The organism is Psychrobacter sp. UBA3483 (assembly GCF_002377905.1).
Lineage (GTDB): Bacteria > Pseudomonadota > Gammaproteobacteria > Pseudomonadales > Moraxellaceae > Psychrobacter.
On record NZ_DFQS01000059.1, the window covers coordinates 1 to 57,671 of the forward strand.

47 protein-coding genes are annotated in these 57,671 nt (G+C 43.8%); 30 read left to right on the top strand and 17 right to left on the bottom strand.

Annotation, left to right across the window (positions count from 1 at the left end):
• Window positions 1-432: 432 nt before the first annotated feature.
• Together B2866_RS11005 and B2866_RS11010 are read left to right on the top strand one after the other, a co-directional pair.
• Window positions 433-1,647 (top strand): RtcB family protein, encoded by a 1,215-nt coding sequence (locus B2866_RS11005; protein WP_296194106.1) that lies wholly within the window; start codon window positions 433-435, stop codon window positions 1,645-1,647.
• Between the two features lie 48 nt (window positions 1,648-1,695).
• Window positions 1,696-1,932 (top strand): hypothetical protein, encoded by a 237-nt coding sequence (locus B2866_RS11010; protein ID WP_296194290.1) that lies wholly within the window; start codon window positions 1,696-1,698, stop codon window positions 1,930-1,932.
• 91 nt (window positions 1,933-2,023) lie between these two features.
• Here B2866_RS11010 and miaB read toward each other — a convergent pair whose 3' ends face one another.
• Window positions 2,024-3,532: a tRNA (N6-isopentenyl adenosine(37)-C2)-methylthiotransferase MiaB gene (miaB, locus tag B2866_RS11015; protein WP_296194110.1), complete on the bottom strand. Its 1,509-nt coding sequence runs from the start codon at window positions 3,530-3,532 to the stop codon at window positions 2,024-2,026.
• Window positions 3,533-3,950: 418 nt separating this feature from the next.
• On the opposite strand from miaB, the gene B2866_RS11020 reads away from it, so the two are divergent.
• The 4 genes from B2866_RS11020 to B2866_RS11035 all read left to right on the top strand — a co-directional run bounded on the left by B2866_RS11020 (window position 3,951) and on the right by B2866_RS11035 (window position 9,202).
• Complete coding sequence (locus B2866_RS11020; protein ID WP_296194112.1) at window positions 3,951-6,182, top strand: lytic transglycosylase domain-containing protein; 2,232 nt, start codon at window positions 3,951-3,953, stop codon at window positions 6,180-6,182.
• Window positions 6,183-6,590: 408 nt separating this feature from the next.
• Window positions 6,591-7,292 (top strand): hypothetical protein, encoded by a 702-nt coding sequence (locus B2866_RS11025; RefSeq protein WP_296194114.1) that lies wholly within the window; start codon window positions 6,591-6,593, stop codon window positions 7,290-7,292.
• 461 nt (window positions 7,293-7,753) lie between these two features.
• Complete coding sequence (locus B2866_RS11030; RefSeq protein ID WP_296194277.1) at window positions 7,754-8,737, top strand: malate dehydrogenase; 984 nt, start codon at window positions 7,754-7,756, stop codon at window positions 8,735-8,737.
• A gap of 225 nt (window positions 8,738-8,962) precedes the next feature.
• Entirely contained in the window at window positions 8,963-9,202 is a 240-nt protein-coding gene (locus tag B2866_RS11035) for a DUF2789 domain-containing protein (protein ID WP_296194116.1), read from the top strand.
• Window positions 9,203-9,311: 109 nt separating this feature from the next.
• On the opposite strand, the gene ribF is transcribed toward B2866_RS11035, so the two are convergent.
• On the bottom strand, window positions 9,312-10,325 hold the full coding sequence (gene ribF, locus B2866_RS11040) for a riboflavin biosynthesis protein RibF (RefSeq protein ID WP_296194280.1): 1,014 nt from the start codon (window positions 10,323-10,325) through the stop codon (window positions 9,312-9,314).
• A gap of 253 nt (window positions 10,326-10,578) precedes the next feature.
• Between ribF and B2866_RS11045 the strand changes: the two genes are divergently transcribed.
• A complete protein-coding gene (locus B2866_RS11045; RefSeq protein WP_296194118.1) occupies window positions 10,579-11,220 on the top strand; it encodes a GNAT family N-acetyltransferase in 642 nt (213 codons plus the stop codon).
• Between the two features lie 75 nt (window positions 11,221-11,295).
• Here the strand turns inward: B2866_RS11045 and B2866_RS11050 are convergent, their stop codons facing one another.
• From B2866_RS11050 to ampD, 3 genes are all read right to left on the bottom strand, one after another.
• Complete coding sequence (locus B2866_RS11050) at window positions 11,296-11,952, bottom strand: hypothetical protein (RefSeq protein ID WP_296194120.1); 657 nt, start codon at window positions 11,950-11,952, stop codon at window positions 11,296-11,298.
• Window positions 11,953-12,095: 143 nt separating this feature from the next.
• Window positions 12,096-13,646 (bottom strand): murein biosynthesis integral membrane protein MurJ, encoded by a 1,551-nt coding sequence (gene murJ, locus B2866_RS11055; protein WP_296194121.1) that lies wholly within the window; start codon window positions 13,644-13,646, stop codon window positions 12,096-12,098.
• A 186-nt stretch (window positions 13,647-13,832) separates the two neighbouring features.
• Window positions 13,833-14,429: a 1,6-anhydro-N-acetylmuramyl-L-alanine amidase AmpD gene (gene ampD / locus B2866_RS11060; RefSeq protein ID WP_296194123.1), complete on the bottom strand. Its 597-nt coding sequence runs from the start codon at window positions 14,427-14,429 to the stop codon at window positions 13,833-13,835.
• A 198-nt stretch (window positions 14,430-14,627) separates the two neighbouring features.
• On the opposite strand from ampD, the gene B2866_RS11065 reads away from it, so the two are divergent.
• The 13 genes from B2866_RS11065 to lpxC all read left to right on the top strand — a co-directional run bounded on the left by B2866_RS11065 (window position 14,628) and on the right by lpxC (window position 30,909).
• Window positions 14,628-16,901, top strand: a complete 2,274-nt coding sequence (locus B2866_RS11065) for a DUF4105 domain-containing protein (RefSeq protein WP_296194125.1) — start codon at window positions 14,628-14,630, stop codon at window positions 16,899-16,901.
• Window positions 16,902-16,997: 96 nt separating this feature from the next.
• Window positions 16,998-17,870 (top strand): SDR family oxidoreductase, encoded by an 873-nt coding sequence (locus B2866_RS11070; protein WP_296194127.1) that lies wholly within the window; start codon window positions 16,998-17,000, stop codon window positions 17,868-17,870.
• 88 nt (window positions 17,871-17,958) lie between these two features.
• Window positions 17,959-18,948, top strand: a complete 990-nt coding sequence (locus B2866_RS11075) for a hypothetical protein (protein ID WP_296194128.1) — start codon at window positions 17,959-17,961, stop codon at window positions 18,946-18,948.
• Between the two features lie 76 nt (window positions 18,949-19,024).
• Window positions 19,025-19,744 carry an orotate phosphoribosyltransferase gene (pyrE, locus tag B2866_RS11080; RefSeq protein ID WP_296194130.1) on the top strand — a complete coding sequence of 240 codons (720 nt, stop codon included), beginning with the start codon at window positions 19,025-19,027 and terminating at the stop codon, window positions 19,742-19,744.
• 134 nt (window positions 19,745-19,878) lie between these two features.
• Window positions 19,879-20,850, top strand: coding sequence for a glutathione synthase (gene gshB, locus B2866_RS11085; RefSeq protein ID WP_296194132.1), 972 nt, complete (start codon window positions 19,879-19,881; stop codon window positions 20,848-20,850).
• A 150-nt stretch (window positions 20,851-21,000) separates the two neighbouring features.
• Window positions 21,001-21,444 (top strand): DUF2147 domain-containing protein, encoded by a 444-nt coding sequence (locus tag B2866_RS11090; protein ID WP_296194133.1) that lies wholly within the window; start codon window positions 21,001-21,003, stop codon window positions 21,442-21,444.
• Window positions 21,445-21,674: 230 nt separating this feature from the next.
• The gene (murG, locus tag B2866_RS11095; RefSeq protein WP_296194136.1) at window positions 21,675-22,760 is read left to right on the top strand and encodes an undecaprenyldiphospho-muramoylpentapeptide beta-N-acetylglucosaminyltransferase; all 1,086 of its coding nucleotides are present in this window, start codon (window positions 21,675-21,677) and stop codon (window positions 22,758-22,760) included.
• Window positions 22,761-22,852: 92 nt separating this feature from the next.
• Window positions 22,853-24,292, top strand: coding sequence for a UDP-N-acetylmuramate--L-alanine ligase (murC, locus tag B2866_RS11100; protein ID WP_296194138.1), 1,440 nt, complete (start codon window positions 22,853-22,855; stop codon window positions 24,290-24,292).
• 29 nt (window positions 24,293-24,321) lie between these two features.
• Window positions 24,322-25,449: a D-alanine--D-alanine ligase gene (locus B2866_RS11105; RefSeq protein ID WP_296194140.1), complete on the top strand. Its 1,128-nt coding sequence runs from the start codon at window positions 24,322-24,324 to the stop codon at window positions 25,447-25,449.
• Window positions 25,450-25,905: 456 nt separating this feature from the next.
• Entirely contained in the window at window positions 25,906-26,703 is a 798-nt protein-coding gene (locus B2866_RS11110; RefSeq protein ID WP_296194142.1) for a cell division protein FtsQ/DivIB, read from the top strand.
• Window positions 26,704-26,964: 261 nt separating this feature from the next.
• Window positions 26,965-28,257, top strand: a complete 1,293-nt coding sequence (gene ftsA, locus B2866_RS11115; protein WP_296194145.1) for a cell division protein FtsA — start codon at window positions 26,965-26,967, stop codon at window positions 28,255-28,257.
• 244 nt (window positions 28,258-28,501) lie between these two features.
• Window positions 28,502-29,698 carry a cell division protein FtsZ gene (gene ftsZ / locus B2866_RS11120; protein ID WP_144296743.1) on the top strand — a complete coding sequence of 399 codons (1,197 nt, stop codon included), beginning with the start codon at window positions 28,502-28,504 and terminating at the stop codon, window positions 29,696-29,698.
• 293 nt (window positions 29,699-29,991) lie between these two features.
• Window positions 29,992-30,909 (top strand): UDP-3-O-acyl-N-acetylglucosamine deacetylase, encoded by a 918-nt coding sequence (gene lpxC, locus B2866_RS11125; protein ID WP_296194148.1) that lies wholly within the window; start codon window positions 29,992-29,994, stop codon window positions 30,907-30,909.
• 298 nt (window positions 30,910-31,207) lie between these two features.
• Here lpxC and B2866_RS11130 read toward each other — a convergent pair whose 3' ends face one another.
• Window positions 31,208-31,723 carry a hypothetical protein gene (locus B2866_RS11130; protein ID WP_296194150.1) on the bottom strand — a complete coding sequence of 172 codons (516 nt, stop codon included), beginning with the start codon at window positions 31,721-31,723 and terminating at the stop codon, window positions 31,208-31,210.
• Window positions 31,724-31,887: 164 nt separating this feature from the next.
• On the opposite strand from B2866_RS11130, the gene B2866_RS11135 reads away from it, so the two are divergent.
• Window positions 31,888-32,613 (top strand): CHAP domain-containing protein, encoded by a 726-nt coding sequence (locus B2866_RS11135; protein ID WP_296194152.1) that lies wholly within the window; start codon window positions 31,888-31,890, stop codon window positions 32,611-32,613.
• A 150-nt stretch (window positions 32,614-32,763) separates the two neighbouring features.
• Here the strand turns inward: B2866_RS11135 and B2866_RS11140 are convergent, their stop codons facing one another.
• Together B2866_RS11140 and B2866_RS11145 are read right to left on the bottom strand one after the other, a co-directional pair.
• Window positions 32,764-33,588: a hypothetical protein gene (locus B2866_RS11140; protein WP_296194155.1), complete on the bottom strand. Its 825-nt coding sequence runs from the start codon at window positions 33,586-33,588 to the stop codon at window positions 32,764-32,766.
• Between the two features lie 171 nt (window positions 33,589-33,759).
• Window positions 33,760-34,068, bottom strand: coding sequence for a YhbY family RNA-binding protein (locus tag B2866_RS11145; protein WP_296194158.1), 309 nt, complete (start codon window positions 34,066-34,068; stop codon window positions 33,760-33,762).
• A gap of 421 nt (window positions 34,069-34,489) precedes the next feature.
• Between B2866_RS11145 and B2866_RS11150 the strand changes: the two genes are divergently transcribed.
• The 7 genes from B2866_RS11150 (at window position 34,490) to B2866_RS11180 (ending at window position 42,380) form a co-directional block, all read left to right on the top strand.
• Window positions 34,490-35,122 (top strand): RlmE family RNA methyltransferase, encoded by a 633-nt coding sequence (locus tag B2866_RS11150; RefSeq protein WP_288725933.1) that lies wholly within the window; start codon window positions 34,490-34,492, stop codon window positions 35,120-35,122.
• Window positions 35,123-35,572: 450 nt separating this feature from the next.
• Window positions 35,573-37,468, top strand: coding sequence for an ATP-dependent zinc metalloprotease FtsH (gene ftsH / locus B2866_RS11155; protein WP_296194175.1), 1,896 nt, complete (start codon window positions 35,573-35,575; stop codon window positions 37,466-37,468).
• A gap of 188 nt (window positions 37,469-37,656) precedes the next feature.
• Window positions 37,657-38,553, top strand: a complete 897-nt coding sequence (gene folP, locus B2866_RS11160) for a dihydropteroate synthase (RefSeq protein WP_296194177.1) — start codon at window positions 37,657-37,659, stop codon at window positions 38,551-38,553.
• A gap of 166 nt (window positions 38,554-38,719) precedes the next feature.
• On the top strand, window positions 38,720-39,013 hold the full coding sequence (locus B2866_RS11165) for a succinate dehydrogenase assembly factor 2 (protein ID WP_296194181.1): 294 nt from the start codon (window positions 38,720-38,722) through the stop codon (window positions 39,011-39,013).
• Between the two features lie 83 nt (window positions 39,014-39,096).
• Window positions 39,097-39,555, top strand: a complete 459-nt coding sequence (locus B2866_RS11170) for a hypothetical protein (RefSeq protein WP_296194184.1) — start codon at window positions 39,097-39,099, stop codon at window positions 39,553-39,555.
• 296 nt (window positions 39,556-39,851) lie between these two features.
• A complete protein-coding gene (locus B2866_RS11175) occupies window positions 39,852-40,595 on the top strand; it encodes a YidB family protein (RefSeq protein WP_296194186.1) in 744 nt (247 codons plus the stop codon).
• Between the two features lie 327 nt (window positions 40,596-40,922).
• Window positions 40,923-42,380 (top strand): anion permease, encoded by a 1,458-nt coding sequence (locus B2866_RS11180; protein WP_296194188.1) that lies wholly within the window; start codon window positions 40,923-40,925, stop codon window positions 42,378-42,380.
• Between the two features lie 56 nt (window positions 42,381-42,436).
• Here the strand turns inward: B2866_RS11180 and B2866_RS11185 are convergent, their stop codons facing one another.
• From B2866_RS11185 to trmB, 3 genes are all read right to left on the bottom strand, one after another.
• Window positions 42,437-43,507, bottom strand: a complete 1,071-nt coding sequence (locus tag B2866_RS11185; RefSeq protein ID WP_296194191.1) for a regulatory protein RecX — start codon at window positions 43,505-43,507, stop codon at window positions 42,437-42,439.
• 30 nt (window positions 43,508-43,537) lie between these two features.
• A complete protein-coding gene (gene recA, locus B2866_RS11190; protein WP_296194194.1) occupies window positions 43,538-44,596 on the bottom strand; it encodes a recombinase RecA in 1,059 nt (352 codons plus the stop codon).
• 1,082 nt (window positions 44,597-45,678) lie between these two features.
• Window positions 45,679-46,446, bottom strand: coding sequence for a tRNA (guanosine(46)-N7)-methyltransferase TrmB (gene trmB, locus B2866_RS11195; RefSeq protein WP_409520856.1), 768 nt, complete (start codon window positions 46,444-46,446; stop codon window positions 45,679-45,681).
• A 398-nt stretch (window positions 46,447-46,844) separates the two neighbouring features.
• Here trmB and B2866_RS11200 point away from each other — a divergent pair, with 398 nt between their 5' ends.
• Window positions 46,845-47,774, top strand: coding sequence for a DUF2628 domain-containing protein (locus tag B2866_RS11200; protein WP_296194197.1), 930 nt, complete (start codon window positions 46,845-46,847; stop codon window positions 47,772-47,774).
• Window positions 47,775-47,798: 24 nt separating this feature from the next.
• Here the strand turns inward: B2866_RS11200 and B2866_RS11205 are convergent, their stop codons facing one another.
• Together B2866_RS11205 and B2866_RS11210 are read right to left on the bottom strand one after the other, a co-directional pair.
• On the bottom strand, window positions 47,799-49,685 hold the full coding sequence (locus B2866_RS11205; RefSeq protein ID WP_296194199.1) for a monovalent cation:proton antiporter-2 (CPA2) family protein: 1,887 nt from the start codon (window positions 49,683-49,685) through the stop codon (window positions 47,799-47,801).
• Window positions 49,686-49,761: 76 nt separating this feature from the next.
• The gene (locus B2866_RS11210) at window positions 49,762-50,466 is read right to left on the bottom strand and encodes a hypothetical protein (RefSeq protein ID WP_296194202.1); all 705 of its coding nucleotides are present in this window, start codon (window positions 50,464-50,466) and stop codon (window positions 49,762-49,764) included.
• Between the two features lie 179 nt (window positions 50,467-50,645).
• Here B2866_RS11210 and B2866_RS11215 point away from each other — a divergent pair, with 179 nt between their 5' ends.
• Complete coding sequence (locus B2866_RS11215; protein WP_296194205.1) at window positions 50,646-50,960, top strand: hypothetical protein; 315 nt, start codon at window positions 50,646-50,648, stop codon at window positions 50,958-50,960.
• Window positions 50,961-51,024: 64 nt separating this feature from the next.
• On the opposite strand, the gene B2866_RS11220 is transcribed toward B2866_RS11215, so the two are convergent.
• The 4 genes from B2866_RS11220 to B2866_RS11235 form a co-directional block, all read right to left on the bottom strand.
• Window positions 51,025-52,227 carry a cation diffusion facilitator family transporter gene (locus B2866_RS11220; protein ID WP_296194207.1) on the bottom strand — a complete coding sequence of 401 codons (1,203 nt, stop codon included), beginning with the start codon at window positions 52,225-52,227 and terminating at the stop codon, window positions 51,025-51,027.
• A gap of 234 nt (window positions 52,228-52,461) precedes the next feature.
• Window positions 52,462-54,759: a primosomal protein N' gene (locus tag B2866_RS11225; RefSeq protein WP_296194210.1), complete on the bottom strand. Its 2,298-nt coding sequence runs from the start codon at window positions 54,757-54,759 to the stop codon at window positions 52,462-52,464.
• A 150-nt stretch (window positions 54,760-54,909) separates the two neighbouring features.
• Window positions 54,910-55,290 (bottom strand): RidA family protein, encoded by a 381-nt coding sequence (locus B2866_RS11230; protein WP_144296647.1) that lies wholly within the window; start codon window positions 55,288-55,290, stop codon window positions 54,910-54,912.
• 128 nt (window positions 55,291-55,418) lie between these two features.
• Window positions 55,419-57,608, bottom strand: coding sequence for a RelA/SpoT family protein (locus B2866_RS11235; protein ID WP_296194227.1), 2,190 nt, complete (start codon window positions 57,606-57,608; stop codon window positions 55,419-55,421).
• Window positions 57,609-57,671: the final 63 nt, after the last annotated feature.

Genomic DNA, 57,671 nt, shown 5'->3' on the forward strand with positions numbered 1-57,671 from the left:
CTTTTGTATTTGATACACTATAAGTACGCTATGTCGAAATAGCCTGCGCTCGTGCTCGGCATTTTCGCGCTTGCTGTTATCTGTTTATCTAACATTTCACCTTACTATTATTATCAATATGGTGGCCTAGCTCACGCTATTATTTAGTGAATAACTATCTATATATGTGTTATCTAAGCTGGCTATTTTTAAGCTAAATATTTTGGTAGCGTAAAACTTCTTTTTAAAACGTCCATCATAAATTAATCATACATTTTTATTAATTTTTTTATTAATAAAGAAACGGTATTTTATTGTCTGTTTTTTATAAAGAATAACTTATTGAGTGCTTCACTTAATGGTAATCAATAAGTAAGTTATAAAGTTAAAGAATAGGTAAATTAAAATATATTTTGTATGGTGATTAAAATAATAAAATGGAAATAATACATTATGAGCATTCAATTAGTATTAAATGAAAATCGTAAATCTGGCGTACCAGTCAAGATTTATACCTCAGATATTGAGCAAGAGGCGATGCAGCAATTACGCAATTTGGCTCAGCTGGAGTTTGTACATTCGCATATCGCGGTGATGCCTGATGTACACGTTGGTAAAGGCGCTACCGTTGGAAGTGTGATTCCGACCAAATCCGCCATCATTCCGGCTGCAGTCGGTGTTGATATTGGCTGCGGTATGAACGCGGTGCGTCTATCTCTGACGGCAAGTGATTTACCTGATAGCTTAAGGACATTACGCTCAGTAGTCGAGCAGCAAGTGCCAGTTGGCTTTAATATGCACAAACAAATCCAAGCCAAAAACTCAACGCTTGACCCGTTAGGTAAACGCTTAAAACCGATTACTGATAAGCATCCAGGTTTGCTCAAGATGCTCAAAGGCTTTGAGCGTACGTGGGCAAAGCAACTTGGCACATTGGGTGGTGGCAATCATTTCATTGAGCTGTGCTTAGATGAAAACAATAATGTCTGGGTCATGCTGCATTCTGGTAGTCGCGGCATTGGTAATTGTATTGGTCAGTACTTTATTAATCTTGCCAAAAAAGAGCGTCAATCGCGCTTTGGTCATGTGCCAGATCGGGATTTGTCTTACTTTGCTGAAGGCTCTGATAGTTTTACTGATTATGTTGAGGCGGTGGATTGGGCGCAGGATTATGCACTAGAAAACCGCCGTGAAATGATGCGTTTGGTCATTAAAGCCATGCAGTCACCACAAGCGGGGTTGCCACGTTTTCAGCTTACCAAAGAAGCCATCAATTGCCATCACAACTACGTCAATGAAGAGGTGCATTTTGGTGAACACGTCTATGTCACGCGTAAAGGCGCTATCAGTGCCTACCAAGGTGAGCTGGGGATTATTCCCGGCTCTATGGGCGCAAAATCCTTTATCGTCCGAGGTCTTGGCAATGATGAATCGTTTTGCTCGTGCTCGCATGGCGCAGGTCGACAAATGAGCCGAGGCAAAGCCATACGAGCATTTAGCATTGATGAGCTCAAAGCGCAAACCGAAGGCGTTGAGTGCCGTAAGGACAAAGGCGTCATCGACGAGATACCCGGTGCTTATAAAGACATTGAAGAAGTGATGGCCAACCAAGCCGACTTAGTTGAAGTGGTGCATACGCTGAAGCAAGTAATGTGCATTAAGGGTTAGTTGGTTTTGCAAAACAGATTTAGAGATATTAAAAATATAGGTAACAATATGAGCTTAAAACAAACCTTAAAAAAGGCCAAACGAATTGAACGGCAGCTGGAACAGCAAAGTACCACAACCAATCAAAACTTACTTGGTGCTATAAAACCACGAAATTATCTGGCGCTAAATCCACTGCTCAAAAAAGGTGGTGTTCATGAAAAAGAAGATATTGATATCGTGCGTAAAAAACGCCGCCGTGAAACCAAGCAGCAATTGCGGAAGACCGATTGGTTATCACAGTAAAGACAATTACTTTTAACATTCACGCACAAAAAAGCCGCTCCCTACTTAAATAGAGAGCGGCTTTTTTATTTATACAGTTTTTTCTAAAGGGTTAAGCCAACACCTCGATAAGCTCGCCTTTTACCATATGCGGACTGACAAAATCAGTCACACGTACACTGACGATTTTACCCAGTAGCTCATCTACTTTATCAACGTCAAAAGGGAACATCACGGTACGGGTATTGTCCGCTGTACCGATTAAGCAATCAGGGTGACGATTGGCCACTTGCTCAACCAAGACGCGGGTGGTGGTGCCAACCATTTCATGGGTTTTGGCAAGGGTTGAATCGATAATAACCTGTTGAAATTCTGCCAAGCGTGCCTTTTTAGTTGCGAAGCTCACATCGTCGGGTAGTTCTGCGGCTGGTGTGCCCGGACGCTTAGAATAGATAAAGCTATAAGAGTGATCGAAGTTTAATTCTTTTGCCAAGTTTAAGGTGTCTTGGAAGTCTTGATCGCTCTCACCGGGGAAGCCGATAATAAAGTCACTCGATAGGTGAATATCAGGGCGTATGGCTTTGAGCTTATTAATCTGATTGATATAAACATCAATGGTATGGTTGCGTTTCATCGCCGCCAAAATAGCATTTGAGCCACTTTGAACGGGCAGATGCAGGTGTGACACCAGCTCTGGCAACTTGGCGTAAGCATCAATAATATCATCGGTGAACTCTAGCGGATGGCTGGTGGTATAGCGAATGCGCTCGACACCATCGACATACGAGACATAATGCAAGAGCTCAGCGAATCGGCAAATACTGCCGTCGTCTTTTTCGCCGCGATAGCCATTGACGTTTTGTCCGAGCAGGTTAATCTCGCGCACGCCTTGAGCAGCGAGGCTATCAATTTCTGCCAAGACATCATCAAGCGGACGCGACAATTCTTCGCCGCGCGTATAAGGCACAACGCAAAATGAGCAATATTTTGAGCAGCCTTCCATGATGGAGACAAAGGCTTTATAGCCCTCTACTCTTGGTTCTGGTAAAAAATCAAACTTTTCAATACTTGGGAATGACACATCTACCGTACCGATACGGTTTTTAGGCGAGATAGAACGCTGCTCATGCGACTGATCATACAGCTCTGGCAGACGGTGTAAGGTTTGTGGACCAAAAACCATATCAACATAAGGCGCGCGTTTTTGGATATTGTCGCCTTCTTGCGAGGCCACGCAGCCGCCAACACCGATAACCAAATCAGGACGTTTTTCTTTTAATTTGCGCCAGCGACCCAATTCTGAAAACACCTTTTCTTGCGCTTTTTCGCGAATCGAGCAGGTATTCATTAATAGCACATCGGCTTCGTCAATATTATGGGTAACTTCCATCCCGTGTGAATCGCCCAATACATCAATCATTTTGCCAGAGTCATAGACATTCATCTGACAGCCTTGAGTGGTGACAAAGACTTTTTTCGGCGTACCACTGCCATTGACGGGGGTTTGGGCAGTAGACGCTTGAACAGAGTTTGACGCTTCGAGTGCCGTAACGGCAGGCGCAGTAACCCTGGTCTCAACAGCAGCGTCATCGATGCGGGGATTAAATACAGTAACACTCATAAGCGAAGTCCATGATTGACTAAAAATATAGCGAGGTAGGCGATTAACCGGTGGCGTATTTTATCATAATCTGGCATCAATGTGAAAAGTTAGCATAGGCTTACTCTGTTGACGGCATTTGATTATTTATAATAGTATCAATTGCTTATCTATTGCTATTATTCAGATAATGGCTTTTAGTACAATTAAGCCTAGTAAAAGCGCCGTAACACCTTTGTGTTACGCATGGCTATCCAATTTATTAACGAAAAGTAAAGCTGATGGTTGAATGTGCAACGAGTATAGTATGATGCAGACAACCATATCCGCACTATTGTTTAAATGAGCGTTTTAAGTAGGGTGAAAAATCCTATTTCAAGCCTAGATTCAAACTGTTTATTTAGCCAAATTATTTAGACCCATTATAAAGAGAATCCGTATGTCAAAGCCGCAAGTTGCCCAAAGTATCAAGGATAAAGATGCCAATTATCAAAATCATACGCCTAAAAACCATAAAACAACGATGCTAAAAACCAGTGTGCTGAGTGTGGCAACGGCGATGGGCGCGCTGGTATTGTCGCAAGGGGCTTATGCTGAGCTTACTTGGGGTAATAATACCAGCAGTAATGTCAATAGTTATCCGCCACAAGGTAGCTACCAACCGGACAACTATCAGCCTCAAAGCTATCAACCTGATAACTATCAACCGCAAAGCTCGCAGCCAAACAGCAGTTATCAAGCAAACACAGGTTACCAAGCGGATAGTGGCGCAAGCTCATTTACAGCGGCGGCGATTGCGGCAGATCGCGGTGATGTCAACGCGCTTTATAATTATGAGCAGGAGATGAGTGGCGGTTTGTTTGCCATGTATCCGCCTTATTGGCGTATGAATTTGGACCTAAACTCACAAAGCCCAGCGGCGGTTACACAGTTTGCCCGCCAGTATCCAGAGACGGTAATGGCAGAAAAGCTGGTTGCCGATTTTGCAGAAACCAAAGCAGGTTCCAATGATTATGCCGCCGTACGCCAAGTGGCAAACCTCATTACTAATGCCGATGACAGTGAAAAGTGCGCCGTTGCCCTTGGGTTTAATAACGGCGGCGATAGCATGCGTGCGATGGCGGCCAAGTCCGATGTCTGGCTGACCACCAAAAAACAGCCAGCGCTGTGTGATCAATTGGCGCTAGAGATGAATAATAATGCGCTGATTAGCAATCAAGATAGGCTATCACGCCTTAAACGTATGCTGCGTAAAGGCAAGACCGGCGATATTATGGCCTTGTCATCAAAGTTGGGTACACCGATTCCTTACTCGTCGTTAAGTGAAATTCAGCTCAACCCCTCAGCATTTTTTAGCCGTTTTGCTCGCGAGCCAAACAGCCAGATGAATCAATATCTGTATTTGTATGCCATGGGGCGCTTGGCAGAAAAGTCCTACCGTGAGGCAGCGCTACAATTAGATTTTGATGTTAAACAAGACAATCAGCGCGCAGCGAAGGTATTAAACGATGACACCCGTCGCTACGCTTATCGCATTCTTGGCGTTCAGCGTATGAACCACAATACTGACGACGGTTTTAATGTGGAAGCGGTCGATTGGTTCCGTAATAGCTTAGATAATGATTTTAGCTTTGAAGAAGCCGAATATTATGCCATGGCGGCGATTCGTTTTAGTCGTTGGGACGATGTGGTCGAAGCCATCTCAAAAATGGACGCTGAAACGCAAAAAACCAATCAATGGCAATATTGGTTGGCGCGTGCTTATGAGCAATCAGGTGACGTCAACAAACGCAACACTGCCAAAAAAATGTATCAAAATCTTGCGAAAAGCAATGAATACTATGGTTTGATGGCCAAGGATAAAGTCGGTCAACGTTTTGATGCCAGCCGCTTAGGTGGTAATAATTTACCGAATGTTAGTAGTGCTGAGCGCGCACGCGTCATGCAAAACCCGCACTTTGCGCGCGCATTTGCTTTATATAACGCCGATGCTAGTCGCGCCTATGCCAATCGCGAGTGGAACTGGGCAGTGAAAAAAGCGCGTGACAATCGCGATGACAATTTGATTATTGCGGCCGCGCGTCAAGCCTATGATATTGGCTGGCTCGATCGGGCGATTTATGCGGTTGATAATACCGATAGAGTAGACAGCTTGGCACTATCGCATCCAATGCCACACCAATCGGCGGTCGTGCGCTATAGTCAGTCGGCCGGTATCGATCCGGCATGGGCTTATGGCATCATGCGTCAAGAGAGTCGCTTTGTCTCATCAGCCCGCTCAAACGTTGGGGCAAGTGGCCTTATGCAGGTCATGCCTGATACCGCTAAATATATCGCGCGTAATTTGGGCGAAACTTATAGCGCCAGTCGCGCCAATAGCGGCGATACCAATATTCGTTATGGCACCTGGTATATGGGCGATATCTTTGGTAAATTGAACAGCCAGCCGGTTTTAGCGACAGCGGGTTACAATGCCGGACCCAACAATGCCAAACGTTGGCAGCCAGTTTACGGTTCACTTGCGGCCGACCAATATGTCGAGTCGATTACTTTTCCTGAAACGCGCAATTATGTCAAGCACGTAATGGAAAACGCCACCATCTATAGCAGTTTGCTAGGTCGCGGTCAGCCTATTAGTCAGCGCATGGGAACCATTCCCGCCGCCTTCTAATTCTCTTTGTTTTCTAAAAAAGCCATTAATCGCTCGCTGTTAATGGCTTTTTTTATAGCGGATATTTAAAAGCCATACACGTGGCATCAGTCATGTTTACGTTTCTGCTATAGATTAAAAAAAGCAGTTTGCTACCATTGTTTTAATTTCCGGCTGCATTTTCTTTGCTTGATTTGTTGCTTTGTTTTAAGAAAGCCAATAACTTACAACCAACCTAGCTTAATTTTAGGTAGGGTTTGAGTTCATATACTAACAGCCTGAAGGTTAAAAGTCTGGTTACTAAAAAGCCCAAAAGCTACTATTCGTCATTGCTAGATGCTCTAACTTCTTATGATTAAAAAATATTTCAATTTGCCCATGTCGTCGCAGGCTAAGCGTCAATTATCTATTCAGACAAAGGTGGGCTCGATGTCAAAGACAACGCTATCAGAGCATTTTAATAAACACTGGTTACGTACAAAGTATGATAATAATAAAGGTAATGCTGCGTTTGGTATAACAGCGTTATTATTGTTGCAGGGTGCGATTATGCTGCCGGCCCAAGCGGCTAATGCCAGTAAACCGGGTCAGCGGGTGTTGATGATTGAGATGACGCCAGCGCTATGCAGCTTACAGCCGACGCGCGCACGTATGCGTCAGTGCTTGGAAGGCTATTCACTCACCGTTTCAGGTCTCGATATGGGTTATGGCGAGCGCTGCGGCCGCGGCAGTGAGCCACGTTTGACGCCCCTACAATTAAAAGTCGTCAACCGTATCATGCCCGATACCACAGTGCGTACTCAAGTTTGGCAACGTTATGGTGCTTGTAGTCCGCTCAGCGCCAGTAGTTATTTTCGCCAAATTACCAATTATGCAGGCGACTTAAAACTGCCAAGCGAGTTGAATACAGGCAATAGCTATACGGTGTTAAAATCTCGTTTTGTCGGTCAAATGACCCGCTTGAATAATGGCATGTCGGCTAATAGCGTTGACTTGATATGTCAGGTAGGCACGCGCCGCCAAATGGTATTGACTGATGTGCATGTGTGTTATGAAGGCAGCTCATTCGGCACTTGTAGCAATGTCGTCGACAACTGTGGTAGTAAGTTTATTATTTCAGGTGGCAAATAATCTTCTTTCGGTATTGAGTTATTGTCCATTAATAACCCCTCTTTCTACCTTTCATAAATAAAGACAGTAAAGTGCGAATGGCAATCATACGAGCGAATTTATCTATAAATGCTTTAAATTTCTAACCTTTATTCTGTCTAAAACGCTTTTTCGCCGTCTTTTAATGCTTCTAATGCTTCTTTGAAACCTCTCTTGATATCTATCTAGCGCTTTATTCTTTTACCGTTGCGCTAAAAATTTCACGTTCTGCCTGTATAAAATGTAACAATATAATCCGTATTGTCTGCAAACGCGTTTGCGCTTTCTCTAGACGGTTAATAGGCTGAGGTGCTACACTAGTGAACGGTTTATGACTGCTATATTCAGCGAGCAGGTCGCTATCTCAAACGATATTCATCAATCAAAACCATCCATTAGAATTGTGAATTATCTAATCTATAATTAGGGAGTATTCAATGTCAATGAAACAGCCTTTACGTGTTGCCGTCACTGGTGCCGCTGGTAATATCAGCTATGCTATGTTATTTCGTATTGCATCTGGTGAGATGCTAGGTAAAGATCAGCCAGTTATTTTGCAATTGCTTGAAATCACGCCAGCTCTTGACGCCCTAAAGGGTGTGGTCATGGAATTAGAAGACTGTGCATTCCCATTATTGGCGGACATCGTGCAAACTGATGATGCCAATGTTGCCTTTAAAGATGTCGATTATGCTCTATTGGTTGGCGCGCGTCCTCGTGGCCCAGGCATGGAACGTAAAGATCTGCTAGAAGCCAATGCGGCGATTTTCTCAGCGCAAGGTAAAGCATTGAACGATGTTGCTAGTCGTGATGTCAAAGTATTGGTAGTCGGTAACCCTGCCAACACTAACGCTCTTATCGCTCAGCGTAATGCACCAGATCTGGATCCACGCAACTTCACTGCTATGACGCGCCTAGACCACAACCGTGCAATCGCACAGTTGGCTGGTAAAACAGACAGCACTGTCAATGATGTGAAAAAAATGATCATCTGGGGCAACCATTCATCAACTCAGTACCCAGACCTAACGGCTGCGACTGTCAATGGCAAACCAGCCTTAGATTTAGTGGATCGTGAATGGTACGAAGCGACTTATATCCCAGAAGTACAACAGCGCGGCGCCGCTATTATTAAAGCGCGCGGTGCATCATCTGCCGCTTCTGCTGCCAACGCTGCCATCGCGCATATGCGTACGTGGGCTCTAGGTACAGATGAGAACGATTGGGTCTCTATGGGCGTTTACTCAAACGGCGAATATGGTATTGCTGAAGGCTTAATCTACTCATTCCCAGTTACTTGCAAGAATGGTGACTGGTCTATCGTAGACGGTGTTGATGTCTCATCTGATTTCTCAAAAGAGAAAATGGCAGCAACCGAGCAAGAGCTTAGCGAAGAGCGTGATGCCGTAGCACACCTGCTTCCATAAGCAGCCCATTTGCTAAAGCTGATATATCAGCATGAAGCTAAATAGTCGTTAAGCTAAAGAGCCCTCTAGTAAGAGGGCTTTTTTTGTATCTTAGATAATCGATAATACAATTGATAACGTTAGCTAAACGTTGGTTTACAGCTATTCAAATTAAGCTTGCTACAATAAAGTGGTAAATCCAAATAATAAACACCATTAAATCTGTATCATTTAAGGAGAGAAGGTATGTTGGGTGAACCAGAATACAATATGAATGCGTTATTTGCACAATTGGGCTTGGATAATTCGGATGAAGCGATTGATAAATTCATTGCTGATAATCAATTGGCTAAAGGTGAAGAGCTAAAAAAAGCGCATATATGGACCGATAGCCAACGTAAATTTTTAGAAGAAGAGTGGAATAAAGATGCAGCATGGGTTGAGGTTATTGATGACTTAAATGTACGTCTGCATCCTGAAGCATAACAATAATAATAAAGTATGACCATAAAAAGCATCACGATAAATAAAAACCCACAAACGTTATGAACGCTGTGGGTTTTTATTTATCAGTCTAATAACCATAGCTATCTATTTAATCAGGCTGCTGAGCACGCCATTCCAGTAAATCAATCACGTCATTATGAATGCCTGCTTTTAACGCCTCTAAACTTTCATAATGGCGCTCACCATGCAAATAATGCAAAAATCGTACTTGCAAGGTTAAGTCGTATAAGTCTGCTTGTAGCTTGGGAAAGTGTACTTCTAAGCGCCAATCATGTTCTTTATCTACTGACGGTCTGATACCAAGATTGGCAGTACCAAATAAGCTATGCGGACGGAGACCTTTCACCCCTGGATTGTCGCTATTGGTGAGTGCGGTTAGACCATCTGCTATGACATTGCCATTGTCGTCAAGGCTGACAACATCGACAGCAAAAATGCCATGTAACGCAGGTTTAATGCGTTTTAAAGCGACATTGGCAGTGGGGAAGTCCATGGTACGACCGATTTTATCACCACCAACGACAACGCCTGTCATTGCATAATCACGACCCAAGAGGGCATTGGCTGCGTCAATATCGCCTGCCATCAATAAATCTCGTATACGCGTCGAGCTAATGCGCGCACCTTTACCTTTATCATCGATAACGGTATGCAGATTGGTCACATCTAAGCCATAATCGCGTAAAAACTGACTGTCACCAGTACGGTCATGACCAAATTTAAAGTCGTCACCCAATACCAATGCTTGGACGTTTAGGCGCAGTGCCAAAATATCAGCGAATGCCTGCGCCGATAGCGAGCGAAAATCGCTATCAAAGCTTGCGACGATTAAAGTCTCGATACCGTATTCTGCCAGTAAAGCTTGCTTTTCGGCAAGATTGGTTAAGCGCGCAGGCGCGGTCGCTGGCGCAAAGAACTCACGCGGCTGCGGCTCAAATATCATGACAGCTGAGCCAAGGTTTTGCGCTTTGGCAAGCTCACGCACTTGCGTAAGCATCGCTTGATGACCTAAATGTACGCCATCAAAGTTACCGATAGTCAGCACGCAGGGTGGCAACGCTACTGGGCTGCTATTGACCGGTAAAGCGCTTGGAGACGCCATCAGTTGCTCAAGAAAATAGGTGTTCATAAATGTCAGCTATGATAGATAAGACCAATAAAAAATGAAAAACACACCGCGACTAAAACAAACTTTTAAAACAGATGTGTTTAAAAGCAGCCATTATAAAGTAAAATAGCCCTACTAACATCCTATAGTCTGTTGTTAATCAAACAACCATGCTAACAGCTAAACGTCTATTTATCACTTATCTCTATTTTTATTATTATCTATGAATATTCATAATGGAAACGCTATGCCTGCTGCTGTCTCTACGACTGATTATGATAAGGGCTATGACTCTATACAACCTACATCAGCCGTCTATAAACTTAACGAGCGCTTTATAGTTCAGCTCGCTGATAAAGAAGATTTACCCGCAATTTTAGCCATTTACAACCAAAGTATCGCCGGTAAGCAAGCAACCGCTAATCTCACACCAGTGACTTGCGCAGAGCGCCAGGGCTGGTTTGATGAGCATATAAATAGTGCCACACGACCTATTTATATTGTCAAAGCTACTGATGCAGGTGCAGATAGGGGTGCCGAACAAACGGTATCACCAATTGTCGCTTGGGGCAGCTTTAGCGATTTATATACACGGCCCGCTTATCATATCAGCACTGAGATTAGTATCTACTTGCATCAAGAGCATCATGGTCAAGGATTGGGCAACTTTTTGACGCGCTGGATGCTAACGCAAGCGCCGAGCCTAGGTATCCAGAACGTGGTTGCGCTTATCTTTGCCCATAATCAACCAAGCTTAGGATTGTTCCGTAAGCTTGGTTTTGAGCAATGGGGCTATATGCCAAAGGTTTGTGATATGGAGGGTTTTATTGCCGATGTTGTGATGCTTGGCAAAGCGGTCATTGCTGATAGTAATGACCAATTAAAATAGCGATGACGAATGAAGATAGCAGTGACCAGTAACCATGCCAGATAAAGGCTATTTAACGAAGAGCAGTCAGACGCCTTATCCTAAAATCTTCCATTTACCGTCGATTTTTTGTAGCTCATAAGTCAATGGTGCAGGCTCACTTTGACCTCTTAACATCAATTCACCAGTGATGGTAGCACGAGCTTTATCATCGTTGTATTTAGTATCAGTAAAAGTCACACCATCAACCGTTTGCTGAAACGCGGATTGGGTTTTGGCAAGCTCTTCCTCAAAGTTTGTCATATCAACTTTATAATACGTTGCAGCTTGTTTGGCGTCGCCATAATATAAGCTATCGAGTGCTTGTTTAACCGTGTCTTCTGGCGTGCCATTTTGAGTAGGATTGGTCACCAAGCTTTTTTGCTTAGCGTCATCATTCACTGGTGTCACTGGATTGATATTAGCACTCGTGATAATGGTTTTATCTTGAGTGCTATCTGTTACTTGCGCATATTCACTCATATTATCCGTACCCACCGATTTTGCTTCATCAGTCACAGTGTCATCAGATGTTTTAGCGATTTCTGTAGTGTCTTCATTATTATTGACCGCAGTCTCAGTGTCACCCTTATCATTATTGCTACAACCACTTAAAAGTAGGCCGATACTCAAGGTACCAACAGTCAATATGCTTGGTAAGCGTGACAAGGTTGTTGATAAAACTGTCTGTGAAGCTGATGATTTGATCGTCATGTTAGTCCCCGAAATTATGTATTTATCAGTAATTATGGCAACTATCAGCCGCATTCACTGTCAATTCTCATACCAAGCTTGTTTTGGTTTGGTAAGTTAAAGCGTTGCTCAGGGCTTAATAATAAGTGCTTAATAATGAGTGCTTAACCATGCTTTAGCTGACGTGGACGGAAGCCTGTTGCCAATAAGACGACGCCATAAACCACCGCGCCGACGACACACATAATCAGCAGCGCAACGATACGTTTCCACTGGGCATCATTGGTTGGGAAATAGGGCAGCATGACATAAAGTACCGCAACCATAGAGGCGGTAGAAAGCCCAAACTGGCTAAACAGTTTTTTCCAATGACTGCCAAAGCGGAAAATCTCGCGCTTGTGCAAGAAATAATACAACAAGCCTGCGTTCACAAACGCCGCACCCGTAGTCGCTAAAGCCAAACCACCATGTAGCGGCATATCTAAGAAATAAAAGATACCGATAAAAATGACACTAAAAATCATATTGGCAAAGACGGAGATAATACCGATTCTGACTGGCGTTCTGGTATCTTGACGGGCAAAAAAGGCGGGCGCGAAAATTTTAATTAACATAAAACCTAAGATACCGCCTGCCATGCTTTTTAGCGCCAGTGAGCTCATTTGCGCATCGCGTAGGGTAAATTCGCCACGTAAAAACAGCGCTTGCATGAGTACGTCAGAGAGTATAAATAATGCTGCCGATGCCGGAACGCCGACCAAAATAATTAAGCGCGCTGCCCAGTCGATGGTCTTTTTGAAGCTGACGTCGTCTTTTTGCGCTTCACTTTTCGATAGACTTGGTAAAATAACTGTACCGATAGCTACGCCAATTAAGCCAAGTGGCAACTCGCTCATACGCTCAGCAGCATACAACCAAGAAACCGAACCGCCAATCATTAACGAAGCAAAAATAGTGTTTAATAGTAAATTAATCTGCGTGACAGAAACGCCAAAAATAGCCGGCAGCATCAGCTTTAAAATACGGCGCACGCCTTCGTGTTGAAAGTCTATTTTTGGTGCGACCAGTAGTTTTTGTTGCGAGAGCTGTGGCAGTTGTATCAATAACTGCAGTAAACCTGCGATAGCGACAGAATAACCCAGCGCCATGATAGGCACATCAAACATCGGTGCAAACACAAGGGCACCGCCAATCATACATAGATTTAGCAAAACAGGCGCAAAGGCGGGCGCGGCAAAACGCCCGTAGCTTTGCAAAATGCCGCTGGCAAAAGCGGTCATAGAAATAAACAATAAATACGGGAAGGTTAAGCGTAGCAGTTCAGCAGTGATAGCAAATTTATCCGGCTGATCAGCAAAGCCTGGGGCAAATAAGGTCACCACCCAAGGGGCGATTAAAATCACCACGACCGTTAGCATGGATAAAACCAGCAGCAGTGCGCCTGACGTGCGACTGACTAAAATCTGTACCTGCTCTAGGCTGTATTTTTCTTTATATTCAGACAGCACAGGAACAAACGCTTGGCTAAAGGCGCCTTCGGCAAATAGACGGCGTAAAAAGTTGGGTATCTTAAAGGCGACCAAAAAGGCATCCATTAGACCACCGGCGCCAAACACACCCAATAAGACGACATCGCGCACCAAACCTAATATACGCGACAGCATGGTCATACTACTGACCACCATGGTTGAACGAAATAACCGACTTTTTGCCATGAGAACCTATTTTGCTAATTTGTTTACTGAAGGTTGTGTAGTGATGCTTGTTTGCTGATGCAGCGTTGTTAAAAAACTGACGGATTATAGCACTTTCATTGTCCTGATAAATGGATTGGATGTGGAATAACATCTGTCGTTTACAGAAATTTTAATAAGAGTGTTTACTCAATCTTGGTTGTAAAGTTATGACTGACTTGCAATATGGCGGGTAACCATCTCACGCAACTTTGTCCATTCAAAATAATCACCGGGGTCAGTTTTGCGTCCGGGCGCAATGTCACTATGACCTGTCAGATGCCTACGAGTTTTTGGATAAGCGTCATAGATAGCGACAATAACTTTGGCAAGTGTTTCGTATTGAGCCGCGCTAAAGGACACAAAATCTGAACCTTCAAGCTCAATGCCAATGCTATAATCATTACATTCAGGGCGACCCAAATAGCTAGAGCGCCCAGCATGCCACGCGCGTTCATTAAAATTGACAAACTGGGTAATCGCGCCATCGCGCTCTATAAATAAGTGTGCTGAGACTTCTGCACCTTTAATGGTTTGAAAGTAAGGATGCGCCTCCCAGTCTAATTGATTTGTAAATAAGGCTTTGACGTAGTTTAGACCGTCAGTATTGCACGCCCCAAATTTATTGGGTGGCAAGCTAATATTGTGAATGACAATAGTATCAATCGCGACATTTTTAGGTCGTTTATTATGATTGGGCGAGGCAAGCCAAGTCGCAGCGGATAATCGACCGGCATGAATAGTCATTGGCGATGCTGTGGACATAATACTCTCTTTTATAATTTGATAATTAGTGCGCGGTAAATGCTGATGATTATAACTTTTTATTAATAAATAGCTCCTTTAACTAAAAAAACAGTGGTTTAAAGGAATTTAAGACAGTGATACATCATATCACTCTAACAATTCGATAGAACTCATAACGCGATATGCGTATGACTCCTACAGTGCGAGATGTTACTCATGTCCATATATTCAAAACATTCAAACCTTTTGCCGATAGATTGTACGCCAACGAACACCCCAATGAACATTGGCAGGCGAGCACGTTTGCCGCTTACGATAGCTGGGGTGTTACTGAGCGCACAAGCACAGGCATTTTTGCCAACGCCCGCGTCTCTTGTGACGACAGGGGAGTTGGCACTGGATGGCAATGAAACTATTGATAGCAACTTGGTCACTACATCAAAACATGCTGAGCCAATATTAACGGCTTATACGAAGCCCGTTGTTGCTAAAGCAAATGCCGAAACAAATAATATCATCAAAGAAAGTCACAGCCCAAAGATAGAGGTAGCTTCTTCTACATCTCATACTAAAAATACTAATAATGCCAATACCGACCAGCTACTAGCATCATGGCGCGCGCACGCACAAGCAAAAAATCTCGCTCAGCATACGACATGGCGACGGTTGTTATATTTCTTTGATGATCAAAGGAATCTTATCGGCAAGAAAAAAGACAGCAGTATCGTTGATGATGCGGCATTTTACTTAAGCAAAAATGGACAGCATGATTCAGCGGCCGAGCTTGATGCCTTGCTGGTTGCCCTTGCTGACGAAATGGCTACGACTCCCGATAACAGGACTGCTAGTAATAGTGCATCCAATCGTGCGACTAAAAATTTAGGAGAAAGCTCAGTACAAAACTCAGTGCTATGTCGTTTCCCAGCGCGCGTCCAGTGGCTGACTGATACACTCAATATCGACAAAAGCGGTTTGCAAGTCGACTGTCCAGAGCTCAATGAGTGGATGCAAAAGCTGGCACCTGAGCAGCTGTCTATTATGTTTGCGCAGGAATATTTAGACAATCCTATTTCAGCCTTTGCTCATACGTTATTACGCATTGATTCTAAAGCTAGCGTGGCCGATCCAAGCCAAATTCATCATGCAGTGGCACTAAATTATACGGTAGGCGGTGACTCAAGCGATAGTTTTTTGCTATATGCCATCAAATCGATGAGCGGCGGTTATGACAATCTGATTGAAATTGACCCTTATCCGGAGAAGCTCGCGAAGTATCTGCAAGAAGATGAGCGTGATGCGTGGACGTATCAATTGGCTTTAACCCCAGTGGAAGTGCAGCAGATTATGCTGCATGTCTGGGAAACCAAAGATTTGAAGTTGCCTTATTACTTCACCACTGATAACTGCGCGTCTGAGATTTTACGCTTGATTGACGTGGTACGCCCTCAGCAGCATTTATTAAGCCGCCTGCCTTATGCGGTGATTCCCTCAGATGTGGTGCAATTGCTCGATAGCGAAGGCTTACTTGCCAGCACCAACTATACGCCTGCTGATAGCACCTTACGCCAAGCGCAGTTAAATAAGGTTAAAGAGCAGCGTGCGCAATTGGGCTATCATAATAGTGCCAAGCAGACGCTCAATGAGATTAAATCTGCCCAGTCAAATGCTATCTCAAGCATAGCCGCTGACGGACAGACGTTGCTCCCACGGCGTATTGCAGTAGCGGATAACAATCCGATAGACAGACATCCCTTGCAACTGGGGTTTATCGGGTTAGGGCAGCGCGGTGATAACAATTATATTGATTTGGGCGTGCGCGCAGGTTATCACGATACCCTCGATCGACCGTCAGGATTTCCACAGTTCTTTGATTTAGAAGGCGCGGCTGCGACCTTACGTCTGTATGACACTGATAATAATAAAGCCAATCAGCCAAGTAGTGTGGTCTTGCAAAATGTAACTTTGGTGCGAGGGCGCTCGTTCAATCCAGTCAATTCTGCCAAAAAGGGCAAGACTTGGGGCGCAAGTATCGAAGCGACACGTGTAAATGACGGCTCGCAGCAAGAGGGCAGTGATCATTTAGTCGGTAGTTTGGGCTATGAGACGGGTTGGTCGTGGGCGTTTGACACACCTAGCGCGGGCACCGGCGAGATGCCGCCGCAGCTATGCTATACGTTTTTGGCAGGGACGGCGCAAGCAGGCCGCGGTATTAATAAAGGCTATCGTGTCGGCGCAGGCGTCAATGCTGGTTGCCGTTATCAGATTAACAATCAGTTACGTGCGCAGGCTGAATTGCAACTGCCATATTGGTATCATGGCAGCAGCGATGAGTCTAATGCCCGCGGCCATTATTGGCAGCCAATATCAACATTAGGGCTACAGTACGATATTGATAAAAAACAAGCGTTACGTATCAATGCCAACTACGAATGGCAAGATCGTATCGATGCCAAGGAAGACATACAGCTGTCCTACAGACGCTATTTCTAGCATCTGCTATGAAAAGCCCTTTTATCATTAAAAGTTCTTTTAGGCAGTTATTAGAATAAATAGTCATTAAAAGCATTTTTAAATAAAGGATATATGATGAGTACGCAAAGTTTACTGATTATTGGTCAAGGTGATATTGGCTTACCAGTCACCAATAAGCTCGCTCAAGACGGTTTCAACGTCACGGGGTTGGCACGTCGTGAGCGTCATCATTATAACCTAGAGGGGAGTGCTAAATTTTTGCAAGCCGATGCGTTAACGCTTAGCGCTGAGCAGTTGCAAGGCTTTACCGCGATAGCCATTATCGTCACCCCCGATGAGTATTCAACCAGTGGCTATCATGACAGTTACTTAGCCATCAGCCAGCATTTGACAACATTGGCGGATAAACTAACCAACCTTACGCGACTTGTTTTTATCTCATCAACAGGTGTCTATGGGCAAGATAATGGTGCATGGATTGATGAAAATACCGTGCCTGTGACGCCGGAGCGTGAAGCCTCGCAAGTTATATTACAAGCAGAACAAGTTTTGCAACAAAGTTTTGGTGCTAAAGCCATTATTATTCGTCCAAGTGGTATTTACGGACGCGAGCGTCTGATGCGGCTGCGTAAAGCCCGCGAGGAACAAAAAGAGCCAGTGGCAGCAGCGCACTGGAGCAATCGCATTATGGATCTTGATTTGGTCACTATTATTGCCAATGTCATGACCATAGATATGCCAAAACAACTGTATATCGCCACTGATTATGCGCCAGTCACCACTTTTGAGCTTAGCACTTGGTTAAGTGAGCAAGTAAATGCAGTGTTGCCTACTCTTGATGACAATAAAACAGCGGTTACGGGGAAGCGCTTGCATAGCAACATTCCGTTAGCTTGGCTGGACTATCCTGATTGGCAAGCAGGCTATCGAGATATTTTGCAGTATCAAGAGCAAAACAAGCACAATCAAGAACAGCAAAGCCAATAACATCAAGAGTAAAAGGCGCGTTTGATGGCTTTTATTTTTATATCTTTTATTTTTACATCTTTTAAATTGGTAAGCCTAGGGAAAATCTATGACCCAGCATTCTACTTCTGACGATGGTTTATCCAGTGCTGATTTTATGGCAGCAGAGGAGCAGTTTGCAGAAGGTCATGCTGAACAGTCCGCTCATTTAGCAAATAGTCAGCAGCCGGCGATTGTACATCCTAATTTTGATCCAAGGCGCTTGCCAATTGATCCTGCTCGGCCATTAACGGATATTCCAGAGCCTGCACGGCGCTTAAATGGTCAGCTACGTCGCTTATACGGCAGTTCGTCCCGTTTTTATCAGCCTAAGATCGACAGCTTATCGAAATGGGGGCTGATTGCTTCAGAAGCATTGACTGAGCATTTATCACTGCTTAGTGCGGCAAAGCTGATTGAGTTGCCCGAGAGTTTTTATCACAATCATAGCGATCAGCCGTTATTATCGCCATTGACTGATATGATTTTGCTTGATATGGCAGATATTCAGCGCGCGCTACAGGCATACCCAAAGCTGACACGTTATGGGTTTTCGAGTGTCGATAGCATAAATATTGATAATAATATTAATAAGCCTTTAGAGACAGACTCTCTACGAGTATTGACCAGACGTTATAATCCTGATGAGCTGCTTAATAGCGTCTATGCTGACGATTGGCAAGTGGTATTGCAGCCGCAGCAATTTGACAGTGGCGAGGGAAGTTTGGCGACCGATCTTATGGCTTGTAGTGTCGCCGTCCATGCTTTAAAGCAATGCGGTACGCGCAAAACGATCAATCACAGCTACAGCGCGGCGCAAATTTGTCAGCATCTGCGCAGTTACTTGCTTAGTCAGATTGTGTTTGAGCCCGCAAAGCGCCATGCCTATCGGCAAGTGCGCTTATTTACGGGGCATATTATCGTTGCTGCCTATCATTTAGGCTGGGACATACAAGTCAGTCACGATGGGCAATGCTACTTTACTATCTCATCGCGCTGCGGGTTATTAACGCGTTATGCGAATATGCAGGATTATGATATCAACGGTTGGTCAAGTTAAGCCGACGCGACTATAATGCCTTGCACAACTATTTGATTGTTCAATTTTCATTTTTCTTTGCTGATAGGAAGACCCTATGCTGAATGCCGCTACGCCTAAAAACGCCCCACATACACAAAACGTCTCATTTTCATCGCATCAATTTATCCAATTGGCTTTATACAATCAGGTATTAAAATTTGGTGAATTTGTGCTTAAGTCTGGACGTATTAGTCCGTACTTTTTTAACGCAGGCTTACTGGCGTCAGGTGAGATGTTATCGTTATTAGCGTGTGGTTATGCCGATGCCTTAGCTGAAAAAATGGCTGAACCAATGAATGGGGCAGCCGAGCAAGAGCTGGTTATTTTTGGAGCGGCTTATAAAGGTATTCCATTTGTCGCAGCAACCGCGCAAGCGTTATGGCTACATCATGGCATCAATGCTAAGTGGGGCTATAACCGTAAAGAAGCCAAAACTCATGGTGAAGGTGGTAATTTAGTGGGTGCTGATGTCAATGGCAAGGCTGTCTGGGTACTTGATGATGTGATTACCGCTGGCACAGCGATGCGCGAAGTGGTTGAAATTTTAGAGCAAGCGGGCGCCAGTGTGGCTGGCATTGTCGTTGCGCTTGATCGTAAGGAAAAAGGTTTGGCGGAGCGCTCTGCCATTCAAGAGTTGGCTGAAACCTTAGACGTGCCGGTACGCGCCTTGGTCGATATCGATGATTTAATCAGCTATTTAGCAGGAAGTAGCACAGATAAAGATGCCGCCCAACTTGCAAAAATGCAGCATTACCGCGCCCAGTACGGCGTATAATTTATCGCAAATGTGGCTGCACTCAGGTCATGTTTAAATAAAGTTTAAGTGACATTTGAGCCATACGCTATGCCCTCAATATCTTTGAGATGTTTGCTTAAATAATTAATACTATAACGAAAGTGAGCCTTATTATGAGCCAAGAACAACAAAAAAAATCGTTAAAAATACTGGTCATTATGGATCCAATCGAGCTGGTCAATTATAAAAAAGATAGCACGCTGGCGATGATGTGGTCGGCACAAGACCGGGGGCACAGCCTTGGCTACTGTCAGATTCATGATTTATGGTTAGACCGTGGGCAATTGATGATTGATAGCCAACCGGTGACAGTCAAGCGCGACCCCAATGATTTTTATGCCTTAGGTGAAAAAGCGACAGCGCCAGTCTGCGACTATGATGTGATTTTGATGCGTAAAGATCCGCCATTTGACATGCGCTTTATTTATGCCACTTATATGCTTGACCATGCTAAAGCCGCCGGTGTATTAGTGGTTAACGACCCACAAGCGATACGCGATTGTAATGAAAAGCTCTTTGCGACTTGGTTTAGCGATTATATGAGCCCAACGATTGTGACCAGTAAACAGGCGCATATTCGCAAGTTTATTATTGAGCAGCAAGACGTTATCGTTAAGCCATTAGATGGCATGGGCGGTACGGGCATCTTCCGTTTGACCGCTGACAGTCCAAATATCGGCGTGACGCTGGAGATTTTAACCGAGCTTGAGACGCTACCTATTATGGCGCAGCGTTATTTGCCGGAAATTAAAGAAGGCGATAAGCGCGTGCTGATTGTCGATGGTGAAGTGGTCGATTATAGCTTGGCGCGTATCCCGGTAAAAGGTGAAACGCGCGGAAATCTTGCCGCCGGTGGTAGTGGGGTTGCGATGCCGCTCACCGATATTGAGCGTCAAGTGGCAGAGGTGGTTGCGCCGATAGTCAAAGAAAAAGGGCTAATGTTCGTTGGTTTAGACTTAATCGGTGGCCGTATCACTGAGATTAATGTCACCAGTCCTACTTGTGTGCGTGAAATCAATGACCAATGCGGTACTGATATTGCAACTGACTTTATTATTGCTATCGAGAAAAAACTGGCTGTTTAGATAAAGCTTTTTTTGCAACGAAATAAAGAATAACTTATGTTCATGATCTATATTGATTTTTTGTCATAATTTTATATGATAGAACCGTATTATCAATAAATAGAATGATACTGCGCACTTTATAAAATTTTTATAATGCAAGGACGTACTATGAACATATTTGCAAAATCACTTTTACTAACTGTAGGCTTAGTGTTTGGCTTTAGTGCTAACGCGGCTGACCAGCTTAATAATACCAAGTGGACCACTTACAATGATAATGGCACTCCAGATGCGGTGCTAAAGTTTTCTGAAAGCAATGGTAAGCTTTCGGCGAAAATCATTGAAATTTTGGACCCGCGGGCTAAAGACAAAAAAGTCTGTGATAAATGTAAAGGTAAATTTAAAAATAAACCTTTGACCGGAGCGACCGTATTATGGGATTTGGAGCCGGACGCTAATGATCCTAATAAGTATGTTAATGGCAGCGGCATTGAGCCAGAAACTGGCAGAACCTTCTCTGGAAAAGCAGAATTACAAGGTGATACGTTGAAGCTACGAGGCTATAAAGGTATCTCATTAATTGGCAAAACCCGCGTTTTAAAACGCCGTTAATCTTTGCTGTTTTAATATTCACTCCTATTAAGACGATAAGCTAAATAAAGCCAAGCCGCGAGACTCACGGCTTGGATTTTTATTATTCATGCTGCATAAAATGCTGTCTATCAGGCGGCGATTTACACTATACTATGCGGGCTTTTATAGGGCTGTTTTGGTTTGATAGATAACGCAATCAAAAGATAATAAGTCTTTCATATACATAAAGAAAAGATAGGCAGACGTTCATGAAAACACCGCATATATTAATGATGGCTGCGGGGACAGGCGGGCATGTATTTCCAGCGCTAGCGGTTAGCGAAGAATTGGCCAAGCGCGGTGCCGTCATTCACTGGCTCGGTACACCAAATGGCATGGAAAATCGCTTGGTTGCACCGACTGGCTATCCTTTTCATGCGATCGATATGCAAGGGTTGCGCGGTAAAGGTTTAGGGCGTTTGCTTAAGTTGCCTGCTAATTTGTTGTCAGCGACGATGGCGGCGATTAAAGTCATCCGTGGCAATCAGATTGATGTGGTTGTCGGCTTTGGGGGTTACGTCACTGCGCCCGGCGGTATTGCGGCGCGCCTGACCAAAACGCCGCTGATTATCCATGAGCAAAATGCCATTGCGGGTATGAGTAATCGTTATTTGGCCAAGATGGCGACCAAGGTCTTGCAAGCGTTTGAAAATACTTTTGTTAATAGCGAGAGTGATAGCAAGATAGAAACGGTGGGGAATCCCGTACGTAATGCCATTAGCGGGGTTGCTAAGCCTGGTGTGCGTTACGATGTCAATGATAGCTCGCCACTTAAACTGTTGGTAGTTGGCGGCTCACTTGGCGCGCAAGTGTTAAATGAAACGCTACCAAAAGCATTGGCTTTAATTGACCGTCCATTCGAGGTACGTCATCAATGTGGACGCGATAACGAGGTCGCCACGCAAGCGGCGTATGATAGTGAAGCATTAAGCGCCCACCAATTTACCGTGCAGCCATTCATCGATGATATGGCAGCGGCGTATAATTGGGCGGATATCGTGGTTTGTCGAGCGGGGGCGTTGACAGTGACGGAAATTCAAAACGTTGGGATAGCGGCAATATTTGTCCCACTACCAAGCGCCGTTGATGACCATCAGACCGCCAATGCGCGCACCTTGACCGAGCATCAAGCAGGGATTTTGCTGCCACAAAGCGAGCTAACTCCTAACAAGCTGAGTAATGAGCTCAATATGCTAGATAGACGCGCTTGTTTAGAGATGGCAGAAAAAGGCCATGCGCTTGCCAATCGTCAAGCTTGTCAGCGAGTTGCCGATATTATCTGGCAGGCGTTATAAAAACTGTTTGTATCAATTATTATTTTATTACCTATTATTTTTATTACTTATTATTAATTAAATTTGTTCGTCTTCAATAAAGAGAAAACCCTATGCCAACCTCTGCTAAATCTTTAACCAAACGTTTGATTGAAATACCAGAAATGCGCCGTATCCAGCATTTGCATTTTGTGGGCATTGGGGGCTCGGGGATGTGCGGTATTGCTGAAGTGATGAACAACCAAGGTTATAAAGTCAGTGGTTCGGATATTACTGAGAGCTTGGTGACGAAACGCCTAGCACAGATTGGTATTGATATCGCGATTGGTCATGATTCCAAAAATATCGCCAATGCCGATGTCATCGTCGTCTCGTCTGCCATCGACCGTAGCAATCCTGAAGTAAAAGCCGCACTTGAAGCGCGTCTGCCTGTGGTACGCCGTGCGGATATGCTTGGCGAGTTGATGCGCTATCGTCACGGTATCGCTGTTGCTGGTGCCCATGGTAAAACCACCACTACCAGTCTGCTGACCACCATGATGGCGGAAGGTAAGCTCGATCCGACTTATGTCATTGGCGGTAAATTAAACGCCTCAGGTAAAAATGCCGCGCTTGGTAACAGCCGTTATTTAATTGCTGAGGCTGATGAATCTGATGCGTCGTTTTTGACCTTGCACCCGATGGCAGCGATTGTTACCAATATTGATCAAGACCATATGGAAACCTATGGCAACAGTTTTGATAAATTAAAAGCCGCTTATATTCAGTTTTTACAAAATATGCCGTTTTATGGGTTGGCGGTGGTCTGCGGTGACGACGCTGAATTGTACGCTATGATCGATGACATCGGGCGTCCGGTATTAACCTTTGGCCTTGAGCCTTTTAATGATGTACAAGCGGTTGATTTGGTCAGCGAAGGCACAAAAACTCACTTTACCGTTTTACGCCGCGACCGTGAGCCATTACGTCTGACTTTAAATATTCCCGGTGTACACAACGTTTATAATGCACTGGCTGCTATTACCATGGCAACTGACGAAGGCGTCGACGATGAAGCGATTACGCGCGCCCTGCAAAAGTTTGCCGGTGTCGGTCGCCGCTTTGAGCAGCAAGCTTCTGTAGAAATAGACGATGGTAACGTCTTGCTGATTGATGATTATGGTCACCATCCAAGAGAAGTCGATGCCACTATAAAAGCGGCGCGTCAAAGCTTCCCTGAGCGCCGCTTAGTCATGATGTTCCAGCCGCACCGCTATAGCCGTACGCGTGATTGCTTTGATGATTTTGTCGAAGTGCTATCAAGCGTCGATGAGTTGTTGTTATTAGACGTTTATCCTGCTGGTGAAACTCCGATTGCGGGCGCTGATACCAAAGCCTTGGCGCGTAGTATCCGTTTGCGCGGTGCTGTTGAGCCAACGATTATCGATAAAGCCAATATCGCGCCGGTCATGCAGCGCTTGCTTAAAGCCAATGACATGCTAATTACTCAAGGCGCAGGAAATGTCGGACAAATAGCTATCGAATTGGCCGCCAATAATCTATATATTCAATAATCTGCAAAAGAATTTTAGGAATAAGACTCATGACTATTAACAATCAAGAAAAAAATAACCAAGAAAACAATAAGCAAAAAAATGAAAGCAACATTGATAAAAGTATCAATGCAGACACTAAAGCTACGATTGCCAATCCAGAGCTGGCATTGGCAGCAGCGGCACAAGCAGAGCAAGATAAGGCGGCAAACAATCAGCCAAACGATAATACGGTTCCTAATATTGCAAATAGCAAAGTCAAAGACGCCAGTCAGTTTGGTAAAGTTGCCGTGGTTTATGGGGGCAGTAGCAATGAGCGCAGTGTGTCATTAGACAGTGGCGCTGCCGTGTTAAAAGCGCTACAAAACCAAGGTGTTGATGCCACGCATTTTGACCCAAAAGATCAAGATATTACCGAGCTGCGTAAGTTCGATCGCGTGTTTAACGTGTTGCATGGTCGCGGCGGCGAAGATGGCTTATTACAGGGCGTGCTGCAATGGTTTAATATTCCGCAAACCGGTTCAGGTATTTTGGCATCAGCGCTCGGGATGGATAAAGTCCGTACCAAGCAGCTTTGGCAAGGCTGCGGCTTATCGACCGCGCCATTTTCATTATTAACAGCGGATACCGACTGGCAGCAAGTGGTGAATATGCTTGGCTTGCCGCTGATTATCAAACCAGTCCATGAAGGCTCGAGCATTGGCATGACCAAAGTCAACAACCTCGATGAGCTGCCTGCTGCTTATGCAACGGCGGTGCAGTGCGGTGACGCGGTGATGGCTGAGCGCTGGATTACTGGGCGCGAGTTTACCATTGTTATTATCGACGACGAAGCTTATCCAGTGATACGCCTTGAGCCTGCTGATATTACTAACTTCTATGATTTTGAAGCCAAATACAACCGTAACGATACCAGCTACTATATTCCCTGCGGTCTAAGCGCTGCTGATGAAAAACACTTGCAAGCATTGAGCTTGGCAGCATTTCGCGCTGTCGATGCTAAAGGCTGGGGACGTATTGATGCGATGCAAGACGAAGCGGGCAACTTTTGGTTACTCGAGATTAATACCGTGCCGGGTATGACCAGTCATAGCTTGGTACCAATGGCGGCCAAAGCTCGCGGTATGGATTTTGATGCCTTGTGTTGGCATATCCTAGCGCAGACTTTAGAAGTATAGATTTGGCCAAATATACATTTGCTTAAACATCCTTTAACTGGGCTGTGTAACGTCTCTTTAACTAGCCATACATTTAACCATGAAGAGCACCACTTAATGCAGGTAAATGTATCGCTAGCCCTGCTATAACACAGCTTCGTGTAAACTTGTGTAAATTCGTTGTTAGTCGTAGGGGTTAGGCTATTGTTTAAACGTAAAATACGTTAATATTGTAATTATTGGTCTATATTAGTGATATTTATGGTTATTTATGCAAATTTCTTTAAGTTATTCATTAAATAAGAAAAATGTTACGTTTTAATGCGCTTAACTGAGCTTTATCGCTCGTTTTAGACAAATAAATTGATAATATGGCAGTTTCATCGATTGCTGTACCGATTAGCAGATTTACCATTAATAATAAGCACTATTGGCGTTATGCAAATAGTTTAAGCAAAAATAGGGACGACATGTATTATGACTCAAACTGTCAATGACATTGCTGACTTGATGAGTGATAAAACCTCGCACCCTAAATCTAATTTGCAAATACCCTCTATGCTCAGATATTTTTTCACAGTGTTGGTGTTAGGTTTGCTGGTGCTGATATTGGTCATGGGCGGCAAAGCATTGCGTGATGCGCCGCCCGCCGCTATTCATGTCGACGACAAAGGCTTGACGGTAGCGCAATATCGAGCATTACAACAAGTCATGAACCAACAGAGCGTCAGCAGCTTTTTTACCTCTGATTTACAGGCGCTCAGAGATATCTCTACCGGTCTTGCTTGGGTTGACCAAGTCAGTATCAGCCGTGATTGGCAGCAAGGTATCGTCGTGAAAGCGTTGCCAAAACAGGCTGTGGCAAATTTTGGTACCGAGCGTTTGGTTGATGCAAAAGGCGCGGTTTTTGTGCCCGCTGATAGTCGAGAGTTAACGCAAGAACACTTTGCGACCTTGCAAGGCGATATAGCGCAAGCACCAGTTATTATGCAGCAAATGCAGCAAGTCAATGACTGGTATGCGCCGCTTGATATGCAAGTTGAGGATATCATTCTGTCACCAAGAATGACGTGGTTGATTCGCTTTGATAATGGCTTACGTGTTATCGTTGATAATGAAAACACCGCGCAAAAACTGTTGAATTTAAGTCAGCTGCTTGGCAATCAATTAAGCAATCGCCGTGATGAAATACAGTCTGTCGATCTTCGTTATAAAAATGGATTTACTATCGCATGGAATTTGGCGCTCCCAAAAGATGGTGAAACACCGCCATAAAACAGCATCGTAAAATCATACTGAGCAATGAAATACCAAAAACCTAAGTAAGAAATACTTAGTAAGAAAAACTGAGCAATAAAAGCTAAGTAATAAAAATAAAGCACCATAAATTAAGAAAGCAATCGATTTCCAATACCCGTTTGCTATCTTGATAGAGAGCGTTTACTGATAATATGACTGCGTGATCATAACGCATTTTTCAATGATTTAATGGAGACGTCATTTGCTCTCCTGTTTAGCGATAATTTGTCTGGTACCATGAAAAATACTGAAAATCTGGTTGTTGTCCATTTAAGTGCCACGGCAGTCTATGTCGTTATTGGTAATGTTGTGTCTGCAAAAGACATTCGAATTATGGGTGTGGGGCAAGTTAAAAATAACGACTTCTATCAAGGTCAGATAAAGCATCGCGAACGCTTACAAGGCGCTATCAGACAAGCGATTCAAGAAGCCGAAGACACTGCTAATTGCCGCGTGCATAGTGTCTGGTTGACCATGGCAACGCCTGAGCTGTTAAGTAAAAATAGTGCCGGAGACGTTAGGGTAGAGGACGAAGTTGTCCGTGCCCAAGACATGGTACAAGCGTTATCCAATGCCAAATCACAAGATTTATCGCCTGATTATTATTTGATGCATTGTTGCCAGCAAGGTATTTATATCGACAATCAAGAGTTTATGGTTGATGATGCTATTGACATGGTCGCGCATAATATTACTGTTATGTATCACATGATGATGATGCCTGTTTCTAGTCGTCAGAATATTCAAAAACTTTTGCAAAGCTGTGACGTCGGTATCGACCACATTGTTTTTGATGCGGTGACCAGCGCAGAATATAGCTTGATGCCCGATGAGCGTCAGCAAGGCGTTTGCTTGGTCGATATCGGTGCAAGTACCACCAGTATTTGCGTCTATAAAGAAAATAAGCTGATTTTCACGCATTGTATTGCCACTGGTAGCCATGAAGTGACGATGGACATTTCAGCCGATGTTGGTATCTCAATGATAGAAGCTGAGCGCCTTAAAAAAACGCACGGTACGGTTGATGTCAATAGCGTCGATCCCAGCTCATTCTTTCTATTTAAGCCGCAAGGCTCGGGTGACGAGATTAATATCGGTACGTATAATCTAGCGCGTATTATTGAAGCCCGCTATGAGCAAATATTTACCGAAGTGGTACGCCAATTACACGACGCCGACTTGTTAGGCTATATTGATAAAGGGTTGGTACTCTCAGGCGGCGGCAGTTCCATTAAAGGCATGATACCTTTTGCCAAAAAATTACTAAAAATGCCAGTGGTATTGACCAATACTCATCCTGCGATTAGTGCTTATAATCACTTTGATAATGATGAATCGTTTAAACAGCTGAATATGCAGGTCAATGATCGCGCTTATCAAACCGCATTTGGTACCTTACTATATAGTCAGAGCGAGCAATTTCGTCGTAGTGAAAAAAGTGAGCCAGAAGCGATTCAAAAAAGTCGCGTGAAGGGTGTTTTTCAAAGTGCCGGACAACGTTTTGCGAGTGTACTCAAAAAGATATTATAATTCTGCTGGCAAATTTGCTCCTGCTAAGCGGTAAGTAGAGAAGGGCAAGACACAGCATGATAAGCAAACAGATTAACAGCAGCATCCTGTACAATAACGGCATATATTGGCAACGCATAACTATTTAAGCCATTGCCCTGTTTTAATTAAATACGTTTATATATATAGTAAGTCGATAGCGCGCCCTATGAGTGTGTTACTACGTATCGACCATCACGCTATCTGCAACTGGAGAAATCTTTTTATGTCAAAATACACCATGCCAGATGATAATCAGCTTCAAAATAACGGCCAGGCAAGCTTCACTGTATTCGGTGTGGGCGGCGGCGGCGGTAATGCGGTTGAGCATATGGTACAACAAGGGATTAGAGGTGTAACGTTTGTCTGTGCTAATACGGATAAACAAGCGCTCGATCGTCTAACAGCGCCGCATAAATTGCAACTTGGTGCCAAGACCAACCGTGGTCTCGGTGCAGGGGCAAACCCAGAAGTCGGTCGTGAAGCGGCAGAAGCAGATGAAGAAGCCATCCGTGCGTTACTTGAGCACTCAGATATGGTGTTCATTACCGCAGGTATGGGCGGTGGTACAGGTACCGGAGCGGCGCCAGTGGTTGCGCGTATTGCCAAAGAAATGGAAGTGTTGACCGTAGCAGTTGTGACAACGCCATTTAAGTTTGAAGGTGGTAAACGTATCAAGGCTGCCAAAGCAGGTATTGAGCAGTTGACCAATTTTGTCGACTCAATCATTACGATTCCCAATGACAAGCTTATGAGCGTGTATGGCAACATCTCTATGCAAGATGCTTTTAAAAAAGCCGATGACGTTTTATTACATGCGGTCCAAGGTATTGCAGAAACCATTGCTAGCGAAGGTATGATTAACATTGACTTTAACGACATCCGCACTGCGATGACGGCTAAAGGACATGCTATGATGGGAATTGGCCGTGCTAGCGGCGATGATCGTGCGCGCCAAGCGACCGAGAAAGCCATCAGATCGCCACTACTTGATGATTTACGTTTAGAGAATGCCAAAGGCTTACTTGTTAACGTTATTTCTTCTGAGTCTTTATCACTCGATGAGATGAGCAAAATCAGTGTTATCGTTGAAGAAATTACTGATATCGACGACGCACATATTTTCTATGGCTCGGTTATCGATGAAAAAATGGGCGACGATTTGCATGTGACGGTTATCGCAACGGGTCTGACCTTAGATGAAAATGCAGGTCAAGAGCCTGAAGTTGTGGAGCAGCCAGTACCTTCTGTTAATAGTACCCAGCCTGTTGATCCAAACTTGCATACCAGTGCGCTAAACAGCCAAAAACAAGCCCAAGCGCAGTATCAAGAAAGCCCCGTACGCGCAAATGTGACGCAAGAACAGCCTAAAACTAAAACCAACAGCATTCAAGACTATCTTAAGCGTCAACAGAATAAATAGTCTTTAACAAAGCAATCATTAGATAGTTTGGATCAAAAAGCCAGTATTTCGATACTGGCTTTTTTGTTTTTTAGAAAGGAGAAAAATACGAGTTCGAATGCTAATAAATAGTCTTTAGTCACGATTTAGAGAAGATTGAGCATTTGTTACGTTATAAAAATAAACGTTAAAATAATGACGATAAGTGTTATCAATCAAAGAGATAAGCAAATTAACGCTTTTTAGCGCTAGCGAAATAGGGTCGGGTAATGCTACACTATGTCAATTGTAACAAAATATGTGAGAAGACAGCCATGAACCAACGAACCATAAAAACAGCAATAGCCGTTACAGGTACTGGTCTTCATAGTGGTCAACCTGTTGACTTAGAGTTTCATCCGCAGCCTATTAATACCGGTATTATTTTTGAGCGTTCTGATATAGCAGGTAGCGAACCAATTCCTGCCAGTGCTTTTTTGGTACAAGATACTATGATGTCATCCAACCTAGTATTTGGTGGCACACGCGTGGGTACGGTTGAGCATTTGCTCAGTGCGATAGCAGGCCTAGGGGTTGATAACCTACTAATCCGCGTATCAGCGTCAGAGATACCGATTATGGACGGTAGCGCCGCGCCATTTGTAGGTCTGCTACTGCAAGCAGGTTTCTGTGAACAAGAAGCGGCAAAGCGTTTTATTAAAATTGTGCGTCCTGTACGCGTCAAAGTTGATGACAAATGGGCAGAGCTGCGTCCTTATGACGGCTTTGAGTTAAATTTTGAGATTGATTTTGACCATCCTGCTATTAATAAAGACTTTCAACATGCTCAATTGCAGTTCTCGACGCAAAATTTCATCGAACAACTAAGCTCAGCGCGTACTTTCGGTTTTTTACGAGATATCGAGGCCCTACGTCAAAATAACTTGGCGCTAGGTGGCAGTATGGACAATGCTATTGTTATTGATGATGCCAATATTCTTAATGAAGAAGGGCTGCGTTTTAATGATGAATTTGTACGCCATAAAATTCTCGACGCTTTAGGTGATTTATACCTCATTGGATACCCTATCTTAGGTCGTTTTAATGCCTATAAGTCTGGTCATGCATTAAACAATATGTTGGTACGCGAAATATTATCCCATCCTAATAACTTTGAAATTGTAACTTTTGATGACAATGTAAGCTGTCCTATCGAATATTTACCTTTGAATCGTATAACAGTCGAAGGATAAATACAGGAATATACACGAAGTATCGAAACATTTACGCAATATTACATAACTTGGTTATAAGCAGTACTAAATAATATTCGTTTAAATAGATATTTTCTCTACTATTTTTAAGAAAAATAGCTACAACTTCGATAGAATAAAAGCTGTAGGAAATAAAAAAATCATCTGTCAGTGTGATTCATAATCTGAACCGCACTGACAGATGATTTTTTTTGTTTACAAGATTACAAAAACACAGCTTTAGCCGAGTCAAAAATGGGTGTAGTTTACATAACTTTACAAAGTAAACCACAGTTTTTTAGGAATTTATTAAGCGTAAGAGGGCGTTTTTAAGATTTTTATTAGTGGTGACATGCTCTGCAGCCTGTGATATAGTCCGCTTTGTGTTTTGGCTAAGGGCCTGATTTTCATGGGCTTTACGAGGCTTTGATAAGGATGCTGATAACGCTTCTGATGATTTAGAATAATTATTATGGGTGGGAATATTGGCTACGACGACGCGAATTTGCTTGAGTTGTTTAAATGTAATCGACTGCTCTGTTAGTACTTGCAAATAGGCGTTCTGTAAATAGCGAATATGGTTAGCAGCAGTCATCGAGCCCACACTTAGTATAAGCTGCTCAGTGCTTACGCCTACAACCCAGCAGTTATTGAGGATTTCCTCAGGTAGACAATCTACCAAAAGCTCTTTTACCTCGGTCGTTGCTTGTAGATATAAACGCATATTATCAGCAAGTGTTTGAGGTAGCGCACTACCGGCAAAAGCTTGATGATCAATCAGTTTAGCAAGTCGGTTAGGTTGTTTTTTTGACATCGTAAACACTCATCTTCTAGGTGACAGCAGCGATATTCATCATAAACAGCGAGCTTTTGTACTACGGATTTTATCATGTTTATTTCATGGTCATCTTCCCTAAATTAATTCATGCTTTGTCACGGACGGCGAGCAATCCTGTATTTACAATAGGTAGTAAATTTATGAAACAAGCTTTATTAATTTTGTCAGTATTGGGAATGGGTATAGCACAGACGAGTGGTGCTGTCGAAACAACCTTTCAACCAAATAATACCTTGAGTCATACCATCACAAATATCTCTACTTCTGCGAATTACGGTTCAAGTCGCAATATTTATAGCACCAATAGCGGTGCTTATGTTTCAAGCAATGATGAAATCAGTCAAGCGATTGACAATCTTAGTGCGCATGCTAAACAGAAAGAATACCAACTTGCCTCGCTCACCAGTCGTTTATCTTATGAGCAGCGTCAGCAGCAGGCAAAGTCAGTACCAGATCGTTATTCTGCACCCGCCATTGCCGCCGCCAATGCGGCACGCGTGGCACTATCTAGCAGTTCTGGTTACTGTGCTCGTTACGTCCGTAAAGCATTACAGTCAGCAGGTTACGAATTTACGCCTAACCCGTCAGCATATCAATATGCTACCCGTGGCACGCTAGCCCAAGCTGGCTTTGCTAAAATCAGTAATAATATGCCGCCACAGATTGGTGATGTCGTAGTCTATGATCGCAGCTCAAAGCACCCGCACGGTCATATTCAGATTTTTGATGGCAGTCAATGGGTATCTGACTTCCGTCAAAGCAGCATTAGCCCATACAGCGGTGCTTATAGCTATACCACTTGGCGCGATTCTCAATATGTGGACGATGCGTCTAATCGCGGTATCTACCTTGCTATGGCTGACTAATTAGCAAGCATTAAATAAGTATCACAAATTCTAGAATGAAGCGTTTTCTCCGAACCCAGTAATGCTCTTAATGGCATTACTGGTTTTTTTTATGTATGAAATTAAAAAGCTTTAGAGAAAAGAGTAGAGAGCATTAGCGTGTTAAGAGGATTACACCATTGCCGCCTGTTTATCAAAGACGGACCAATATTGCATATTATGAAAATCGGGCGCTTGAGCGTGTTTGGGCGCGAAATATAACGCTGTTTTACTGAGCCTTGTACCGAACTGAGTGTCAAAGCTCAAAATCACACAAGGATGGATGTATTCAATGCCAATCACATCGTTGGTAGTCTGTCCTTGGGATAATTGGCCTAATGGCAAATAAAAGCTACGCTCGAAATGATAAGTTTTAGCGCCAGCTGTTAAAGGATTATTAAAAGAGGGGGTTGGGATTGAACCCGCTTGCAGCGCTGCGTTGTCACTGGTATTACTCACTGAGAAGGGAGTAGCTGTCCAATCAATAGAAGCCCGCGTTTGACCGTTTCCTTGTAAAAGCGGCGTTGGCGGTAATGTCGCAGGTTTGCGATAAGCGGCAAATCGATAAAGCGCATAACGGCCGTCAGGGCTGGCGTTAATTTCTATATAAGGGTTCGTTTGAATATCATTTTTATTGAGCGAAACGCCGCTGTTTATCAACTTGCCCGCTAAAAAGCATTCAAGGCAAGTCTGCTCCCATAAATAATCTGCAAAACCCACTTGCCGAGTTTGCCATGTTGGCCAGTCTAATTGGGACGCTAATGATTTAAGCGGTAGCGTTATGCAGTAATCAAGCTGTAATTGCCATTCTATAGGCTGGGCAATGACAGCTCTATTGGCTAAAGTTGCGACCACTTGTATTTGAATGTTTTGTAATTGTGCTATGGTGACACCTAGCTGCTCGGCATCAGCGGCTAGCGTATCAGTCGCTAAACATAAATTAAAAATTTGGCTCATAGGTCGATAATATCCAGAGTTTAATATCAGTAGCGCGTTATCATACTTGTACTATTTTATTTAAACTGACTATAAATAACATAAAAGCCGCGAGCAAATGCAGCGCGGCTTTTACTAAATAAGAGAGAACATAAATTAGGCTTGATAAGCTAGTCTTAAATAGACAGCTTATTAAGCGTGACGTGCAAGGTTTGATAGCTTTGGGTTGGCGTTTGGGTTTTGACGCAGTAATAGCGCCATACGACCAATTGAGTGTACCAAAGTCGCATTAGCTGCCGCTGCAAGCTGAGCACCGATGACATCGCGCTCTTCTTTGCTGCCAGCAGGCAGTTTTACTTTGATAAGTTCGTGATCAGTCAGTGCGCGATCAATTTCTTCAGCGATGCTTGGGGTAATACCTTTATTGCCAATCATAACAATCGGTTTTAGGTCATGACCAATGCCCTTTAGGCGTTTAACGGTAGCGTTATCGAGTTGCATACTATTCCTAGATGTTGGTAAAAATAAAAGCAGGTGCTATTAAGAGCAGATAATGACCATTATAGATAATCTATGGTCACCTTGCATGAGATCAGCAGGATTTTGCACGATTTTACGTGATGAAAATGTTAAACTGAAAGTATAAGCACATTATAAACGCTACAGGTTTATAAAGCAGTGTTTTCAGCAAGAGAATTTCGCGGTTAAAAGCAATAAACTGGACGACAGGTTTTATCGTTAAGTGATACAACAATGATATGCTGATAAAAACGTTCTTATAGATGCTCAATTGAGAAGCGAATATTTTAAAAGTAGACCGTTATTAAATGCTCATAGGTAACCCCTTTATAAACCGCCAGTCATGCTTTACAAACGATGTATTACCAAGCAGACATATTACCAGACAATAGGAGCCGTCATTTTGGTCACGCGTATTGAAAATAAAAAATTGTCAAAAAGCAGCAGTGCTTGGATGCAAGAGCATATTGACGATCCTTATGTGAAAAAAGCCCAAAAAGATGGCTACCGTGCCCGCGCTGCTTATAAATTGCTTGAGATTAATGAGAAAACCAATCTGATTAAAAAGGGCATGACGGTCGTGGATTTAGGCAGTGCGCCCGGCAGTTGGTCGCAAGTCGCTGGCAAATTAGTCGGTGAAAAAGGCGTCTTGATTGCCTCTGACATACTGCCGATGGATACTTTGCCCGATGTGACCTTTATTCAGGGTGATTTTCGTGAGGCAGAGGTGTTCGAGCGTATCATGGCAGAAGTCGGTAACCGACAGGTCGATGTGGTGCTATCAGATATGGCGCCCAATACTGCTGGCAATAGCGCCATCGATCAGCCGCGCATGATGTATTTATGCGAGTTGGCGGTCGATTTTGCGCTGGCAACCTTACCCGAAGGTGGCGCGCTTATTATGAAAGTGTTTCAAGGCGAGGGTACACAAGAATTACGCAAGCAGATGCAGGCGGATTTTAGTAAAATTCGTAGTATAAAACCTGGTGCTTCACGACCACGCTCAAAAGAGATGTTTTGGATTGCCATTAAGTAGTAGGTCGTTTAACTATTTAATAAAAAGGTTTTAACGTCAATCAGTTGGGCGAATCATCCGTCCTATAAAGGGTGATAAAAAGTCACAATAAAGGCTATGGTTAATAAGCGTAAAAACGCTACAATCAGTTAACTGAATAAATGTGATTGCTGCTTGAATTATACAGGTTAGCACCACATATCATGATATATTAACTTTGTTTTAAATCTATATTTTTACATCTATGTATCAAGCCTATGTTTTAAGCAAAGTCGTCTGAGAGTAAACGCTTTAACAGCTCAGTTATTTATGTTGGTCTGCCTATTTATCATTTTGCTTGGGGTTTTGAAGTCATTAAATCCAAGTAAATATAATAATTTGCGACTAGCCATTGAATAGTGAGTGATACGTTTATATATAGACGTCACGTGTTTAGTAAACACACCAATAAGTAAGGGATGGGAATAACTAGTGAGCGACATGGTAAAAAATACCTTATTGTGGCTGGTGGTGATCGGTGTTTTAGTGCTGGTGTTTAGCGGCTTTGACAAATCATCTGAGCCGGATAGCCTTAACTACTCGGAGTTTGTGACCGCTGTGTCAGAAAATCAAGTAGCCAGTGTTGAAATCGATGGCGAGCAAATCACCGGCGAGAAGAAAAATGGTTCATCATTTGAGACCATTCGTCCAGCTGTGACTGATGATCAGCTAATGCCACTATTACGCGAAAACCAAGTTGAAGTGCAAGGCACCGCGCCTAAGCGTCAAAGTGTTTTGATGCAACTGCTAATAGCCAGTTTCCCAATTTTATTGATTATTGGTCTGTTTTTATTCTTTATGCGTAATATGCAGGGCGGTGCTGGCGGTAAAGGTGGCGGGCCAATGAGCTTTGGCAAATCGAAAGCTAAAATGCTGACCGAAGACCAAATCAAGGTGAACTTTGATGACGTTGCTGGCTGTGAAGAAGCCAAAGAAGAAGTCGTCGAAGTCGTTGAGTTTTTACGTGATCCTGATAAATTTACCAAGCTTGGTGCGACGATTCCACGTGGCATCTTAATGGTAGGTCCTCCAGGTACAGGTAAGACGCTATTAGCAAGAGCGATTGCTGGTGAAGCTAAAGTACCTTTCTTCTCGATTTCAGGTTCTGACTTTGTTGAGATGTTTGTCGGTGTTGGTGCGTCACGCGTGCGTGATATGTTTGAGCAAGCAAAGAAAAGCGCCCCATGTATCATCTTTATTGATGAGATTGACGCGGTTGGTCGTCATCGTGGCTCTGGTATGGGCGGCGGTAATGATGAGCGTGAGCAAACATTGAACCAATTATTGGTTGAAATGGATGGTTTTGAAGGTAACGAAGGCGTGATCGTCATTGCGGCGACTAACCGTGCGGACGTCCTTGATAAAGCATTATTGCGCCCAGGTCGTTTTGACCGTCAAGTACAAGTAGGTCTGCCAGATATCAAAGGTCGCGAGCAAATCCTAAAAGTGCATCTACGTAAATTACCAAATACCATTGGTGTTGATGCGCGCTCATTGGCGCGTGGTACCCCTGGGTTTAGTGGTGCGCAGCTTGCTAACCTTGTTAACGAAGCGGCCTTATTCGCCGCGCGCCGCAACAAGCGCAGCGTTGATATGAACGACTTTGAAGATGCAAAAGACAAGTTATATATGGGCCCTGAGCGTAAATCTATGGTTATCCGTGAAGAAGAACGCCGTGCCACCGCTTATCATGAAGCGGGTCATGCGTTGGTCGCGGAATTGTTACCAGGTACCGACCCTGTACATAAAGTGACGATTATGCCGCGTGGTTTTGCACTTGGTGTGACTTGGCAGCTACCTGAGCATGATCAGACCAGCATGTATAAATCAAAAATGCTTAACGATATTGCGATATTGTTTGGTGGCCGTATCGCTGAAGAAGTGTTTATCAATCAAATGTCAACGGGTGCCTCAAACGACTTTGAACGTGCAACCAAAATGGCCCGCGCGATGGTGACCAAATATGGTATGTCAGATGCGCTAGGTATTATGGTTTATGAAGACGATGATAGCTCACAAGGTTACTTTGGTGGTGGCGGTCGGACGATCTCGGAAGCCACGCAGCAAAAAGTTGATGAAGAAGTACGCCGTATGCTGGAAGAGCAATATGATATCGCCCGCGAATTGATTGAAGGCAATCAAGACAAAATGCATGCGATGGTAGATGCGCTGATGAAATGGGAAACCATTGACCGCGATCAGCTGCAGGATATTTTGGCAGGTGAAGAGCCTCGTCCGCCAAGAGTCTATCAGCATAATGAAGTAAACTTATCGAAAAATGATATTAAACCGACAAATTCGACACCGCCGCCATTACCAGCGATGTAGTTTCCGGTTTATCGCGATATTATTAGTAGTTAAAAAAGCCCTTTTCGATAAAGGGCTTTTTTATGTGCGTGCTTTGATGAAGGCTTTAGGAGAGAGTTAGATTTGCTGCTATCATAGGCATTTATCCTTTGAGTAACACCAATAGTATTCAAACAATTTTTCAAAATAAAATTTATAATGGATAAGTTATGTCATTATTCCAGCCTTTACCTAATTATAAAGTGACGAGCCGCGATAAAACTTTGAACTTATCGCAGCCACATATTATGGGGATTTTAAACGTTACACCCGATTCCTTCTCTGATGGCGGACGGTTTAATGCGCTTGATAGTGCACTTAACCACGCTAAAGAAATGATAAGCGCGGGTGCAACTATTATCGATATCGGCGGCGAGTCTACCCGTCCGAATGCTGCTATTGTCGCAACTAATGAAGAATTGCAGCGAGTTATACCGGTTGTCAAAGCAATCAGGCAGCAACTTGGTGATGGAGTTTGGTTGTCTATAGACACCAGTAATCCTACCGTTATGCAGGCAGCTTTTGAGGCGGGCGCTGATATTTGGAATGATGTGCGAGCGCTGAAGCGTGAAGGTGCAGCAGAGATAGCAGCTAAGCTTGATATCCCTATCATGCTAATGCATATGCGCGGTGAACCGGCGACGATGAATAGTCTTGCTCAGTACGATGATGTGATTAAAGAGGTCAGTGCTGAGCTAGTAGCGCGTATCGCTGAGGTGACAAGCCTAGGCGTTAAGCGCGAAAAAATCATTATCGATCCAGGTTTTGGCTTTGCAAAAAACTATGAGCATCACTGCGCGTTATTAAGTGAGCTTGAGCGCTTACAAGATCTTGGATTACCGATGATGTTTGGCATTTCACGCAAGCGTTTTTTAGCCGAAGTGTTGAGCAGAAGCGGAGTAGAAGCGCTTGCTAATACTCAAGCGCTAGAGCGCGATGCGGTAGGAACAGCGGCCGGGCTCTTTGCGCTACAGCAGGGCGCTAGTATTATTCGCACCCACAATGTCGCTATGATGCAGCAAGCGGTGGCATTATGGCAGCAATTATCAACTTATCATCAAGGCTGATAGGTTAATAGCTTATTATAAACTGGCTGGCTGTAAACTGCCTTTTATAAACGCTATCTTTATAAACGGTGCCTTTATAAGCACGGCTGGACCCTATTATTTATTAACCTTACTTTTTATTTAACGACTATTCAGTTAAATACCATTAAACCTATGGGATATTTTTATGACGATTAGCAATCAATCAGAGCCAAACAAGCAACCAGAACCCACCCTTGAGCAACGCCGTATTATTTATCAAGCACGCCGCGGATTAAAAGAATTGGACTTTTATATTGACCCCTATATTAAAGAGTTATATTTAACCGCTGACCCGAGTGAACAGGCGACTTTCGCAGAAATGCTGACTCATGAAGACCCAGATTTATTGGATTATTTTACCAACCAAAGCCGTCCAGAAAATGCAGCAATATGGGATTTGGTTAATAAAATTAAAACATGGCGTCATAGTAAAAGTTAAACGTAACCATTGAAGTGTTTTTACCGTACCAGCCTTTGATATATAAGCTTTGAATACATAAAGTCCTGTTTGGATACCCAGTTATGACATTGCTAACTTCCTTACGTATCGACGCGCCGATCCAGCCTGTAAGCCGTATACGTTTGATGTTTCATCTGGTGTTAGCAACTGCGCTGCTGACTTGGGCAGCACTTGCGTCATTGGCGTTGTGGCAGTATGTAACTGTATTGATTGTAAGTGCCACTGCGCTAAGCTATTTAGCGCTATCGCGACCGATTTTGCTGCATTTAAGCCAGCCGCCCTCAAATAAGAGCATTTATCAACATTGGCAACTTCTGATGCGGAGCAGTCGCGGCGATAGCCTTTCGCAGGCTGAGCTTGTAGCGGTCAGTAGCTATTCTTGGGTGATATGCTTTAAGTTTATCATCAAAGAACCTTATCAGCGCCCTGTATCAGTCGCGATATTTCGGGATCAAGTCAGCGCCGAGCAATGGCGCAAATTGTCCATTTTAGCCAATAGTGTTTCTGCCAAAACGGCGTAAATAAAGGCCACGTTATTTAAAAACTAAGTGAAAGCCGCGTCATTTATATTGTGCACTCCCTTATGTTTTTTCTCCCACTGCTTATTTCTTCCTTTTCATCAATAACTTGAAGCTACATGCCATAACAAAACGTCTATCTAGGCTTATTAATGGATTTGCTATAGTAGTCATAAGCGTTAAAATCTTATTTGTCTTATTATTTAAAGATTTGCCATATCGGTGGTGAAGAGCTTTTTAGATGAGTAAAGAAAATTAGATATTTGACGATAAATTATTCATAATAAAAGGAAGATATCATGAGCTTATTAGGGAATTTAGTCAGTCAAGTCGCGCGCAGTGCCATGGATCCAGAGGACAGACAACGCAATCCGGTCAACCAACGTATCAATCCACGCCGTACCGGTGGTTTAGGCGATATATTAGGTAGTGTATTAGGTGGCGGCACACAGACAAGTGGCTACAATCCACAGCAGTATGAGCGCCGCAGTGATAATGGTTTTGGTTTAGATGACATCATCGGCGGGCTTACGGGCGCAAACCAGCGTGGCGATATGAGCTCAGGCGCGGGTGGACTTGGCGATATTTTAGGCAGCGTCTTAGGTGGTCAGATGGGGGGCGGCCAGATGAGCGGCAGTCAAACCTCGCGCGCAGGATTTGGTGGTAAAGGCATGCTGATTGCAGCATTGATGCCGATGGTACTCAGTTGGATCAAACGCAATGGTGGTTTAAGTGGCGCTTTATCAAAAATCACTGGCATGGGCTATGAGAATCAAGCGCGTTCTTGGATGAGTAACCAAGAAGTCAATGATAACCTTGATCCTAATGAGATTACCCGTTTATTTGATGAAAGTGAGATTCAGCAGGTAGCGGCGCATACCGGCGCAAATGAGATGGAAGTCCGCCAAGGTCTAGCTGAGCTACTGCCTGAGGTTATGAACCAATTAACGCCGAATGGCAATTTGGAAAATGAACCTGAAGCCAACGAAGAGATTGACCAAATTATCAATCAGTTATCAAATCGTTTAGGCACATTAAAGTAAAATAATTGTGCTTTATAAATCTTCCTTTCCATCATTAAACAAAGAGTGCATATACATGCGCTCTTTTTTTGTTTTAGCTTAGCAAAAATACTTACATTCTAACGCGATAAAGGCGCAGAATTTTCTATGTGAGTCGAGTGCTAAAAAGATAGATATGTTAAGAACCGTGACTAAGGACACCAAGACGATTTAAATATTTTATGATAAAGGTATAATTTATTTAGGGCTACTTCATAGCTTTAATGTTGTAAGCCAGTTGCTTTAAAAAGTCTCATATAAAAAATGCCAGCGATATAAAGGTATAAGCATTTTATAAGGATATGACCCATGCCATTTAAGCCTATCCAAGCAGCGATTGCCATCTTAGTTGGTTTGATTATCTGGTTTGTTATTCCTGTACCGACAGGGGTAACACCGGAAGCGTGGCATATGCTGGCTTTATTCATCGCCACCATTGTGGCCATCATCGGTAAAGTCTTGCCCATCGGAGCAATTGCCATTATCGCCGTTATGTTGGTAGCGCTGACTGGGGTGACTAATGACAGTCCAAAAGACGCCATCGCTGATGCACTATCGAGCTATTCAAGCCCACTGATTTGGCTCATCGGTATTGCGGTGATGATATCGCGAGGACTTATAAAAACCGGTCTGGGTCGGCGTATTGCTTATTACTTCATCTCGATCTTTGGGAAGAAAACCATTGGTGTTGCTTACTCGTTGAGTGCAGCGGAGCTGATGATAGCGCCGATTACACCCTCTAATACCGCTCGTGGTGGCGGGATTATTCACCCCATTATGCGGTCAATTGCGCAAAGCTTTCATTCAACGCCAGAAGAAGGCACGCAAAATAAAATCGGTCGTTATCTAGCGATGGTAAATTATCACGCCAACCCGATTACATCCGGTATGTTTATTACCGCCACCGCACCAAATCCACTGGTCGTAGATTTGGTCAATAAAGCCACCGGGAGTGAGATTCAGCTGTCATGGACGACGTGGGCAGTGGCGATGTTCATACCAGGGATGCTCTGTTTACTATTGATGCCATTGGTTATTTATCTGATTTATCCGCCCGATGTCAAAGTCACCCCCGATGCCAAACAGTTTGCCAAAGACAATCTAAGCGAGATGGGGCAGGTGAGCACGCAGGAAAAAATCATGTTGGGTGTCTTTGCCTTGATGCTGATATTGTGGGCCAATATTCCAGCACTGATTTTTGGTGAGCAATTAAATGTCGATGCGACGACTACTGCTTTTATTGGTTTGACCGCGCTTATACTGACGGGCGTATTAACATGGGATGATGTGCTTAAAGAAAAATCAGCATGGGACACCATCATATGGTTTGGGGCTCTGATTATGATGGCGTCTTATCTGAATAAATTGGGCTTGGTTGGCTGGTTCTCAAGCAACATCGAATCGATGATCGGCGTGATAGGCGTAGGCTGGATTGGCGCTGTGGTGATTTTGACGTTGGTTTATTTGTATATCCATTACTTTTTTGCCAGTACTACCGCCCATATTACTGCCTTGTTTGCTGCTTTTTATGCAGTAGGGTTAAGCCTAGGCGCGCCGCCGATGTTATATGCGCTTATTTTAGCAGCGGCGGGCAATATTATGATGACGCTGACCCATTATGCAACAGGTACGGCGCCGGTTATTTTTAACTCGGGTTATGTGACCCTAGGAGAGTGGTGGATTATCGGCGCCATCATGAGTGTGGTCAATCTTGTGGTATGGATAGGCGCAGGTTTGATTTGGTGGAAACTGCTTGGTTATTATTGATAAATAGACTGACTATATTATGAATGATAAATAATGAAAGAGATCACCCAGATGGGTTAGAAGCGCTCGTCCAAGGTATCTAGAGTGTAGTTTAAAGCCTCAAAGCAAATATTGGTATTAAAACCGCGGTATTGTAAAAACCGTAGCTGGCGTGCTTTGTCTTTTTGCTCAGTTGGAACGTCATCGCCATATTTTTTGGTACGGGCGGTGACGGCAAGTTTTAGCCAATCGACGCCTTCGATCAAGTTATCGGCATCATCATCGATAAATTCGCTAAACTCTTCCGATTCGGCATTCGCCATGTCGATGAGCTCATCAATATTGCCGGGCATGGCAATTTTTTTATGATAGAACTCCTGCTTAATACGAGCGCGTCCGCGCCCTTTACGGATGTTTTCTCGTATCAACATAAGCGTGGTACGGTAATCGCTTTGATAGCCTTTTTCTGCAAACTCATCAAGTAGGGCGTCGATTTTGTCTGAGTCTTGCTCTTTGTCTAGCAGCTTTTGTTTCAGCTCAGCTTTGCCGTATTCACGGCGTGACAAATAATAAAATGCCAACCAGCGCAAACGGCTTTCGGCTTTGATGGCGTCGATATCCGCTTGACGTTGCTCAGGCGTACGCAAATAGGCCTTAAGCGCCGCGGGTAAATTATCTGTTTGGTTATTGGCTTGATGGTTTAATTCACTATGACCGTTAGCAGTGTTGCTATCCGTATGGTCATTATCTTCGCTACTATGAACATCGTGTTTGACCTCGGCAAGTAGCTGTTTAATGCTTTGAGCTTCTAGTGGCTGATAGGCAGGTACGTCACTAGGCTCATGAATGAAATTTGCCGCTGGATGAAAGTTTTTTTTGCGCTTTTTGTTTTTAGAAGGTTTTTTATTATAAGAGGAAGGTGAGACAAGCGAGTCTATGTCCGTTACAACATCGTCCTGTGAAGGTGTTGCTTCCTTTTTTGTATAAGTCGTACGTTTAGCCGTTTTTCTAGGCTTGTCTTGATAGGAGCTCTGAGAATGTTTGAAAGACTCAGAGGATTTGATAGGTTTTTTGGCTTTGATAGTAGGACTACTCGCTGAATCGGCTTCCGACTCAGCGAGTATTTCAGCTAAGGTTTTAATTTTCATAATAAGTCATAGTGATTCATCACCAAACGTTTATTGCATTGGTTCAGGAGGCATCTCTTCGTCGCTATTAGCCTCGTCTGGGGTGTTTTTTGGCACACCTGTACCTAGCTTTTCAGCACGAATTTTAGCTTCAATTTCTTCTGCAATCGCAGGATTTTCTTTTAAAAACAGTACCGAATTGGCTTTACCTTGGCCGATTTTTTCATCGCCATAGCTGTACCAAGAGCCTGCTTTGCCAACTGCGCCAATCTCAACGCCCAAATCAATCACTTCCGCTAAGTGGTTGGTACCTTCACCGTAAGTGATTTCAAATTCAGCTTGGCGGAATGGCGGCGCCATCTTATTTTTGATGACTTTGACACGGGTTTGGTTACCGATAATCTCATCGCCATTTTTCACCGCCCCGATACGGCGGATATCCATACGTACCGACGCATAGAATTTTAGTGCATTACCACCGGTCGTGGTCTCAGGGCTACCAAACATCACGCCGATTTTCATACGAATCTGGTTGATAAAGACCACCATACAGTTCGAGCGTTTGGCATTACCGGTAATTTTACGCAGCGCTTGGCTCATCAAACGTGCTTGCAGACCCATGTGTGAGTCGCCCATTTCACCTTCGATTTCTGCTCGCGGCGTTAGCGCTGCGACGGAGTCGATGACAATCATATCAACTGCCCCTGAGCGCACTAACATATCGGTAATCTCAAGTGCTTGCTCGCCATTGTCTGGCTGTGAAACGAGTAAATCGTCGGTATTTACCCCAAGTTTACGGGCATAAACTGGGTCAAGGGCGTGCTCGGCATCGATAAAGGCACAAACGCCGCCTTGCTTTTGGCATTCTGCAATCGCTTGTAAGGTCATGGTGGTTTTACCAGAGCTTTCAGGACCGTAAATCTCAACGATACGACCTTTTGGTAGACCGCCAATACCAAGCGCGATATCTAGACCCAATGAGCCTGTAGAGACCACATCGGCGTCAAGCGTGGCTGAGTCGTCACCAAGATGCATAATGGTGTTTTTACCAAATTGCTTTTCAATTTGACCAAGGGCGGCTTTGAGGGCTTTGGCTTTATTTTCGTCCATGTAGGACTCCTTGTGAAGAATAATAAATATAAAATGGTCTAGTTAATGTAGAACGTGGCATTTAAAACGATAGCTTTAAAACGTTTGTTAAATAACGGCTTGCTCAGTGAAATCACTCACGACTTTCATCATCAGTAAAGGTTACGTTTAGCAAGTTTGAGGTAGATGGTTATATTGGGTTGAAGACAGTGATATCGAATATATCACCTTACTATACAGTAAAATCGAATCACGAGAAAAGCAAAAAAAAGTTCATAGATGCTAATGCTCATTTGCCATAACGATGGCTGTAGGGTTATCTTTGCGGTACGTATCGCGCTATCCTGATTTATATCACTGTTGTTTAGATAAGGCTATTATAACAAAAACCAAGTTGAAGATTTAGGGCGTAAAGAGGCTAAACGACAGTGAGTGTCGCCTATTATTGTCCTGCTTTTATTATAAAATAGTCATGCTTTGCCATATGGTTTTAAACTTGATAACCGGATGATTTGTCAATAGTTTTATAAGTTGTCCACAATAAAAAAGTATGTTTATTTTTGGGTTGTGAAACATCCATGAGGTTTAAATAAATTTGAAAAAAATTAAAAATATATTATTTTACTTTCAAATACCATGTAAGTTATTGATTTTTATAGTCTTATAAATTGTATAAAAAATGAACGATTTTACCTAACCCTTTAAGCTATCTAGGAAAATACTTGTCAAGTGGCGACTTATACACAGGGTTATCCACAGCTTATGGGGAGAACTCACCAAACCCTTATATTGCCGATGTTTGCGCCGCCATGAAATCTTAGGTATAGATCAAATATCGATGGTTTCTATTTTTGCAACTTTAAATTTAAGAAAAGAATTGCCTTGTTACGGCTATGTTTCACATAATGCGTACAGCGATAAAGCAATCAATAATAGGTTTGAATACTCTGCTATTTTAAAGAAAACACGCCACGCCTTATATGTCAAGGGCTATGCTAAGAGTCGCCAAACGCAGAAAAATGAACGGGTATAAAAAACGGCTAAGTACCTTATCAGTATCTTAGCCGCTATGGTGCAGGAATGCTAGGGTTACGCTACCCAGCCTAATCCTTGATATAGATTAAATCCCAAACGCCATGGCCGCGCTCTAATCCGCGGCGCTCAAACTTAGTCATTGGACGAAAGTCAGGACGGTCGGTGAAATTACCTGCGCCTGCTTGATTGGTCAGTCCAGCAAAAGCATCTAAAACCTCAACCATCCAAAAGGCATAATGTTCCCAGTCAGTCGCCGTATGGAACCAACCGCCTTGCTTTAAGCTGCGCGTAACAATCGCCATACGCTCAGGGCTGACAAAACGGCGTTTGTAGTGACGCTTTTTTTGCCATGGGTCAGGGAAGTAAAGCTGAATGCGGTCGATATGATTTTCTGGTAATTGCTTGAGCAATTGAATGGCATCGCCGTTGATGATTTTGACGTTGGTTAACCCTTGCGTCCCTGCCATGTACGCGCATTTACCGATACCTGGCTCATGAACTTCGACGCCAACGAAATTGCGCGTTGGCTCTGCTGCGGCCATCTCGATAAATGAATCGCCTAGGCCAAAACCAATCTCTAGCGTCAGTGGCGCGTCACTGCCATTAGGGCTGTCTGCAAATAACGCGCGTAAATTGTTAATACCATCAAGATTGCCGTCACCGAAACTGTTATTGACCAAGTAATGCGCAAATTCTGGCGCAGTCAATGCCAGTTCGGCATTTTTATTCATGTGCGTACGGCGTTTCATAAAGGTGTTAACGATACGAATATGCTTGTCCGTTGCCTCTTCAGTCTGACTGTTGGCATCGGCTTTAACGCTAGAGACCGTTGGCATGTCTGTGTTCATGGTATCAGTGGTATTAGGATTTTTCGCATCAGTAGTATCATGACTACTATTGATATCATTGTGTTTGGGATGTTGACTCATAGGATTAACAAGGCTTAATTAGGTGGGTAAAGTTGCCTCATTATAAGTGAAATCGTGACCACTGTGAACGCACAATCCAATTTTAGCGTGCCTGCCATCATTTTTATATATTTATACGCGGTTTGTGTATACAGGTTTCATATATATGGGTTTTCTACGCAGGGCTTTTGGCGTTATCATGTAGCAAGTGTTGTTTGAAAATAATGGTTTGAAAATAACCACTTAATAAGAATCGTTGGATAAAAAAACGATATATAAATCCGCGCGTTAACATTTATGCTTAATAATAAGTAAGGCTTGTCACCATGTTATTTATCGAGACGGATTCGCCGCCACCGTTTTATCAAGAACAGCTGAGCGCTGCTAGACGCGAACAATTGGATAAATGGTTTATTAGTCAGCGTAGCCAGTCGTATTATCTTAAGCGCTTTAAGGAGTTTGATGAGCAAGGCTATCTGTCACCCAAGTGGCATTGGGCAGCGTTCTTTGTCACCTTTCCTTGGCTACTGTATCGCAAGCGCTATATGGATGCGATTGTATATAGCGTCGCAGGTTGGTCATTTATTCAACTGAATGTAGCGCTGATATTGGTAGCGTTTGAGTTTGTGGCGATGCCTTATATTGCCGATGCTTATCAAATGAGCATACGTATCGCTATTGCGGCGCTGATTTGGCTGTTTTGGTCGTTTATGGTGGCACGTTGGACGGATGCTTATTATTACCGCATGGCACGGCGTGAGATTGCTGATGCTATCAATGATTATCCGCACGATGAAGCGGCGCAAAAAGCACATTTAAAAAAAGAAGGCGGGGTCAGTTTATTTGGCTTGGGTTTAGGATTTGGGTTTTTTGCTTTTGCGTTAATGGTGATAAAACTACAGTTTTTACCCATTGTCGCTAAGCCTAAAGAAAATGAAGTGTTATTTGATACCTATGATACCGCTAAAACGGCACAAAATCGTGTGGCGCTGACCTACCGGCAAACAGGCCAATGTCCGCTTAATCTGCCTTTAGATATGGGCACGCAGCAAGTCAATATCGCGGTTGATACCAAAGCTGCTGGCGTGACAAACACCGATTGCGCAGTTATTGCTACCATTCAAAACGTCAAGTTTCCATTACGTTATTTGAATGAGCAGACGCTGGTTTTTTATCATCTGCCCGATAGCGATAATTGGCGCTGTACGACCTCGTTAAATAAAAGGCAAGCGCCTAAAGGTTGTAGCGAGGATTAACCAACAATAAAAGAATAATAGCCGTTAGTTTTTAGAGTCAGCGGTCAGATCCTCCTTTTCATTGGCTGGGATTGATTGGCTTTTTAGTGCGTCATAAAAGTCCGTCAAATCCATTTTACGAGCTTTATCGATATCTTCATCAAATAAGCTCTCAAGCTCCGCTATGGCTGATTGTGCCGATTCAATCATACTGGCTTCGTCGTCATAAATCGCTTGCTGACGCTCGATCAAATCATCGTCATAATCACGGAAGGTTTGGACGGTTTCGCGTGCTTTTTCTGCTGAGATACCAAGTAGTTGTAGCGACTCACGCGACATATCTAAAGACGATAAATAGGTCTCACGCCAAATATGACGTACGCCGACTTCACGTAAACGATAATAATGCTGGCGGTCACGGGCGCGTGCTAAGACGATCATATCGGGATAGTTTTTACGCAAATATTGAGCGGTGGTGATAGAGCGCTCAACATCGTCGATAGCGAGAATAAAGACGCGTGCTTTTTTGATACCGGCGGCGCGAAGTATCTCGGGGTTTTTTGGATCGCCATAATAGACCTGGTTACCAAATTTACGCACGAAATCGACGCGATTTGCCGAGCGCTCAATCGCTGTAAATTCGATATTGTGCATACGCAGCACCCGACCGATAATCTGACCCACACGCCCAAAACCAGCAATAATTACCTGATGCTCATCGTCGGGAATCGTATCGTACTCGCGGCTGGGTTTTCTTTTGGCAAAGAGCGGCTCACCAATTTTTTCTAAGAGTAAAAATGCCAGTGGCGTTAGTGCCATGGAGATGGTAACAATAAGGTTTAGGGTGTTGCCAAGTTCGGGGCGTAGGACATTCTGTGCGCTCGCCACACTGAATAACACAAAGGCAAACTCACCACCCTGGGCAAGGGTGACACCCAAACGAATACTGGTTGGCCAGCGATTACCCGATACTTTTGCAATGGCGGTAATAACAGCAAATTTAATCACCATCAATGCCATAGCGCAGCCGATAATAAAGATAGGCTTTGCTAAAATGAGTTTGACATCAGTCAGCATCCCGACCGACATAAAAAATAGCCCTAACAGCAGGCCTTTAAACGGCTCGATACTGGCTTCTAGCTCATGACGATACTCAGAATCCGCCAGCAATACCCCTGTTAAAAATGCACCCAATGCCATCGATAGTCCAATTTGCCCCATTAAAATAGACACGCCCATGACAATAAATAAAGCGACGGCGGTCAAAAGTTCTGAGGCGCCGCTAGACGCTACAAACTTAAAGAAAGGGCGGATAATATAACGGCTAGCAAAGATAAGTCCGGCAAAAACCGCAAAAACCTTGCCAAAATAAATCAAATCATAGCTTTGCTCGCGCACCCCTGATAAAAATGGAATAACGGCTAACAAAGGGATAACAGCGATATCTTGGAATAATAGGATCGTAAAAGCTTCACGGCCGTGGGTGCTAGAAAGCTGCTGTTTTTCTGTTAATATTTGCAGGACAAAGGCAGTCGATGACAGTGCCAGACCAAACCCGACTATAAAAGCGGTATCGAGCGGCAAGGCAAAAAACTGGTGTAACAGCCACATCAATAGCGTGCCAGTCAGACCAACTTGCAGTCCACCGAGGACAAATATCGAACGCCGTAGCGCCCATAATCGTGAAGGCTGCAACTCAAGGCCAATGATAAACAACAGCATGACTACGCCGAACTCAGAAAAATGTAATAAGCTCTCCGCATCGCCTGCGACATCTAAACCACTGGGGCCCAATATCAGACCAGTAATCAAATACCCTAATACCGTCGCAATACCGAAACGCTTGCCCAGTGGTACAAAGAGCAGGGCTGCTCCCAAGAAAATGGTAGCTTGTAACATTAAGTTTGGTGAGCCGGCGGCGGCAGCGAGCATCTGGAATCCTTAGCGGTAACGATAAAATGAGCAGTAAAACAAGGTAGGCCTATAAGCAAAAAACTTTTTGCAGGGTTTATTTTTTACGATAAATCTTCCACACGCCATTGTCCGCCAGTGGATTGCTATAAGCATCGTTACGGCGCTTACGCGGGGTCTGGCGACTATCGACGATTTTAAAATCAGGCAGGGCATGAACGATAAGCCCAGTACGATAAAAGCGTACGCGCTCAGGCTCTAGCATCTCGCCCTTGGTATCACGGCAAAATACATAAGCACGCAAATCGATAAATTCACGATGCGCCACCAAACGAGCTTCATCATCGTTGTCAAATACGGCGCTCATACGGGCGATTTCATCAGCGCTATAATCGCCACATTTATCGGTCAGCGCTCCGACGGACCCAAAGCTTTTGGATTCTTTGGCGCGGGTCTTGGTCAGATGTAACCTTTGTACATGATAGATAAATTGCGGTATCTCAAGGCTGGCGGGTAACGGCAGGTAATCGGGCGGTAGATTGGCCGCTGGATAAAAGGCCATCGCGCGCTCAAGCAGACCATGCCAACGCTGCTGATAGGCTTGGACTTCGGCTAAATTGCCTTCATAAATCGGCATATCACGAATTTGCCGCAAAATATTAGGCGGAAACTGCTCATCTCGAAAGCTAGCAATATCTTCTTGCAGCGTCGATAGCAGTGCTTTGGCATGCTTTTTACCCTCGCTTGAGACAGGGTCATCAATGTAGCTAGGAGCAACGAAAGGAGCTGAGCGTCTTGACATGGCAAAAGGTCATCAATTGGTTATGAATAAGGGTATTGAGCCTTAAGTATACAGAATTTAGATGAAAAATATGGCGACGCGGCCAAATTTTCCATGATTTTTAACATCCTATTACAATGAAAAAACCCGCTTGATATAAGCTTATAAAAAATTACGCCTCGTTTTTAGGAGCTGTTTTTATGGATAATGGCTCAAAACATTTCACAAATCATGATAATTGGCGCGTCATATTAAAAATTGTTATTAGAATGATTCTAAAAATTATAAGTATAGGATTGGCGCTAGTATTTGGATTTTGGTTGCTACTGGCGTCAAATATGGGACCGGTTTATCTGCCACAGTTTATGGACGGCGCGCTAGATTTTTGGATTCGCATGACGCTGTTGGGGCTCGGGCTAAGTACTTGGCTCATAACAGCAGTTTGGATAATTTGGCTTGTGCTGCGTTATTGTTGTTACTTTATAAAAAAATATCAATTAAAACGTCGCTCATAACTAATAACCAGATAGACGACGTCTTAATTAATAATTATATGATTTAATATTTAATGTCTTATGCTTAATGGTTGTGACCAATATGACTATTGTTATCAGTCGCCTGCTGGGAGATGTCGCAGACTAAGGCGTCGCTATGGGTTTTGGTCTGCGGATGCGCTAAGCTTTCAACTTGAATAGTCGCATGGTGAATATCAAGCTCAAGAAGGCTCTGCTCTAAACTGGCAATTAAGATACTGGATTCATAAATACTCATTTCGCCATCGACGACCACATGACATGATAGGGCGTTCAGTCCACTGGTAATACTCCAAACGTGCAGGTCATGAACTTTTCGGACTTGCGGATGGGCAAGTAGTTTATCTTCGACCTCCACAAGCGATATGCCCTCTGGTGTGCCTTCCATCAAGATATGTACCGAATCACGCACAACGCGGTAACCACTAAACAAGATCAATATAGCGACAATGACCGAGGCCGCCGCATCCGCCCAAACCCAGCCAAAGCTCATCATCAAAAGCGCCGCAACAATAGCGGCAACAGAACCCATTAGGTCACTTAATACATGCAAATAAGCACTTTGCATATTTAAATTGACTGGTGCTTTAGCTTCAGCCTTTGTATCTTGCTGTGCATGGTTGTCGCCATGGCTGTGACTATGTGCATGCCCATGCGTATCAGATCCGCGACTGCCGCGATGCATTAGCCAAGCGACCAAAATATTAACCAACATACCAATAGTAGCAACGATAAGCATACCTTGGGTTGCAATTTCAGGCGGCGAGTTAAAGCGTTTAATGGCCTCATAAAAAATCATGATGGCAATAATAACCAGTGTCGCACCATTGACCGTCGCCACCAAAATCTCAAAGCGTTTATAGCCAAAGGTTTTTTGATGGGTGGCGGCTTTTTCACCAATTTTAAAGGCCATTAATGTCGCGCCAAGCGCCACCGCGTCACTGAGCATATGACCAGCATCAGATAGCAGCGCCAAACTACCAGTGAGCCAGCCACCGATGGCTTCGACAAACATATAGATAGTAATAATGATAAAACTAAATAGCAAAGTACGCTGATAACCCTTGGTATCGCGTGGGGCAACCGTTTGCTCTAGGTGTTCATCGTGGTCGTGATTGTCTTGGTTATCTTCGGTGTACCTGTCCTGAGTATCATTCTGTGCACCGTTTTGACGGTGTTTATGGCTATCAATCGCTGCATTCTGATGAGAATGCTCATGTTTTTGAGGGTTTGGGCGCTCTTGATTCATAACAACACTCGGGATAATAAAAGGTGAAATGGATGGTTTATAAAGTTTTGATTGCTTATAATGCTGGGCTTGCTGCGTATAAACCAGACAGTTATAGAGAATTTAGCACATTTAACAAATGCTTGCTGTATTTAGGCGGTAAACAGGACAAGACTGCTTTTAAATAGCATTCATTATTGAAGGTAATCTATACTGGGATGATTAAAATTGGCAAAAATGGTTAGGGTTTAGAAGTTACCAACCAACAGGGTCAACATCCAAAGTTAGTTTCAGGTATTTGGCGCTTGGCAGAGCAAGTACAGCCTGCCACCAGTGATGTAATACTCGATGTAATTGCTGCCTGTCTTTGCCTAACAGCAGCAATTGCGCGTGATAGCGGCTGTTCTTTTTACTCATCGGCGCATCAATAGGGCCGAGGACAGCGAGATTATGGCCGTTTGGAAGAATGCCAACAGCATCTTTTAGCGCTTGCGTCGTAGCAGCTAAAGTTTTACCTTCGCAGCGTATCAGAGCGGCATAACTATGCGGCGGCAAGCCCATCATTTTACGCTCTTGCAATAGCTCACGAGCGAATGATAAATAACTATCTTTTACCAATTTTAATAACAGCTCATTATCGGGTTGCAGCGTTTGAATAAGCACGCGCCCCGATTTATCACCGCGGCCAGCACGACCTGCTACTTGAATCATTAATTGCGCGGTATGTTCCGGCGAGCGAAAATCGGCGGATAAAAAACCACGATCAGCATTAGGCAAGCAGACAAGTGTGACGTTGGGAAAATGATGACCTTTGGCGACCATTTGTGTACCGACTAAGATGGCAGGCTTGCCTTCATTAATGCGCTGATAAATATTCTCCCAGCTGTCTTTACGTCTGGTGGTATCGCGATCGATTTGGATAATGGGGTACAACTCTTTACTGGTTTGCGGATTGGCAAAAATGGCATGCAGATTTTCGCTTAGCCTAGTCGTTCCGATACCTTTGGCGTCCAAATTTTGACTACCACAATCAGGGCAAACCGTTGGGATATAGGCTTGCCAATCGCAGTGATGGCATTTTAAATAAGAGCTGTTTGAATAGGAATTAGATTGCGATAGGCTATTATAATGCACGGTTAAATGCGCATCACAGCGCGGGCAATCTGCTTGCCAACCGCACGCTTCGCAGAGCAAAACTGGCGCATAGCCGCGGCGATTTAAAAATACCAATACTTGATCGCCCGCTTCTAGCGTTTGCCGTATCGCCCTAATCAGCGCATCGGTTAGTCCGGTATCATAGCGTGCGCCTTCGTCCGTCGTTTGTTGATGGGTACTTTGCAAGCGTGCATCAATCAGCTGCATGCTTGCAAGCTTGGCATTACCAGGGCGAGTTCGCAGTTGGCACTCTATCAACTTGCCGTCATCGACCAGTTTTAAATGCTCAAGAGATGGCGTCGCCGTACCAAGTACAACAGGAATATTGGCTTGTAATCCACGATAAAGCGCGACGTCAGCGGCATGATAGCGCAACGTATCTTGCTGCTTATAAGAACCATCATGCGCCTCATCGACGACGATAAGTCCTAAATCCGCAAACGGATATAGCACTGCTGATCGCGTGCCAATAATGATTTGCGCGTGACCGGTGCGGCAGTCTTGCCAACCTTGCAAGCGGTGGGTATTGTTCATACCCGAATGCAATAAGACAATGTGAGCAGCAAAGCGACTGGCAAAGCGCGCGCGCGTCTGCGGCGTTAATCCAATCTCTGGTACCAGTATCAATACCTGCTTGCCCGCCTCCAAGACCGCTTGCATCGCTTGCAAGTAGACTTCAGTCTTACCACTACCGGTAATGCCATTTAATAAAAACCCCGTATATTGCTTATTTTCATGAGCAGCAATAATGCCATCGACTGCACGCCGTTGCTCTTCATTTAGGTCAAGCGGCATTTTTGCTAAAGTAACCGGTACGGGCGCAGATTTGGCTTCAATATAGCGCTCGATAAGCCCTTTTTCTTCTAGCGCCTTTAAGAAGGGTCGCTGCATGCCTTCTAATAATAGGACGTCTTCACTAGCGCCATGCTCGCCGTGTAGCTTAAGCATATCAAACTGCTGCTTTTGCTTTTTGGCATTGCTATGAAAATCATCATCAGTGACATGCGGTAAGATTCGCCAATGGGTAATCAGTAAATCCAGCGGTTTACCTTGGCGTACGAGGGTTGGCAACATCACCGCTAACACGTCACCGAGTGGATAATGATAATAACGCGCCAACCAATGTGCCAGCTTTAACATATCGCTGTCTAAAATAGGCTCAGCATCTAAGCATTTATTAATAGGTTTGAGCTTATTTGTCGGTACGTCGCTATCTGCTTCCTCAACATGAGCAATGACAATACCGATTAAGGTTTGACGACCAAAAGGTACCTCAACACGGCTACCAATCGGTGGTAGCGCCATGGCAGCGCCGTTTGGCAACGTCGGCTTATCTGCCGGCAAGCGATAGTCAAATACCCGATAAAGGGGCACGGGTAGAGCAACTTGTAGCAACATAACTGGGCTTCGCAGTCTTTTATTGAATGAATAGAGAATAAAAACATCAACAGCAGTATAAACAGGCACAGACAAATAAGCTTAGCATGAAGCTAAGCTTATTATCATTTACTATAAACCAGTAATGCTCAGTGACGCTAAACAATCGTCTTATTCAATATACATGATAGATTCAATTTCAACCACGCCGCCTTTAGGTAGCGCCGCAACTTGTACAGCAGCGCGGGCAGGATATGGCTCGCTTAAATTAGCAACGAATACTTCATTTAACGCCGCAAAGTCATTTAAGTCGGTTAAAGAGACGTTGAACTTGACTACATCATTTAAGCTGCCACCGGCCGCCTCACAGATGGCTTTGATGTTTGCAAATACTTGCTTGGCCTGTGCTTCAAAGCCTTCTTTTAGCTCCATGGTATCAGGATCAAAGCCCAGTTGACCTGAGATATAAACAGTATTGCCTACTTTTACTGCTTGTGAATAGGTACCAACGGCAGCTGGAGCTTTATCGGTTTGAATGGTTTGACGAGTCATATGATTTCCTTATGATGTTTTTCATGTTTGTTTGGTTAAAAAGTTAGCCAAAAATTTCAGGCGATAATAAATGCTCAACATTGAATGGTTTTAAAAGGGATGGATTTTAACATGTATTTTAACGGCTTTTATAATTGATAAAGCCTAATAATATTGGGGAAGCCAAGTAGCGAGCGCAACTCGCGGATGCCTTGCGCCAAATGATTACGGCTACGCACGACGATATGAATAATCGTATCGCTACTACGCACGTCGACCTTTTCGACCCCGATATTTAATTGACGTAAATGATAAATCACTTCACTGATTTGCTCGTCGCTTAGGGCAATAGATAGCTTTAAGTAAGCAGGGAAGCGGATTTTGCTGTTATGTTCCCCGGATGAGTCGCCTTGCTTGATGGCTTTATCATTACGCCAGCGCAGTTGGATAACTTGATAAGGGTTGTCTTTACGGATATCGTCCAATGAAAAGCATTTATGGCGATGGACAACCAAACCATGACGCGATAAATGGCCGACGATAGGGTCGCCATAAATCGGATGACAACAATTGGCAAAATCAAGCTCAACGCCTGAAGCGTTAACAATCAATTGTTGCGGCTGGGTCATATCATCAACGCTTTCTTGCGATTGCATATCACTGACTTCATCACTAAACAAACGCGTCACCACCAGTTGCGGCAACAGTGTGCCCGAGCTAATTTGCTCAAACAGCGCATTTTTTTCTGTCAGACCGCGCCATTCAGTCAAGTTTTTCCAATCACTTTCGCTCAAATCATCGAGGCTTTTCTGATAAGTTTTTAGCGCACGGTCTAAAGCTTGCATGCCATGATGTTGTTTATCTGCAGGTGATAAATCTTTAAACCAGCGTAAAATCTCTACGCGGGCTTTATTGGTCACAACAAAGCCGAGCCATTCCGCTTTTGGTTCAGAATGGCTGCTGACTTCAATCTCGACCAACTGCCCGTTTTTCAGCACCGTACCGAGTTTTGCATGTTTGTTATCGATATTGGCACCGACCGCGACATTGCCAACCATAGGGCCGACGGCGTAAGCAAAGTCTAGCGCTGTGGCACCTTGTGGCAGCTCATAAGCGCGGCCTTGCGGACTGTAGCAGATGATTTTACTTGAGTGTAGATAATCCATCAGCTCATTAATAGTAGAAACGGCCGCGGAAAAATCAGGGCTGTCGGCATCTAAAGTGTCTTCGTCAACCAAGTCTTTCATATTACGCAGTGATGCTTGAATAACCGACTGGCTAACATCGGAGGCGTGTTCGGCACCAATAACCCCAAGCCTTGCCGCGTTTTGCATTTGCTTGGTTAAGATGGTGACTTTCACAAAGTCATTATCGCGCTCATAAATCAGGGTCAACGACTGATTGCCACCGGGCAGCGGACGACGAATGTTATCAGCGATATGACTGTCATCAATCTGGTATTTTTTAATCAGATAATAAGCAAGCTTGTCACAAGCTTCGATGTTATCAAGCACAATCTCAAACGCATAGTGGCGCAGTAGTGCATTGATTTCACCGCGATTACGGAAGAATTGGCGGAAGATAACGACACGATTGTCCAAGACTTTGACCATGCCATTAAGATCAAGATTGTTTAGCACAATGCTCAAGTAGCGATGAATGGCTTCTCTTTGAAAATTACGCCCAAGTCCGTGTTGCAGCAGCTTATCAGACAGCTTGTTATACATATCAGAATCAAGATTGCGATAACAAAGCACTTCAATATAATCAGCAATGTCATTGAGACCCATCAAGCGCGCAAAGGGTACATAAAAATCTAACGTTTCTTGTGCAGTAGTTCGCTGTTTTTCGGGACGTACTGCATCTAGCGTCGACATATTATGCAAACGGTCAGCCAGTTTGATAATCAAGACGCGCGGATCAGCGAGGGTAGCGGTCAAGATTTTATGAAAGGTGGCGGCTTTGTTTTCTTGCTTATTATGGGTTGAAGATTTTAATTTGGTGACGCCATCGACCAGTCTTGCCACTATTTTACCGTAACGCTGCTCAATATCCTCAGCGCTAACCTCGGTATCTTCTACCGTATCATGAAGGATTGCCGCAATAATCGTATCGCGATCCAAGCGAAAGCCTGCCAATATTTCGGCGACGGCAATCGGGTGAGTGATATAAGGCTCCCCTGATTTACGCTTATCTTTGATATGTGCCAAATCACCGAACTCACAGGCATCAATAATATCACTACGTTCAGCCGCAGTGAGATAACCTACTGAGCGCAGCAGATTATATTGAGCATCATCAACTAAAGGATGACTGAGTTTGGGCAAGGTTTGAGTCATAAGGTGGTAATCCTATTTTCCAATACCTATTTATCAGTTCAGGACGGTTCGTCGGCTACGGAC

Coding starts and splice junctions, on each gene's coding strand:
- B2866_RS11050 (WP_296194120.1), bottom strand. CDS start 11,952: ATGACGATCAAATCATCAGCTTCACAGACAGTTTTATCAACAACCTTG.
- B2866_RS11180 (WP_296194188.1), top strand. CDS start 40,923: ATGCCATTTAAGCCTATCCAAGCAGCGATTGCCATCTTAGTTGGTTTG.
- ampD (WP_296194123.1), bottom strand. CDS start 14,429: ATGTCCACAGCATCGCCAATGACTATTCATGCCGGTCGATTATCCGCT.
- B2866_RS11105 (WP_296194140.1), top strand. CDS start 24,322: ATGACTATTAACAATCAAGAAAAAAATAACCAAGAAAACAATAAGCAA.
- B2866_RS11230 (WP_144296647.1), bottom strand. CDS start 55,290: ATGACTCGTCAAACCATTCAAACCGATAAAGCTCCAGCTGCCGTTGGT.
- B2866_RS11005 (WP_296194106.1), top strand. CDS start 433: ATGAGCATTCAATTAGTATTAAATGAAAATCGTAAATCTGGCGTACCA.
- B2866_RS11215 (WP_296194205.1), top strand. CDS start 50,646: ATGGATAATGGCTCAAAACATTTCACAAATCATGATAATTGGCGCGTC.
- B2866_RS11185 (WP_296194191.1), bottom strand. CDS start 43,507: ATGAAAATTAAAACCTTAGCTGAAATACTCGCTGAGTCGGAAGCCGAT.
- B2866_RS11145 (WP_296194158.1), bottom strand. CDS start 34,068: ATGCAACTCGATAACGCTACCGTTAAACGCCTAAAGGGCATTGGTCAT.
- murC (WP_296194138.1), top strand. CDS start 22,853: ATGCCAACCTCTGCTAAATCTTTAACCAAACGTTTGATTGAAATACCA.
- B2866_RS11170 (WP_296194184.1), top strand. CDS start 39,097: ATGACATTGCTAACTTCCTTACGTATCGACGCGCCGATCCAGCCTGTA.
- B2866_RS11110 (WP_296194142.1), top strand. CDS start 25,906: ATGACTCAAACTGTCAATGACATTGCTGACTTGATGAGTGATAAAACC.
- gshB (WP_296194132.1), top strand. CDS start 19,879: ATGAGCCAAGAACAACAAAAAAAATCGTTAAAAATACTGGTCATTATG.
- folP (WP_296194177.1), top strand. CDS start 37,657: ATGTCATTATTCCAGCCTTTACCTAATTATAAAGTGACGAGCCGCGAT.
- B2866_RS11175 (WP_296194186.1), top strand. CDS start 39,852: ATGAGCTTATTAGGGAATTTAGTCAGTCAAGTCGCGCGCAGTGCCATG.
- recA (WP_296194194.1), bottom strand. CDS start 44,596: ATGGACGAAAATAAAGCCAAAGCCCTCAAAGCCGCCCTTGGTCAAATT.
- B2866_RS11210 (WP_296194202.1), bottom strand. CDS start 50,466: ATGTCAAGACGCTCAGCTCCTTTCGTTGCTCCTAGCTACATTGATGAC.
- murG (WP_296194136.1), top strand. CDS start 21,675: ATGAAAACACCGCATATATTAATGATGGCTGCGGGGACAGGCGGGCAT.
- B2866_RS11045 (WP_296194118.1), top strand. CDS start 10,579: ATGCCTGCTGCTGTCTCTACGACTGATTATGATAAGGGCTATGACTCT.
- B2866_RS11235 (WP_296194227.1), bottom strand. CDS start 57,608: ATGACTCAAACCTTGCCCAAACTCAGTCATCCTTTAGTTGATGATGCT.
- B2866_RS11090 (WP_296194133.1), top strand. CDS start 21,001: ATGAACATATTTGCAAAATCACTTTTACTAACTGTAGGCTTAGTGTTT.
- ftsZ (WP_144296743.1), top strand. CDS start 28,502: ATGTCAAAATACACCATGCCAGATGATAATCAGCTTCAAAATAACGGC.
- B2866_RS11200 (WP_296194197.1), top strand. CDS start 46,845: ATGTTATTTATCGAGACGGATTCGCCGCCACCGTTTTATCAAGAACAG.
- B2866_RS11070 (WP_296194127.1), top strand. CDS start 16,998: ATGAGTACGCAAAGTTTACTGATTATTGGTCAAGGTGATATTGGCTTA.
- B2866_RS11220 (WP_296194207.1), bottom strand. CDS start 52,227: ATGAATCAAGAGCGCCCAAACCCTCAAAAACATGAGCATTCTCATCAG.
- ribF (WP_296194280.1), bottom strand. CDS start 10,325: ATGGCGTCTCCAAGCGCTTTACCGGTCAATAGCAGCCCAGTAGCGTTG.
- B2866_RS11140 (WP_296194155.1), bottom strand. CDS start 33,588: ATGAGCCAAATTTTTAATTTATGTTTAGCGACTGATACGCTAGCCGCT.
- B2866_RS11025 (WP_296194114.1), top strand. CDS start 6,591: ATGTCAAAGACAACGCTATCAGAGCATTTTAATAAACACTGGTTACGT.
- B2866_RS11165 (WP_296194181.1), top strand. CDS start 38,720: ATGACGATTAGCAATCAATCAGAGCCAAACAAGCAACCAGAACCCACC.
- ftsA (WP_296194145.1), top strand. CDS start 26,965: ATGAAAAATACTGAAAATCTGGTTGTTGTCCATTTAAGTGCCACGGCA.
- pyrE (WP_296194130.1), top strand. CDS start 19,025: ATGCTGAATGCCGCTACGCCTAAAAACGCCCCACATACACAAAACGTC.
- B2866_RS11030 (WP_296194277.1), top strand. CDS start 7,754: ATGAAACAGCCTTTACGTGTTGCCGTCACTGGTGCCGCTGGTAATATC.
- B2866_RS11135 (WP_296194152.1), top strand. CDS start 31,888: ATGAAACAAGCTTTATTAATTTTGTCAGTATTGGGAATGGGTATAGCA.
- trmB (WP_409520856.1), bottom strand. CDS start 46,446: ATGCCAACGGTCTCTAGCGTTAAAGCCGATGCCAACAGTCAGACTGAA.
- B2866_RS11035 (WP_296194116.1), top strand. CDS start 8,963: ATGTTGGGTGAACCAGAATACAATATGAATGCGTTATTTGCACAATTG.
- murJ (WP_296194121.1), bottom strand. CDS start 13,646: ATGGCAAAAAGTCGGTTATTTCGTTCAACCATGGTGGTCAGTAGTATG.
- lpxC (WP_296194148.1), top strand. CDS start 29,992: ATGAACCAACGAACCATAAAAACAGCAATAGCCGTTACAGGTACTGGT.
- B2866_RS11225 (WP_296194210.1), bottom strand. CDS start 54,759: ATGTTGCTACAAGTTGCTCTACCCGTGCCCCTTTATCGGGTATTTGAC.
- B2866_RS11205 (WP_296194199.1), bottom strand. CDS start 49,685: ATGCTCGCTGCCGCCGCCGGCTCACCAAACTTAATGTTACAAGCTACC.
- miaB (WP_296194110.1), bottom strand. CDS start 3,532: ATGAGTGTTACTGTATTTAATCCCCGCATCGATGACGCTGCTGTTGAG.
- B2866_RS11010 (WP_296194290.1), top strand. CDS start 1,696: ATGAGCTTAAAACAAACCTTAAAAAAGGCCAAACGAATTGAACGGCAG.
- B2866_RS11065 (WP_296194125.1), top strand. CDS start 14,628: ATGTCCATATATTCAAAACATTCAAACCTTTTGCCGATAGATTGTACG.
- B2866_RS11075 (WP_296194128.1), top strand. CDS start 17,959: ATGACCCAGCATTCTACTTCTGACGATGGTTTATCCAGTGCTGATTTT.
- B2866_RS11130 (WP_296194150.1), bottom strand. CDS start 31,723: ATGTCAAAAAAACAACCTAACCGACTTGCTAAACTGATTGATCATCAA.
- B2866_RS11020 (WP_296194112.1), top strand. CDS start 3,951: ATGTCAAAGCCGCAAGTTGCCCAAAGTATCAAGGATAAAGATGCCAAT.